The organism is Mesorhizobium sp. W050 (assembly GCF_054719535.1).
In genome coordinates, this window is sequence record NZ_JBTTIH010000001.1 from 5,622,444 (window position 1) to 5,677,278 (window position 54,835).

At 63.2% G+C, this 54,835-nt stretch carries 57 protein-coding genes, 1 other RNA gene and 2 pseudogenes (2 of these 60 only partly in view); 41 read left to right on the forward strand and 19 right to left on the reverse strand.

What is annotated here, in order from left to right:
• Both ACYG9Y_RS27140 and ACYG9Y_RS27145 read left to right on the forward strand, forming a co-directional pair.
• Positions 1-340, forward strand: partial view of a GNAT family N-acetyltransferase gene (locus ACYG9Y_RS27140; RefSeq protein WP_023688901.1) — the 3' portion only. 248 nt of this gene lie to the left of the window's left edge; 340 of the gene's 588 nt are visible here — the last part of the coding sequence; the start codon falls outside the window, past its left edge; it ends in the stop codon at positions 338-340.
• 21 nt (positions 341-361) lie between these two features.
• Positions 362-895 (forward strand): GNAT family N-acetyltransferase, encoded by a 534-nt coding sequence (locus tag ACYG9Y_RS27145; protein ID WP_023726145.1) that lies wholly within the window; start codon positions 362-364, stop codon positions 893-895.
• An 11-nt stretch (positions 896-906) separates the two neighbouring features.
• Here the strand turns inward: ACYG9Y_RS27145 and ACYG9Y_RS27150 are convergent, their stop codons facing one another.
• Positions 907-1,770 carry an endonuclease/exonuclease/phosphatase family protein gene (locus ACYG9Y_RS27150; RefSeq protein WP_023700238.1) on the reverse strand — a complete coding sequence of 288 codons (864 nt, stop codon included), beginning with the start codon at positions 1,768-1,770 and terminating at the stop codon, positions 907-909.
• Between the two features lie 167 nt (positions 1,771-1,937).
• Between ACYG9Y_RS27150 and obgE the strand changes: the two genes are divergently transcribed.
• The 5 genes from obgE (at position 1,938) to ACYG9Y_RS27175 (ending at position 7,630) form a co-directional block, all read left to right on the forward strand.
• A complete protein-coding gene (gene obgE / locus ACYG9Y_RS27155; RefSeq protein WP_023737906.1) occupies positions 1,938-2,969 on the forward strand; it encodes a GTPase ObgE in 1,032 nt (343 codons plus the stop codon).
• Between the two features lie 2 nt (positions 2,970-2,971).
• Positions 2,972-4,150 (forward strand): glutamate 5-kinase, encoded by a 1,179-nt coding sequence (proB, locus tag ACYG9Y_RS27160; RefSeq protein WP_023737905.1) that lies wholly within the window; start codon positions 2,972-2,974, stop codon positions 4,148-4,150.
• 3 nt (positions 4,151-4,153) lie between these two features.
• Positions 4,154-5,440 carry a glutamate-5-semialdehyde dehydrogenase gene (locus ACYG9Y_RS27165; protein ID WP_023737904.1) on the forward strand — a complete coding sequence of 429 codons (1,287 nt, stop codon included), beginning with the start codon at positions 4,154-4,156 and terminating at the stop codon, positions 5,438-5,440.
• Positions 5,441-5,643: 203 nt separating this feature from the next.
• Entirely contained in the window at positions 5,644-6,276 is a 633-nt protein-coding gene (locus ACYG9Y_RS27170; RefSeq protein WP_023700240.1) for a nicotinate-nucleotide adenylyltransferase, read from the forward strand.
• 85 nt (positions 6,277-6,361) lie between these two features.
• Positions 6,362-7,630, forward strand: a complete 1,269-nt coding sequence (locus ACYG9Y_RS27175) for an MFS transporter (protein ID WP_444849033.1) — start codon at positions 6,362-6,364, stop codon at positions 7,628-7,630.
• 15 nt (positions 7,631-7,645) lie between these two features.
• On the opposite strand, the gene ACYG9Y_RS27180 is transcribed toward ACYG9Y_RS27175, so the two are convergent.
• Positions 7,646-8,500, reverse strand: coding sequence for a mechanosensitive ion channel family protein (locus tag ACYG9Y_RS27180; protein WP_023736854.1), 855 nt, complete (start codon positions 8,498-8,500; stop codon positions 7,646-7,648).
• 241 nt (positions 8,501-8,741) lie between these two features.
• Between ACYG9Y_RS27180 and rsfS the strand changes: the two genes are divergently transcribed.
• The 8 genes from rsfS to ACYG9Y_RS27220 all read left to right on the forward strand — a co-directional run bounded on the left by rsfS (position 8,742) and on the right by ACYG9Y_RS27220 (position 16,926).
• Positions 8,742-9,119 (forward strand): ribosome silencing factor, encoded by a 378-nt coding sequence (gene rsfS, locus ACYG9Y_RS27185; protein WP_023668698.1) that lies wholly within the window; start codon positions 8,742-8,744, stop codon positions 9,117-9,119.
• A gap of 62 nt (positions 9,120-9,181) precedes the next feature.
• Positions 9,182-9,664, forward strand: a complete 483-nt coding sequence (rlmH, locus tag ACYG9Y_RS27190) for a 23S rRNA (pseudouridine(1915)-N(3))-methyltransferase RlmH (RefSeq protein WP_023684125.1) — start codon at positions 9,182-9,184, stop codon at positions 9,662-9,664.
• A gap of 122 nt (positions 9,665-9,786) precedes the next feature.
• Positions 9,787-11,145 carry a murein hydrolase activator EnvC family protein gene (locus ACYG9Y_RS27195; RefSeq protein ID WP_023668700.1) on the forward strand — a complete coding sequence of 453 codons (1,359 nt, stop codon included), beginning with the start codon at positions 9,787-9,789 and terminating at the stop codon, positions 11,143-11,145.
• A 1-nt stretch (position 11,146) separates the two neighbouring features.
• A complete protein-coding gene (locus ACYG9Y_RS27200; protein ID WP_023668701.1) occupies positions 11,147-12,472 on the forward strand; it encodes a S41 family peptidase in 1,326 nt (441 codons plus the stop codon).
• A 184-nt stretch (positions 12,473-12,656) separates the two neighbouring features.
• Entirely contained in the window at positions 12,657-13,838 is a 1,182-nt protein-coding gene (locus tag ACYG9Y_RS27205) for a divergent polysaccharide deacetylase family protein (protein WP_023737901.1), read from the forward strand.
• Positions 13,839-13,840: 2 nt separating this feature from the next.
• Positions 13,841-14,356 carry an RNA pyrophosphohydrolase gene (locus ACYG9Y_RS27210; RefSeq protein WP_023737900.1) on the forward strand — a complete coding sequence of 172 codons (516 nt, stop codon included), beginning with the start codon at positions 13,841-13,843 and terminating at the stop codon, positions 14,354-14,356.
• A 74-nt stretch (positions 14,357-14,430) separates the two neighbouring features.
• Positions 14,431-15,576 carry an alanine racemase gene (gene alr / locus ACYG9Y_RS27215; RefSeq protein WP_023737899.1) on the forward strand — a complete coding sequence of 382 codons (1,146 nt, stop codon included), beginning with the start codon at positions 14,431-14,433 and terminating at the stop codon, positions 15,574-15,576.
• 93 nt (positions 15,577-15,669) lie between these two features.
• Positions 15,670-16,926, forward strand: a complete 1,257-nt coding sequence (locus tag ACYG9Y_RS27220; protein WP_023668705.1) for a D-amino acid dehydrogenase — start codon at positions 15,670-15,672, stop codon at positions 16,924-16,926.
• Positions 16,927-17,030: 104 nt separating this feature from the next.
• On the opposite strand, the gene ACYG9Y_RS27225 is transcribed toward ACYG9Y_RS27220, so the two are convergent.
• The 3 genes from ACYG9Y_RS27225 to ACYG9Y_RS27235 all read right to left on the reverse strand — a co-directional run bounded on the left by ACYG9Y_RS27225 (position 17,031) and on the right by ACYG9Y_RS27235 (position 20,626).
• On the reverse strand, positions 17,031-19,184 hold the full coding sequence (locus ACYG9Y_RS27225) for a phospholipase D-like domain-containing protein (RefSeq protein WP_023737898.1): 2,154 nt from the start codon (positions 19,182-19,184) through the stop codon (positions 17,031-17,033).
• Complete coding sequence (locus tag ACYG9Y_RS27230) at positions 19,181-19,621, reverse strand: hypothetical protein (protein ID WP_023737897.1); 441 nt, start codon at positions 19,619-19,621, stop codon at positions 19,181-19,183. The genes ACYG9Y_RS27225 and ACYG9Y_RS27230 overlap by 4 nt, the downstream gene beginning before the upstream one ends.
• A gap of 123 nt (positions 19,622-19,744) precedes the next feature.
• On the reverse strand, positions 19,745-20,626 hold the full coding sequence (locus ACYG9Y_RS27235) for a LysR family transcriptional regulator (protein WP_023737896.1): 882 nt from the start codon (positions 20,624-20,626) through the stop codon (positions 19,745-19,747).
• A gap of 365 nt (positions 20,627-20,991) precedes the next feature.
• Between ACYG9Y_RS27235 and ACYG9Y_RS27240 the strand changes: the two genes are divergently transcribed.
• Both ACYG9Y_RS27240 and ACYG9Y_RS27245 read left to right on the forward strand, forming a co-directional pair.
• Positions 20,992-22,488 (forward strand): CoA-acylating methylmalonate-semialdehyde dehydrogenase, encoded by a 1,497-nt coding sequence (locus ACYG9Y_RS27240; RefSeq protein WP_023684131.1) that lies wholly within the window; start codon positions 20,992-20,994, stop codon positions 22,486-22,488.
• Between the two features lie 203 nt (positions 22,489-22,691).
• The gene (locus tag ACYG9Y_RS27245) at positions 22,692-22,991 is read left to right on the forward strand and encodes a hypothetical protein (protein ID WP_023737895.1); all 300 of its coding nucleotides are present in this window, start codon (positions 22,692-22,694) and stop codon (positions 22,989-22,991) included.
• Between the two features lie 36 nt (positions 22,992-23,027).
• Here ACYG9Y_RS27245 and ACYG9Y_RS27250 read toward each other — a convergent pair whose 3' ends face one another.
• The gene (locus ACYG9Y_RS27250; protein WP_050588433.1) at positions 23,028-23,717 is read right to left on the reverse strand and encodes a GntR family transcriptional regulator; all 690 of its coding nucleotides are present in this window, start codon (positions 23,715-23,717) and stop codon (positions 23,028-23,030) included.
• 69 nt (positions 23,718-23,786) lie between these two features.
• On the opposite strand from ACYG9Y_RS27250, the gene ACYG9Y_RS27255 reads away from it, so the two are divergent.
• The 13 genes and pseudogenes from ACYG9Y_RS27255 to ACYG9Y_RS27315 all read left to right on the forward strand — a co-directional run bounded on the left by ACYG9Y_RS27255 (position 23,787) and on the right by ACYG9Y_RS27315 (position 38,707).
• Complete coding sequence (locus tag ACYG9Y_RS27255) at positions 23,787-24,680, forward strand: dihydrodipicolinate synthase family protein (RefSeq protein ID WP_023737894.1); 894 nt, start codon at positions 23,787-23,789, stop codon at positions 24,678-24,680.
• 51 nt (positions 24,681-24,731) lie between these two features.
• A complete protein-coding gene (locus tag ACYG9Y_RS27260) occupies positions 24,732-26,150 on the forward strand; it encodes an NAD(P)/FAD-dependent oxidoreductase (RefSeq protein WP_280790910.1) in 1,419 nt (472 codons plus the stop codon).
• Between the two features lie 13 nt (positions 26,151-26,163).
• The gene (locus ACYG9Y_RS27265; protein ID WP_023737892.1) at positions 26,164-27,165 is read left to right on the forward strand and encodes a 4-hydroxyproline epimerase; all 1,002 of its coding nucleotides are present in this window, start codon (positions 26,164-26,166) and stop codon (positions 27,163-27,165) included.
• Between the two features lie 461 nt (positions 27,166-27,626).
• Positions 27,627-28,529: a branched-chain amino acid ABC transporter permease gene (locus ACYG9Y_RS27270; RefSeq protein WP_023668715.1), complete on the forward strand. Its 903-nt coding sequence runs from the start codon at positions 27,627-27,629 to the stop codon at positions 28,527-28,529.
• Between the two features lie 4 nt (positions 28,530-28,533).
• Positions 28,534-30,129, forward strand: a complete 1,596-nt coding sequence (livM, locus tag ACYG9Y_RS27275; RefSeq protein ID WP_023668716.1) for a high-affinity branched-chain amino acid ABC transporter permease LivM — start codon at positions 28,534-28,536, stop codon at positions 30,127-30,129.
• Positions 30,129-31,235, forward strand: a pseudogene (locus ACYG9Y_RS27280) (ABC transporter ATP-binding protein); the annotation flags it as partial. The gene livM and the pseudogene ACYG9Y_RS27280, both read left to right, overlap by 1 nt.
• A 20-nt stretch (positions 31,236-31,255) precedes the next feature.
• Complete coding sequence (locus ACYG9Y_RS27285) at positions 31,256-31,984, forward strand: ABC transporter ATP-binding protein (RefSeq protein ID WP_023668718.1); 729 nt, start codon at positions 31,256-31,258, stop codon at positions 31,982-31,984.
• A gap of 112 nt (positions 31,985-32,096) precedes the next feature.
• A complete protein-coding gene (locus tag ACYG9Y_RS27290; protein WP_023668719.1) occupies positions 32,097-32,444 on the forward strand; it encodes a DUF6867 family protein in 348 nt (115 codons plus the stop codon).
• A gap of 137 nt (positions 32,445-32,581) precedes the next feature.
• Entirely contained in the window at positions 32,582-33,703 is a 1,122-nt protein-coding gene (locus ACYG9Y_RS27295) for a branched-chain amino acid ABC transporter substrate-binding protein (protein WP_023668720.1), read from the forward strand.
• 281 nt (positions 33,704-33,984) lie between these two features.
• A complete protein-coding gene (pyc, locus tag ACYG9Y_RS27300) occupies positions 33,985-37,443 on the forward strand; it encodes a pyruvate carboxylase (RefSeq protein ID WP_023737891.1) in 3,459 nt (1,152 codons plus the stop codon).
• Between the two features lie 150 nt (positions 37,444-37,593).
• Positions 37,594-37,854, forward strand: a complete 261-nt coding sequence (locus ACYG9Y_RS27305; protein ID WP_023668722.1) for a DUF2312 domain-containing protein — start codon at positions 37,594-37,596, stop codon at positions 37,852-37,854.
• A 93-nt stretch (positions 37,855-37,947) separates the two neighbouring features.
• Entirely contained in the window at positions 37,948-38,388 is a 441-nt protein-coding gene (locus ACYG9Y_RS27310; protein WP_023737890.1) for a hypothetical protein, read from the forward strand.
• Between the two features lie 7 nt (positions 38,389-38,395).
• Positions 38,396-38,707: a hypothetical protein gene (locus tag ACYG9Y_RS27315; protein ID WP_031196451.1), complete on the forward strand. Its 312-nt coding sequence runs from the start codon at positions 38,396-38,398 to the stop codon at positions 38,705-38,707.
• Between the two features lie 62 nt (positions 38,708-38,769).
• On the opposite strand, the gene msrB is transcribed toward ACYG9Y_RS27315, so the two are convergent.
• From msrB to ACYG9Y_RS27345, 6 genes are all read right to left on the reverse strand, one after another.
• A complete protein-coding gene (msrB, locus tag ACYG9Y_RS27320; protein WP_023698422.1) occupies positions 38,770-39,174 on the reverse strand; it encodes a peptide-methionine (R)-S-oxide reductase MsrB in 405 nt (134 codons plus the stop codon).
• A gap of 100 nt (positions 39,175-39,274) precedes the next feature.
• Complete coding sequence (locus tag ACYG9Y_RS27325; RefSeq protein WP_023737889.1) at positions 39,275-40,072, reverse strand: MBL fold metallo-hydrolase; 798 nt, start codon at positions 40,070-40,072, stop codon at positions 39,275-39,277.
• 16 nt (positions 40,073-40,088) lie between these two features.
• Positions 40,089-41,279, reverse strand: coding sequence for a vWA domain-containing protein (locus ACYG9Y_RS27330; protein WP_023737888.1), 1,191 nt, complete (start codon positions 41,277-41,279; stop codon positions 40,089-40,091).
• Between the two features lie 9 nt (positions 41,280-41,288).
• Entirely contained in the window at positions 41,289-41,549 is a 261-nt protein-coding gene (locus tag ACYG9Y_RS27335; protein WP_050485875.1) for a type II toxin-antitoxin system HicB family antitoxin, read from the reverse strand.
• 35 nt (positions 41,550-41,584) lie between these two features.
• Positions 41,585-42,031, reverse strand: coding sequence for a GNAT family N-acetyltransferase (locus ACYG9Y_RS27340; RefSeq protein ID WP_023684144.1), 447 nt, complete (start codon positions 42,029-42,031; stop codon positions 41,585-41,587).
• A gap of 58 nt (positions 42,032-42,089) precedes the next feature.
• A complete protein-coding gene (locus ACYG9Y_RS27345) occupies positions 42,090-42,953 on the reverse strand; it encodes a LysR family transcriptional regulator (RefSeq protein ID WP_023737887.1) in 864 nt (287 codons plus the stop codon).
• Positions 42,954-43,094: 141 nt separating this feature from the next.
• Between ACYG9Y_RS27345 and ACYG9Y_RS27350 the strand changes: the two genes are divergently transcribed.
• Entirely contained in the window at positions 43,095-44,633 is a 1,539-nt protein-coding gene (locus tag ACYG9Y_RS27350; protein ID WP_023737886.1) for an MFS transporter, read from the forward strand.
• Positions 44,634-44,676: 43 nt separating this feature from the next.
• Here ACYG9Y_RS27350 and ACYG9Y_RS27355 read toward each other — a convergent pair.
• Positions 44,677-45,515, reverse strand: a pseudogene (locus ACYG9Y_RS27355) (AAA family ATPase).
• A gap of 149 nt (positions 45,516-45,664) precedes the next feature.
• Between ACYG9Y_RS27355 and ssrS the strand changes: the two are divergent.
• The 5 genes from ssrS to ACYG9Y_RS27380 all read left to right on the forward strand — a co-directional run bounded on the left by ssrS (position 45,665) and on the right by ACYG9Y_RS27380 (position 48,820).
• Positions 45,665-45,820: non-coding RNA, 6S RNA (gene ssrS, locus ACYG9Y_RS27360), on the forward strand.
• Between the two features lie 92 nt (positions 45,821-45,912).
• Positions 45,913-46,497: a 5-formyltetrahydrofolate cyclo-ligase gene (locus ACYG9Y_RS27365; protein WP_023684148.1), complete on the forward strand. Its 585-nt coding sequence runs from the start codon at positions 45,913-45,915 to the stop codon at positions 46,495-46,497.
• Between the two features lie 82 nt (positions 46,498-46,579).
• Positions 46,580-47,107 carry a DUF3592 domain-containing protein gene (locus tag ACYG9Y_RS27370; RefSeq protein ID WP_198018614.1) on the forward strand — a complete coding sequence of 176 codons (528 nt, stop codon included), beginning with the start codon at positions 46,580-46,582 and terminating at the stop codon, positions 47,105-47,107.
• Between the two features lie 56 nt (positions 47,108-47,163).
• Positions 47,164-47,988 (forward strand): TIGR00282 family metallophosphoesterase, encoded by an 825-nt coding sequence (locus ACYG9Y_RS27375; protein WP_023737884.1) that lies wholly within the window; start codon positions 47,164-47,166, stop codon positions 47,986-47,988.
• A 70-nt stretch (positions 47,989-48,058) separates the two neighbouring features.
• Positions 48,059-48,820 carry a TerC family protein gene (locus tag ACYG9Y_RS27380; protein WP_023737883.1) on the forward strand — a complete coding sequence of 254 codons (762 nt, stop codon included), beginning with the start codon at positions 48,059-48,061 and terminating at the stop codon, positions 48,818-48,820.
• A 22-nt stretch (positions 48,821-48,842) separates the two neighbouring features.
• Here the strand turns inward: ACYG9Y_RS27380 and ACYG9Y_RS27385 are convergent, their stop codons facing one another.
• From ACYG9Y_RS27385 to ACYG9Y_RS27395, 3 genes are read right to left on the reverse strand one after another with little or no spacing between them, the layout of a single operon-like run.
• Entirely contained in the window at positions 48,843-49,325 is a 483-nt protein-coding gene (locus ACYG9Y_RS27385; RefSeq protein ID WP_023684152.1) for an SRPBCC family protein, read from the reverse strand.
• Positions 49,326-49,352: 27 nt separating this feature from the next.
• Positions 49,353-49,715, reverse strand: a complete 363-nt coding sequence (locus tag ACYG9Y_RS27390; protein WP_023726167.1) for a VOC family protein — start codon at positions 49,713-49,715, stop codon at positions 49,353-49,355.
• Positions 49,716-49,735: 20 nt separating this feature from the next.
• Entirely contained in the window at positions 49,736-50,218 is a 483-nt protein-coding gene (locus ACYG9Y_RS27395; RefSeq protein WP_023684154.1) for an SRPBCC domain-containing protein, read from the reverse strand.
• 51 nt (positions 50,219-50,269) lie between these two features.
• Between ACYG9Y_RS27395 and ACYG9Y_RS27400 the strand changes: the two genes are divergently transcribed.
• From ACYG9Y_RS27400 to ACYG9Y_RS27410, 3 genes are all read left to right on the forward strand, one after another.
• Positions 50,270-50,593, forward strand: coding sequence for an ArsR/SmtB family transcription factor (locus ACYG9Y_RS27400; RefSeq protein ID WP_023737882.1), 324 nt, complete (start codon positions 50,270-50,272; stop codon positions 50,591-50,593).
• A gap of 181 nt (positions 50,594-50,774) precedes the next feature.
• Positions 50,775-51,524 (forward strand): YebC/PmpR family DNA-binding transcriptional regulator, encoded by a 750-nt coding sequence (locus ACYG9Y_RS27405; protein ID WP_023668740.1) that lies wholly within the window; start codon positions 50,775-50,777, stop codon positions 51,522-51,524.
• A gap of 32 nt (positions 51,525-51,556) precedes the next feature.
• A complete protein-coding gene (locus ACYG9Y_RS27410) occupies positions 51,557-51,862 on the forward strand; it encodes an Rdx family protein (RefSeq protein ID WP_031253460.1) in 306 nt (101 codons plus the stop codon).
• Between the two features lie 33 nt (positions 51,863-51,895).
• Here ACYG9Y_RS27410 and ACYG9Y_RS27415 read toward each other — a convergent pair whose 3' ends face one another.
• The gene (locus tag ACYG9Y_RS27415) at positions 51,896-52,372 is read right to left on the reverse strand and encodes an anthrone oxygenase family protein (protein WP_023737880.1); all 477 of its coding nucleotides are present in this window, start codon (positions 52,370-52,372) and stop codon (positions 51,896-51,898) included.
• A 1-nt stretch (position 52,373) separates the two neighbouring features.
• Complete coding sequence (locus ACYG9Y_RS27420; RefSeq protein WP_023737879.1) at positions 52,374-53,201, reverse strand: NAD(P)H-binding protein; 828 nt, start codon at positions 53,199-53,201, stop codon at positions 52,374-52,376.
• Between the two features lie 118 nt (positions 53,202-53,319).
• On the opposite strand from ACYG9Y_RS27420, the gene ACYG9Y_RS27425 reads away from it, so the two are divergent.
• The gene (locus ACYG9Y_RS27425) at positions 53,320-53,961 is read left to right on the forward strand and encodes a TetR/AcrR family transcriptional regulator (protein WP_023737878.1); all 642 of its coding nucleotides are present in this window, start codon (positions 53,320-53,322) and stop codon (positions 53,959-53,961) included.
• Positions 53,962-54,144: 183 nt separating this feature from the next.
• Here the strand turns inward: ACYG9Y_RS27425 and rpmE are convergent, their stop codons facing one another.
• Entirely contained in the window at positions 54,145-54,366 is a 222-nt protein-coding gene (gene rpmE, locus ACYG9Y_RS27430) for a 50S ribosomal protein L31 (protein WP_023668748.1), read from the reverse strand.
• Between the two features lie 202 nt (positions 54,367-54,568).
• Here rpmE and ACYG9Y_RS27435 point away from each other — a divergent pair, with 202 nt between their 5' ends.
• Positions 54,569-54,835, forward strand: partial view of an ABC transporter transmembrane domain-containing protein gene (locus tag ACYG9Y_RS27435; RefSeq protein ID WP_023737877.1) — the 5' end (the start) only. It continues 1,536 nt past the right edge of the window; 267 of the gene's 1,803 nt are visible here — the first part of the coding sequence; it begins with the start codon at positions 54,569-54,571; the stop codon falls past the right edge of the window.

The window sequence follows — 54,835 nt, forward strand, 5'->3', positions numbered from 1 at the left end:
CGCCGGCACCGACATTTTCGTCGGCTGCGCCGGCCTCAACATGACCGATCGCGGGCTGGAACTCGGCTACTGGATCGGCGAGCCCTATTGGAAGCGCGGCTATGCGACGGAGGCCGCGCACGCGTTGGTCGACCTCGCCTTCCAACGGACGTCGATCCAGGTGCTGCAGGCTTCGACGCGGGTGATCAATCCGGCCTCGCGCCGGGTCATCCACAAATGCGGCTTCCAGTATGCCGGCCAGGGCATGCTGAACTCGATCGTCGCCGGCCAGGTGCCGGTCGAGCGGTACCGGCTGGACAGAAAGACCTGGATCAGCCTGCGCAACTGGGTCCACTTCTGATGGTTTGTTCCGATCAAGCCGATGGCCGATTATAGCAACGATATCGAAGCAGTCACGATTGCGCCGATGACGCCGCGCGATGTCGAGAGTTTTCACCAGGCGCTCGACATCGTTGCGCGTGAGCGGAAGTACCCGTCTTTCCTGGAAGCGCCGCCGCTCGATCAAACCCGAACATTCATAGTGGACCGCATCGGGAGAGGCGACCCAGGGTTCGTGGCGGTTGTTCGTGGCGAGGTTGTCGGTTGGTGCGATATCTCACGGCATGACCGGCAGATACATGCTCATCGCGGCACCCTTGGAATGGGAATTGTGCCGGACTATCGAGGACGTGGTCTGGGACTGCGGCTTATCAATGCCGCCTTGACGGAAGCACGCAACATCGGCTTCGTCCGCATCGAGCTTTCCGTGCATTCCGACAATGCCCGCGCCATCTCCCTCTACTACAAGGTCGGGTTTGTCACCGAGGGTGTGCAGCGTGACGCGGTCAAGATCGACGGCCGATACGTCGATGCGATCATGATGGCGATCGTCGACCGCAAAAACGCCGGCAGATGAACAATCGCCGGTCAGCCCATCTCGACCCAAATCGGGAGATGGTCCGAGCCGACCGCTTCACGGTCGACCCACAGGCGCTTCAGCGATCCGGCGAGCGAGGCCGAGGTGAAGATGTAGTCGATGCGTTTGTGGCGGCTTGTGTCTTCGGGTCGCGTGGGATCGACCCAGGTGACGACGTCTGGTGTGTTCAGGCGCTGGGCGACGTCGACGGCGAGATCGGCGGTCAGCGGCATGCCGAATTCATGGTCCGGGCGGCCGACGAGTTCGACATATTCGGGCGAGCCGGGCAGCATGTTGAAGTCGCCCATGACTATGAAGGCTTCGGGATAGGGCAGGTCCGGCAGGCCGATCTCGGGAATGCCGGAGAGACCGCCGCCCTCGAAGGCATAGTTCAACAGGCGCTGGCGCAGGAACCTGATCTGGCTGGCGCGCTCAACCGGACTGCGATGGTCAAGATGCGTGGAATAGAAGCGGATGAAGCCGAGCGGGGTCTCGACCAGCGCCTCGAGTGCGCCGCGCTGGAAGTTCATCGCCTCAAGGCTGCGGCTGCGCGGCAAAAGCAGATTGCGCGACAGATGGATCGGCGTCTTCGACAGCACCATGTTGCCGAGCTGGAAAGTGGTGGTGATGGCGCGGCCGGCCTCCAGGCGCGAGCCGACATTGACCTCGAAATTGCTGCCGTAGGCGGCAAAATATTCGGGCAGCGCCTCGCCGATCTCGGCGACCATGTCGCGGTTGCCGTTCCTCGGATTGTTGCGGGTCACTTCCTGCAGCGCGATCACGTCGGCGCCGCGAACCGCCTCGGTGATGCGGCCGAGATCGTAGCGGCCATCCAGACCGATACCGTACTGGATGTTGTAGCTCACAACCTTCATTCCCGCGCCCCTCAAGCTCCGTCCGCGAACACTGCTACCGCGTCCCCGACAAAAGGGCATCCGGCGCTTTAGTCGCAAAACGGCCTCGCCCTTGGCCGCGCCTTGGTTTAGAGCAAGGCGCAAGATCTAGAGCAAAGCCGCAAGGCCAACAGAAACTGCGTAGTCCAATGAAATTTCTCGATCAAGCCAAGGTTTATATCCGCTCCGGCGACGGTGGCGCCGGCTCTGTGTCGTTCCGGCGCGAAAAATTCATCGAGTTCGGCGGCCCGGATGGCGGCGACGGCGGCCGCGGCGGCGATGTCTGGCTGGAAGCGGTCAACGGTCTCAACACGCTGATCGACTATCGCTATCAGCAGCATTTCAAGGCCAAGACTGGTGTCCACGGGATGGGCCGCAACATGACCGGCGCCAAGGGCGCCGATGTGACGCTCAAGGTGCCGGCCGGAACCCAGGTGTTTGCCGAGGACAATGAGACGCTGATCTGCGACCTGACCGTGGTCGGCCAGCGCTTCCTGCTGGCCAAGGGCGGCAATGGCGGTTTCGGCAACCAGCATTTCAAGACCTCGACCAACCAGGCGCCTCGCCGCGCCAATCCGGGCCAGCCCGGCGAAGAGATGAATGTCTGGCTGCGGCTGAAGCTGATTGCCGACGCCGGCCTGGTCGGGCTGCCCAATGCCGGCAAGTCGACTTTTCTGGCAACCGTCACTGCGGCCAAGCCAAAGATCGCCGACTACCCCTTCACCACGCTGCATCCAGGTCTCGGCGTTGCCCGGATCGATGCGCGCGAATTCGTCATCGCCGACATTCCGGGCCTCATCGAGGGCGCGCATGAGGGTGTCGGCATCGGCGACCGGTTCCTCGGCCATGTCGAGCGCACGCGTGTGCTTTTGCATCTGGTTTCGGCGCACGAGGAAAATCCGGGCAAAGCCTATAAGACCGTGCGCGCCGAGCTCGACGCCTATGGCAATGGGCTGATCGAGAAGGTCGAAATCGTCGCGCTCAGCCAGGTGGATATCCTTGACGCCGATGAGCGCAAGAAGAAGGTTGCGTCGCTCAAACGCGCTGCCGGCCGCGCGCCGATGCTGCTGTCGGCGGCCACCGGCGAGGGCGTCGAAGCGGTGCTGCGCGCGCTGATGGCGGTTGTCGGCGAAGCGCGCGACAGGGCCGCCGCTCCCGTCGAGACCCGCTGGGACCGATAGCGATGACGGCGCAGTCGCTGACAAAATACCGGCGCATCACGGTCAAGATCGGTTCGGCCTTGCTGGTCGACCGCACCAGCGGCCTGAAGCGCGACTGGCTGGCTTCGCTTGCCGAGGATATTGCAGTGCTGGCCAAGGGCGGCGCCGAGATCCTGGTCGTGTCCTCCGGCGCCATTGCGCTCGGCCGGACCATTCTCGGTCTCGGCAAACGGGCATTGAAGCTGGAAGAAAGCCAGGCGGCTGCGGCCGTCGGCCAGATCGCGCTGGCCGGCGCGTGGTCGGATGCGCTGGGCAAGGGCTCGCTGAAATCGGGCCAGATCCTGCTGACGCTCGGCGACACCGAGGAGCGCCGTCGCTATCTGAATGCCCGCGCGACGATCTCGACGCTGCTCAAGATGAAGGCGGTGCCGGTCATCAATGAGAACGACACGGTGGCGACCTCCGAAATCCGCTATGGCGACAATGACCGGCTGGCGGCCCGGGTGGCGACCATGATGGGCGCCGACCTGCTGGTGCTGCTCTCCGACATTGACGGGCTCTATACGGCGCCGCCGGCGCGCGATCCCGCTGCGAAATTCATTCCGGTGGTCGACCGCATTACACCCGATATCGAAGCAATGGCGGGGGCGGCCGCTTCCGAACTGTCGCGCGGCGGCATGCGCACCAAGCTCGATGCCGGCAAGATCGCCACCGCCGCCGGCACCGCCATGATCATCACCTCGGGCACCAGGCTGTCGCCACTGATGGCGATTGAGCGTGGCGAGCGCGCCACCTTCTTCAGGCCGAGCGCCAATCCGGTGAAAGGCTACAAGACCTGGATCGCCGGCCAGCTCGAACCGGCCGGGCGGCTCACCGTCGACGCCGGCGCCATCGGTGCGCTGCTGTCCGGCAAATCGCTGCTGCCGGCGGGCGTCAGGCTGGTCAGCGGCAATTTCTCGCGTGGCGACACGGTGGCGATCCTGTCGCCCGACGGGCGCGAGATCGCGCGCGGGCTGGTTGCCTATGATGCCGCCGATGCCGTAAGGATCGCAGGCCTGAAGACCGCCGAGATCGAAACCGTGCTCGGCTACGAGGCGCGCTCGGCGATGATTCACAGGGACGATCTGGTGGTGAGCGATCCGGGTGACCAGATACGGCCTGCCGGCCAGCTATGGGCCGGGGGCGAGGTAAGCGGAGGATGAGACATGCTGAAGTTGCATGAACAATCCGGGGATGACACCGTCGCGCTGATGGCTGATATCGGCCGCCGCGCCCGCGCGGCCGCCCGACCGTTGGCGATTGCGACCGCCGCCGCCAAGGATGCCGCACTTCTCGCCATGGCCGACGCGATCATCGCGCGCCAGCAGCAGATTCTCGATGCCAACGCCATCGATGTCTCTAACGGACACGAATCGGGCTTGTCCGGCTCCTTCATGGACCGGTTGAAGCTCGATCCGGCGCGCACCCGTGCCATGGCGGATGGCATACGTGAAATCGCCGAGCTCAGGAACCCGGTCGGCGATGTGATCGCGGCCTGGGATCGCCCCAACGGCCTGCAGATCGAGCGCGTGCGCACGCCGCTCGGCGTTGTCGGCGTCATTTATGAAAGCCGGCCGAATGTGACGGCGGATGCCGGCGCACTCTGCCTCAAGGCCGGCAATCCGGTGATCCTGCGCGGCGGCTCGGACTCGCTCAATTCGTCCGCCGCCATCCATGCCTGCCTGGTCGAGGGGTTGAAGGCCGCCGGCCTGCCCGAAGACGCCATCCAGTTGGTGCCGACCACTGACCGCGCCGCCGTCGGTGAGATGCTGAAAGGGCTTTCCGGCAATCTCGACGTCATCATTCCGCGGGGCGGCAAGAGCCTGGTCGGGCGCGTCCAGAGCGAGGCGCGGGTGCCGGTCTTTGCCCATCTTGAAGGCATCTGCCATCTCTACATCGACCGCTCGGCCGATCTCGACATGGCGGTCAGGATCGCCGTCAACGCCAAGATGCGGCGCACCGGTGTCTGTGGCGCTGCAGAGACTTTGCTGGTCGACCGCGCGGTGGCCTCCACGCATCTGGTGCCGATCCTCGACGCGCTACGCGCCGCCGGCTGCGAGATCCATGCCGATCAGGAAGTGATGAAGCTGTTCTTCGACGCCAAGCCGGCGACCGATGCCGACTGGGTGACCGAATATCTCGAGGCCATCATCGCGGTAAAGCTGGTAGACGGAATTGCCGGTGCCATCGACCATATCGAGACGTTCTCCTCACACCACACCGAGGCGATCATCGCCGAGGATACCAAAGCGGTCGAGCGGTTCTTCAACGAGATCGACTCGGCGATCCTTTTGCACAATGCCTCGACGCAGTTCGCCGATGGCGGCGAATTCGGCATGGGCGCCGAGATCGGCATCGCCACCGGCAAGATGCATGCGCGCGGACCGGTTGGCGTCGAACAGCTGACCTCGTTCAAATACCGCGTGCGCGGGTCGGGACAGGTGAGGCCTTGAATCATTCGCGTCAGGGCTTGAGGCATTGAGCCCAGACACCCCCCTCTGTCCTGCCGGACATCTCCCCCGCAAGGGGGGAGATCAGCTTTTTCTTCCGCTTTCGCCAATCACTAACGTTGCAAGAAAAGTGCCTTTGCCGAAGCTGCTGATCTCCCCCCTTGCGGGGGAGATGCCCGGTAGGGCAGAGGGGGGTGCCTAGCACCATGCTGTCGTCCCTTCAGCCCGCCATCCCCTCGCACTACCTCCGCATGCCGCATGCCGAGAAAGGCCTTGCCGTCGGTCTGTTCGGCGGCTCGTTCAACCCGCCGCATGCCGGCCATGCGCTGGTGGCGGAAATCGCGCTCAGGCGGCTGGCGCTCGACCAGCTCTGGTGGATGGTGACGCCAGGCAATCCGCTGAAGAGCACCAGGGAATTGGCGCCGCTGAGCGACCGGCTGCTGCAGTCGGAGCAGATCGCCAAGAACCCGAAGATCAAGGTCACCGCCTTCGAGGCGGCGCATCATATTCGCTTCACCGCCGACACGCTGGCGCTGGTCAAGGCACGCAATCCCGGCGTCGACTTCGTCTGGATCATGGGCGCCGACTCACTCCGCGATTTCCACCGTTGGCAGCGCTGGCGCCAGATCGTCATGACCTTCCCCATCGCGGTCATCGACCGCCCGGGCGCGACGCTGTCCTTCCTGTCCTCGGTCGTGGCCAAGACCTTCGACTATGCCCGCGTCGACGAGGGTGACGCGCCCCGGCTCGCCCGCATGAAGGCGCCGGCCTGGACTTTTATTCACGGCCCGCGTTCGTCGCTGTCATCGAGTGCTATTCGCAAGCAAGCCAAGGGGTAACTCGTAAGGCCAGATCGCCGATGTCGCTTTTACGGCGGCCTTTCGCGATCCGCTGGGCGATGCTGCGCTGGATATGGCCAATTCAGTGAACCAGACCGACATCGACCACAATCATGGCGCCCCGCCGGCGCCCGTGATCGCCATTGCCAGCGTAATCATGTCGATGGCGCTGATCGCGGTCGGCAACGGGTTGATGTTCGCCTATATCCCGGTCCGGCTTGGCGTCGAGCGCTTCGATCCGACCTGGGCCGGGCTGATCATCACCGGCCTGTCGGCCGGCGGGCTTGCCGGCTGTATCCTGACCGGGCCGCTGGTGCGCCGCGTCGGGCACGCCCGCGCCTTCATGGTGCTGTCGGCGCTGATAGCGCTGTCCAATGCCGCCATCGGCGCCGGCACCTATCCATTGCTGTGGATCGCGGCGCGCGCGCTTTACGGTTTTGCAATATGCGGCCTGTTCATCGTCGCCCAGAGCTGGCTCAACGATGCCGTCGCAAACGCCATTCGCGGCCGGGTGATGGCGGTGTTTTACGTCGCCTATGTCGCCGGACTTGGCGTCGGCTATGCCCTGCTGGCGGCGGTCGACATCGCGACGGCGCAGGCGCCGCTGATCGGCATTGCCTTCACCGCGGTGTCGATCCTGCCGGTCGGCATGACGCGGTTGGCTCAACCGCCGCCACCTCGCGCAGCCTCCGTGGCGCTCGGTCGCGCCTGGCGGATTTCGCCGGTCGGAGTGGCCGGCATGCTCGCCGTTGGCGGTCTGTCGATGGCGATCGCCGGCTTTGCGCCGATCCACGCCACGGCCAAAGGCTACAGCCAGGCCGATGTGGCGCTGCTTTTGTCGGCCATGCCCGTCGGCACGCTGATCCTGCAGATCCCGCTCGGCTGGATTTCCGACCGTACCGATCGCCGTTACGTGCTGGCCGGCGCTGCGGCACTGGCCATCGTTGCCGGTATTCTGGCTATCGGCTTTGACGGTGGCGCTCTGGCGGTGCTGGTGGTGATCTATGTGATCTGGGACGGCGCCTCGGAATCGATCTATTCGCTCGCCAGCGCACACGCCGCCGATCGCGCCGGCAAGGACGACATGGTGGCGCTGTCGAGTTCGCTCCTGTTTGCCTGGTCGCTGTCGGGTTTCATCGTACCAGGTATCGTGACGGCCCTGTCGGCCGTCTATGGAACGCAGGCCTTCATCTATGTGGCGATCATCATCGCCACCGTGTTCTGCCTGTTCGTGCTGTGGCGAGTGGCCACCACGCGCGCCGTCCCCGCTACGGAGACCAGCAGTTTCGCGCCGATGTCGGCGCAGGCGCCGCTGCCGGTGGAGCTCGCCTACGCCCCGGAAGATAAGCGCTGAACGGTTTCACAGCTCCTACTGCCTGGTAGCGGCAGTTTCCTGTCGAGCCTCCGGCGGAGGTGCGGGAACCGAAATGGCTTCGGCGTCGAACGCCTGCTTGACGCGTTTGGTGAGATCGATCTGGGTGGCGAAGAAATCCGCCGCCGTGGTCCAGTAGCGCAAGGTGATGGCGACGCTGGCATCGCCCACCGTGGCGACGAAGGCGATCGGCGCCGGCTCTCGCTTGACGCGGCGCTCGCCGCCGGCAACGCCCAGCATGGTTTTCTGCGCCAGGTCGATGTCGTTCCAGGAGCCGATGCTCAGCGTGATGTCTCCGCGGCGCACACCGTTGCGAGTAAAATTGCGCACCGGCTGGTTCCACAGCGTCGAATTGGGCGCCAGCACATAGACGCCGTCTGTCGTGCGGAGCTTGGTGGCGAACAGGCCGATTTCCTCGACGGTGCCGGAAATGGCGCCGACCTCGACATATTCGCCGATGCGGAATGGCCTGAGCGCCAGAAGCATGATGCCTGCGGCGATGTTCTGCAGCGTGCCTTGCAGCGCCAGGCCGATTGCCAGCCCGATGGCGCCGATGGCGGCGATGATCGAGGCCGTCTGAACGCCGAACTGGCCGAGCACCATGATGACCACCAGGATCAGGATGGCGTAGCGCACGATCTTCGAGAAGAAATGGCGCAGCGTCGCGTCGAAACCATGGATATGGCCGAGGCCGGCTGAGATCGATCGTTCTGCGAGCCCGGCGACGAGATAGCCCACGACCAGCAGGATGATGGCGCCGATGGCGGAGAAGGAATAGGAAACGATCAGTGTGCTGAGTTGCGCAAGGCCAGCCTGCACGGTGAGCAGCGTGTTCTGGGGGTCGATTGGCATCAGGAAAATCCGTTTGGGGGGTGTGTCGATAACCCCTGCCGCGGCCATGGGTTCCGATTTTTCTCAAGGCTCCGGAACCGGAAGTCGTGCACTGCGTTCGCGGTGGCAGGGCCTCCCGTCTTGAAACTGCAAGGGAACTCTGCCTATCTATAGGGTGTCACCTGATTTCGTGGGTGATTTGGTTGTTCTTGCTGCGAAAGGAAATACACTGAGAACAGCATTGCGGAAGAAGGCTGACGTCATGCCTTCGCCGGCCAGGATCAGCGTAGATGACGCCGTGTCCCGTGCCATCAAGACAGTCCTTGCCAGTCTGGAAGACTCCAAGGCCGAAAATATTGTCTCAATCGACATTCAGCGGAAATCGAGCCTCGGCGACTATATGGTCATCGCGTCGGGCCGGTCGCACCGTCATGTCTCGGCTGTCGCCGACCACCTGCTCAAGGCGCTCAAGGATGCCGGTCTCGGCACGGCGCGCGTCGAGGGGCTGTCCGGCGCCGACTGGGTCCTGATCGATTCAGGCGACATCATCGTCCATGTCTTCCGCCCAGAAGTCCGCGAATTCTACAATCTTGAAAAGATGTGGCAGGCGCCGGACCTTGAGGAAGAGACCTTGCACTGAGCTCCGTCTCATGTCGTAACCATCCGGGGTGCGACATGGATTGAAAGCTCGCCGAGGCAGGGATGAAGATAGCAGTTCATGCCGTGGGCCGGATGAAGGCCGGCCCCGAGAGAGAACTCGCCGACCGCTATTTCGAGCGTTTCGCCAAGAGCGGCCCGGCGATCGGGTTCGAATTCTCTGGTGTCGCCGAGATCGCCGAGGGACGAGCCCAGAACGCCAATGAGCGCCGCCGCGAGGAAGGCCAGAAGCTGCAGGCACAGCTGCAGCCGGGCACGGCGCTGTTCCTGCTCGACGAACGCGGCAAAAACCTGTCCTCAGACGATTTCGCCAGCCGTATCGGCCAGCTGCGCGATGGCGGACGCAAGGCGTTGGTCATCGCCATTGGCGGCGCCGACGGGCACGACCAGTCGATTCGCGATCAGGCTGAGCTGATAGTCTCGTTCGGCGCGGCGACCTGGCCGCACCAACTGGTGCGCGTCATGCTGGGCGAGCAGCTCTATCGGGCGGCAACGATTCTTTCGGGACATCCCTACCACCGTTCGTAAATCAGTGGGTCGAGGATCAATCGTCCGGATTTCCGCCCCAATGCGCGGCTGTTTTGTGCTAGGCTTCGGTTCGATCATGGTTGATGGTTCGTTAACGAAGCCACGCATAGAGTCGGGCTTCAATGGCTGACAACGGGAAATCACGAACGGGCTTCCGGCACGCGCGCTGCGGCATCGCTGCAGCAGTGGTTTTGCTGTCGCTCGGGCTTGCGCGGGCCGAAAATACGCTGGACGTGGCGCCCGACCCCGATCTGAGCCGTGCCGAATATGAGAAGGTGTCGGCCGAGATCACGCTGTCGTCCGAACGGCTGGCCAAGCTCGCCGCCGACATTGCTTCGGTCAAGAAGGACCATGCCTCGATCACCGCGGCGCTTATCCAGTCGGCGATGACCGAGCAGAAGCTCGGCCAGGACATCGAGGATATCGGCGCCAGGCTCGAAGGACTGAAGGGCGAGGAACAGAAGATCCGTGTCTCGCTGGCGGCGCGGCGCGACGTGCTGGCCGAGGTGCTGGGGGCGCTGCAGCGCATGGGGCTCAATCCGCCGCCGGCGATCCTGGTCAAGCCGGAAGACGCACTGTCGTCGGTGCGCAGCGCCATCCTGCTCGGCGCAGTGGTGCCGGAACTGCGCCAGCAGACCGACAAATTGCTGGCCGACCTCAGGGAACAGACCCGGGTGACGGCCTCGATCGAGGCCGAGCGGACGCGGCTGACAGCGGCGGTCGGCGAGCAGACGGCGGAAAAGAAACGCCTCTCCATGCTGCTCGAAGCCAAGCAGAAGCTCGAGGCTGACACCTGGACGGCGATGGCCGCTGAAAAGCAGCGATCCCAGGCGCTTGCGGCCAAGGCCGGCAGCCTGAAAGAGCTGATCGCTTCGCTTGAAGCCGACAAGAGCCGCAAGGCGGCGGATGCCGTCAAGGCAGGCGAACAGAAAGCGGCCGACAGCGATAAGCCGGACGCCGATAACGCCGATGCAGGCACAACCGCGTCGACGGAGCTGGCTTCGCTGCCCGTGCCGGAAGGCAACCGCCTCACCGCCGCCGCGCCGTTTTCGGCACTTCAGGGACAAGTCTCGCTGCCGGTCACCGGCAAGATCAAGCTGCGTTTCGGGGCCGATGACGGTAACGGCGCGGTGATGCTTGGCGACATGGTTGCGACACAATCGGGAGCCATCGTCACGGCACCGGCGGACGGAAATGTGCTTTATGCGGGGCCTTTTCGCTCCTATGGTCAACTCTTGATCCTCAATGCGGGAGACGGCTATCATGTCGTCCTGGCGGGGATGAGCAGAATCAGCGTCGCGTCTGGCCAGTCGGTGCTCGCAGGAGAGCCGGTCGGCGCGATGGGAGAGGCCCGGGTGGCAAGCACCTCGGCCTCGAAGAATGGAAATGCCACGCCGGAACTCTATGTCGAGTTCCGCAAGGATGGAAAACCCGTCGATCCGACCCCATGGTGGGCGGACCGCTTCTCTGGAAGGACGTGAAATGATGCGGAAACTGTCGCTTCTTATTGCCGGTGCGCTGATGGGCGCGTCAGCGATGAGCCTGGTCTATGGCGCCCCCGGCTCGACGGCGAACGCTGCAGGCTCCGAGACCTACAAGCAACTGGCGATCTTCGGCGACATCTTCGAGCGCGTGCGGGCGCAGTATGTGACGCCGCCGGACGACAAGTCGCTGGTCGAAAACGCCATCAACGGCATGCTCACCTCGCTCGACCCGCACTCCTCCTACATGAATGCCGAGCAGGCGCAGGACATGCGCGTGCAGACCAAGGGTGAGTTCGGCGGCCTCGGCATCGAGGTCACCATGGAGAACGACCTGGTCAAGGTGATCACGCCGATCGACGACACCCCGGCTGCCAAGGCAGGCGTGCTGGCCGGCGACTATATCGCCAAGATCGACGGCCAAGAGGTTCGCGGCCTGACGCTCAACGATGCAGTCGAAAAGATGCGCGGCCTGGTCAACACGCCGATCAAGCTGACCATCCTGCGCCAAGGCGCCGACAAGCCGATCGAGCTGACGGTGGTGCGCGATATCATCAAGGTCAAGGCGGTCAAGTTCCGGGTCGAGAACGACATCGGCTACATGAAGATCACCTCCTTCACCGAAAAGACCTATGACGACCTCGAGAATGCCATCGACACCATCAAGAAGCAGGTGCCGAACGACAAGCTCAAGGGCTATGTGCTCGATCTCAGGCTCAACCCGGGCGGCCTGCTCGACCAGGCGGTGAGCGTGTCCGACGCCTTCCTCGACCGTGGCGAGATCGTCTCGACCCGCGGCCGCGACCCGAAGGACGTCACACGCTTCGACGCCAAGGCAGGCGACGACATCGGCGCCAAGCCGCTGATCGTGCTCGTCAATGGCGGTTCGGCCAGCGCCTCCGAGATCGTCGCCGGCGCGCTTCAGGACCTGCGCCGCGCCACAGTGGTCGGCACGCAGTCATTCGGCAAGGGCTCGGTGCAGACCATCATCCCGCTTGGCGAGAACGGCGCGCTGCGCCTGACGACGGCGCTCTATTACACGCCGTCCGGCAAGTCGATCCAGGGCAAGGGCATCACGCCCGACATCAAGGTCGACCAGCCGCTGCCGCCCGAACTGCAGGGCAGGGACCTGACGCGCGGCGAATCGGACCTCAAGGGCCATATCAAGGGCGCCGACGAGAGCGATACCGGCTCGGGCTCGGCTGCCTATGTGCCGCCGGATCCGAAGGACGATCTGCAGCTGATCTATGCCGAACAGCTGCTGCGCGGCCAGAAGACCGATCCGGCATTCCCGCCGAATCCGGAGAAGGCAGTGCTCAACCAGTAAAATCGACTGGTAGCTCTGGCTGCCCAATCGAAGCGATGCAATGCTGCCGGGACCGTGAGGTTCCGGCAGTTTGATTCGGGGACCGCTGGGCGCTGCGCCTCAAAAGGCGCAGGGGACGCGCCGTCAGTTTTGGATCTGCGCATGGCGAAAAGATTTCGCTGATCACGCGCCCGGGGGATGCGGCTTGGCTGACGTCGGCAAGGACATCGAACGCCCGCTCGGACAGACCGTCCGACCGCGTGCCGCGTCGCGCGGGATCAGCGCTGGCGCCGTCGCGGCGACGCTGGTCGTGCTGGCCGCGGTCGGCATCTCCGGTGCGATCGCGCTGCGCGAGAAGCCGTTCCGCAAACCGGAAGCAATCGCGCTCTCGACGCCGAAGGTGACGGCGGCGGCCGAGCCCGCGGCCGCAGCGCCCACTGCTCAAGCGACGGCGGCAGCGCCGAAGGCGGAAACGCCCAAGGCCAGCGGTCCGCAGATCATCCATGTGCAGTCCCAGGAGGGTGATGGCCCGCCCAATGCAGCCATCGTCATCCACGACCCGTCGACGATCGGCCAGAACCTGAAGATCGCGCATATCCCCGACAGGGCGCTGATCGAGGCCAGCGACACCGGCCCGTTGCCGGTTCGCGCCGCTGACGGCCGGCGGCCGTTCGATGTCTATGCGCGGCCGTGGTCGGGTTCGCGTGGCGCTCGAGTGGCAATCGTCATCGGCGGGCTTGCCGTGTCGCAGACCGGCACGCAGGCCGCGATCGCCAAGCTGCCGGCCGAAGTGACGCTGGCTTTTGCGCCGCAAGGCAACAGCATCGGCCGCTGGATGCAGGCGGCACGGCAGAGCGGGCATGAGGTGGTCATGCAGGTGCCGCTCGAACCGTTCGACTATCCCAACGTCAATCCCGGCCGCAACACGCTGACGGTGGCGGCAAGCCCGGACGACAATCTGAAGAATCTGCGCTGGGCGCTGTCGCGGACCACCAACTATACCGGCGTCATGAACTATATGGGGGCGCGCTTTTCGGCCGACGCGACGGCGATGGGGCCGTTCATGGCCGAGCTTGGCAAGCGCGGCCTTGCCTATGTCGATGACGGCTCGTCCGCGCGGAGCCTGGCGTCCGATCTCGCCTTGAAGGACGGTGTGCCATTCGTCGCCGGCGATACGGCAATCGACGCCGTGCAGGACCGCGGCGCCATCCTGAAAAAGCTCGACGCGCTGGAAGCGACCGCGCGTGCCAAAGGCTCCGCCGTCGGCATCGGCTCGGCCTTCGACCTCACCGTCGATACCGTGGCGTCCTGGGTGGTCGAAGCAAAAAAGCGCGGCATCGAGATCGTGCCGATCTCGGCGGTGGCCATCGACCCGGAAAAAGGCTGATCATGACGAAGAAACCTGTCGACCCCGAGACGCTGCCTTACCGCCCTTGCGTAGGACTGATGATCCTCAATGGCGACGGGCTGGTCTGGGTCGGGCACCGCATCGCCGAACCGGACAGCGAATTTGCCGGGACCACGCAGCTCTGGCAGATGCCGCAAGGCGGCATCGACGAGGGCGAGGAGCCGCTGCAGGCGGCCGGGCGCGAGCTCTATGAAGAGACCGGCATGCGCTCGGTCACGCTGCTCGACGAGGCGCCGCACTGGATCAACTACGACCTGCCGCGCGATCTGGTCGGCATCGCCCTCAAGGGCCGCTATCGCGGCCAGACGCAGAAATGGTTCGCCTACCGCTTTCACGGCGAGACCAGAGAGATCCAGATCAATCCGCCGCCGGGCGGCCACACCGCCGAATTCGATGAATGGGCATGGCGGCCAATGCAGGACCTGCCCGATCTGATAGTGCCGTTCAAACGCAAGGTCTATGAGGACGTGGTGACGGCGTTCCGGCATTTGGCTTAGGCGGCTCGCTGTTGCGACGTCCATGATCTGTCCTTACTGATAGGGTTTGTTTCGTGCTCTGGTCAGGAGCGGGGATGAGCAGCGCCTCAGGGAAGTCATTGCATTCTGCACCGGAAGCCGGCTTGCAGCCGATCAGCGAAGCGGCGGCCGGCGCCGTTCTCACCATCGATCTCGGCGCTATCCGAGAGAATTACCGGCGGCTGAAGGCAAAGCTCGGCGGCGTGCGCTGCGCCGGCGTCGTCAAGGCCGACGGTTACGGGCTCGGCGCGCGGCAAGTGGCGGCGGCACTGGTTGCCGAAGGCTGCGACAGCTTCTTTGTCGCGCATCTCACCGAGGGTGTCGCGCTGCGCGACGCACTCGGACCGAAGCTGGAAATCCATGTGCTGAACGGCCTGCCGCCGGGCTCGGAACCTGAAGCGGTGGCCGCCGACCTTGTTCCCGTCATCAACAGCACCGGGCAACTGAAGGCGTGGAGCGAGGCAGGCCAAAAGGCCGGCCGCAAGCTCAAGGCCGCCATCCAGGTCGACAGCGGCATGTCGCGGCTGGGCATGGCGCCGGCAGAGGTCGAGGCGCTTACGGCCGATGCTTTCGCCGGCGTCGATGTCGTCCTCGTCATGAGCCATCTGGCCCGCGCCGACGAACCGACCAATGCGGCCAATGACGCGCAACTTCGGGAATTCGAACGGCTGCGCAAAATGCTGCCCAGGGCGCCGGCGTCGCTCGACAATTCCTCCGGCATCTTTCTTGGGCCGCGCTATCAGTACGACCTCGCGCGTCCTGGCGCTGCGCTCTACGGCATCAATCCGACGCCTGATGAGGCGAACCCGATGCTGCCGGTCGTGCGGCTCGAGGCAAAGATCATCCAGACACGCGGCATCGATAAGGGCGCGGGCGTCGGCTACGGACATGCGTTTCTGGCCAGCGGTCCCTTGCGCGCGGCCACGATCTCGCTCGGCTATGCCGATGGCTGGCACCGGCGCGCGGCTTCGGCTGCCTGGCTCGACGGCGTGCGACTGCCCTTTGTCGGGCGGGTGTCGATGGATTCGATCATACTCGACATCTCGGCCCTGCCGGCCGGCCGGCTGCGCGAGGGCGACCTTGTCGAACTCCTAGGCCCCTCGCAGAGCGTCGATGACGCCGCCGGTCATGCCGGCACGATCGGCTATGAAATCCTGACCAGTCTCGGCCCCCGCTTCCACCGCCGCTATGTCAACTCATAGAGCCGCGACACGCCGCCCCTTGGCGGACGCCGCAGAATCCGGCAGACAGGAGGCGGCGGCCCTCTGACGGAAGTCGTCGTGGAGAGTGATGCGATGAAGATCTTCGTGTTGGGCGGCGGCGTTATCGGGGTCACCACTGCCTATTATCTCGCTGAGGCCGGCCACGAGGTGACGGTGTTCGACCGCCAGAAAGGGCCGGCGCTGGAAACCAGCTTCGCCAATGCCGGCGAGATCTCGCCGGGCTATGCTTCGCCCTGGGCCGGCCCCGGCATTCCGCTGAAGGCAATCAAGTGGCTGTTGATGAAGCACGGCCCGCTGGTGGTGCGGCCGGCCTTCGATCCGTATATGTGGACATGGCTCATCAAGATGCTGCGCAATTGCACCGCGGATCGCTACGCCATCAACAAGGCGCGCATGGTGCCGCTCGCCGAATACAGCCGCGACACGCTGAAGGCGCTGCGCGAGGCGACCGGCATCGCTTATGATGAGCGGACCAAGGGCACGCTGCAGCTGTTTCGCACGCAAAAGCAGCTCGACGGCACCGGCGGCGATGTCGAGGTGCTGAAGAAATATGGCGTTCCCTACGAGTTGCTCGATCCCGAAGGCTGCATTGGGGCCGAGCCGGCGCTGGCCGGCGTGCGGGAAAAGTTTGTCGGCGGGCTGAGATTGCCCGGCGACGAAACTGGCGACTGCAAGATGTTCACCGATCGGCTGGCCGAGCTCTGCGTGGCGCGCGGCGTCACGTTCGAGTACGGTACGCAGATCCGGCGCTTCTCCAAGAACCGCAATCGCATCGTCAGCGTCGGCACCGACCAGCGCTCGCGCGCGGCCGACGCTTATGTGCTGGCGCTGGGCAGCTATTCGGCGCGCTTCATGCGCCTGCTCAGGCGCCCGATCCCGGTCTATCCGGTCAAGGGCTATTCGATCACCGTTCCGATCAAGGACGCGGTCGCCGCCCCGGTGTCGACGGTAATGGACGAAACCTACAAGGTGGCGATCACCAGGCTCGGCGACCGCATCCGCGTCGGCGGCACGGCGGAGATTTCCGGCTTCGATCTCAGGCTGCATGAATCGCGCCGGCGCACCCTCGAACATTCGGTCGGCGATCTGTTTCCGGATGGCGGCGACCTCAAGGCGGCGTCCTTCTGGTGCGGGCTGCGGCCGATGACGCCGGACGGGCCGCCGCTGGTCGGCCGCACCGAGTTCTCCAACCTCTATCTCAACACCGGGCACGGCACGCTTGGCTGGACCATGGCCTGCGGCTCGGCCAAGGTGCTGTCCGACATCATCTCCAGCAAGGTGCCTGATATCGATGTGCGGGAGCTGGGGCCGGAGCGGTATTTGAGGTAGGGGTGCTTTCTAAAGCTCGCGGGCCAGCACCCCCTCTGTCCTACCGGACAGAGGGGGTGTAAAGGATCGCTACAGAACGGCATTCCTTCAGCCTCGCCAGCCTCTCAAAACGCCTCCTTCACCCAGCCCTTCGAGAACAGCCACCGGTAGGCCCAGGGGATCATTACCTTGGTCGATACCGGATTCGAATGGGCGACATAGTCGTCGTAGACCGGCTGCATCCTGGCGTAGAAGGCAGGGTCGAGCACCGTCATGCCGTTCTCCAGATCGTGGAAGAAACTGCGGTTCTTGAGATTGACCGACGAGATCGTCACCAGCCTTTCGTCGATCATCATGATCTTGGAGTGCAGCACGACATCGGGCGCCTTGAATTCGCGGATGTTGATGCGGTCTCCATATTTCTCGACGAACAGCTTGTTGAGCGCGGTCAGCAGCTTGCCGCCAATATCGCCCTTGAGGTCGATGCGGCCGACAATGTCGATCCTGACGCCGCGCGCCAGCGCCCGCTCGATGGCCAGGCTGAGCTTCGGCGTCAGATTAAGGTAGGGATTGACGATCTCGATATGGTGCCGGGCAGTGTCGATCAGCTCGACGAAATAGGTCTCGAGCGCATGGTTGTCCTCGTAGGGCACGGAAATGAAATGGCGCACCGTGCCCGGCGGGCGCCGGCTGTCGGAGCGCACCGGAATGGAGAAGGGTCTTGCGATGTTGGTGTCGGCGTCGCGCAGCCACAATGTCGAGAGATGCGCGGCCAGCGTCTCGACCGTGGCCGGGTCGGCAAACTCGATGTCGAAATCGCTCCAGTTCGAATAGTAGTTGAGCGAGAGGCCGTCGGTCTTGCCGTATTGCTCGAGGTTCGGATAGCGCGACAGGTCGATCGGCTTGTGGAACAGGAAGCCGTCATGAATGTTGCGGCCGCCGATGATGACGCGCGAGCGGGCGGGATCCTCGGCAAGTGTCGCCAGCATCTTGACGTGATGGGTCTTGTGCAGCTGTGACAGTTGCTCGTCGACCGGCGCGCCGTGGTCGGCCCGCCAACGATATTCCTGCAACTCGACATTGGGATAATCGGCCGCCAGCCGGTGCAGCAGGGCATCGTCCTTGTCGCGCTCCAGCACGTCTGTGACCATGATGCGCACTTTGGTGCCGAGGGCTGCGTGATGGCGGATCAGCCGCTCGATGACGCGGCCGGAAAAATCGGCCTTGAACTCCAGCGACGACAGATAGACCAGCTTGAGTTTCGGCGCGCGCGAGAAATCGAGCGGCAGTTCGGGGTCGGCCTTGTCGAAGGCGCTGTCGGGTAAAGGCGCGCCGAGCAGCGCTTCGACCTTGGCGTTGAAACCGTCGCGCGACTTGCGTAACAGGCGCGGTGACCCGAGCGGCAGCGAACAGGTCTGCGACAGCCAGCGGCCGGCGTAGAAGACGCTGGCAAGCTTATCCAGGCCGGATGGATCGGGCACTGGACAACGCTCGTAGCGGCTGTCGAGCGCGGCTATCGCCGGATAGGCAACCTCTTCGCGCAGGATGGTGAGCGGGGCGCCTGCCGGCGCCAGACTGGAGCTGAGCTTGAGACTGCAGCGGTTCAAACCATCGCTGGGGAACAGGCTGGCGGTTTGCTCGGCCGACAGGCGGAGCCGGAAGGCGGCACCGCTCGCCACGCTGCGCGAGCCACCGCCGGCGCGAATCGCCAGCGCGCCGTCGCAGGCGCCCGATATCTCAACCGGCTGCTTTCCCGGCTGGCGCATCACGATCTCGACCGAGCGCGCCTGCAGGCCGGAAAAGCTGAACGTCTTTGGCGCGGAGGGCCGCGCGGCGGCGGCGACATAGAGCGTCTGCCGCGACACCCGCCAGCGGCCGTCGAAATGGCCTTCGCCGGCTGTGCCGCTCACTGCCGGCATCTGTTCGGCGGCAACCGGCTTCGCCAGCTGTTCCAGTGTCCGGTAGGTGGCTTGGAAATCGCGGTTGGCGATGGCGTGGCGGTCATGGCCGAACGGACCGGTGCCGTTCGCCCTGTCGATGGCGCCGATCTGGTTGTGGGCGAGCAGCGCCAGAAACTGCCTTTCATAGTCGCTGGCACCGGCATCGCCGAAAAACGCTGCTGCTGCAGTCTGCGGTCCGGGCGTGCCGGCCGATACCGACGGCCGGCCGCAATCCTTCGCATCGGGGAAGAAATCGCAGCTGTGCCGAATCGGGGCGGCGCAAGCGGCAAGGGCCGCCAGCCCCAGCCCGGCCAGAGCCAGGCAGATGGCGCGGTTCATCCCGTGGCCCCGTTCATCGTCTTCAGCTCAGCCGGGTCGCGCGGCGGCATAAAGCCTTGCGGAAAGACCTTGCAGACGGGAAGTGCGAAAGTGGCGATCAAAAGCTCGGCCTCGCCGCGCTCCTTTTTCGGCGCTGTCTTGTCATCACGGATCGCCTTTGCCGAGGCGACGAGCGCGCCGTCGCAGTCGCAATGATTATGGCGCGCGATGTAGCAGGCGTCATGGATTTGGCAGGCGCTGTCGAGGCGATTGACAGGGCGAGCCGAGAGGTCGCCGGTGCGGGTGCCGGGACCGCAGTAATTGCCGAAGACGAAAGGCGACGGGCGGGCCATTGCGATGCGGACCGGCTTGGGCAATTCGGCTTCCGGAACTTCGGTCCATGGATTGGCGCAGGCGGAAAGCGCGACAAGCGGCAAGATGGCGAGCACCGCTCGCATTTTGATCCGCACCAGCTTTGCAAAAAAGTGTCCCACCCGGCGCAGCCAATCCTTAATGATAGGCGACATCGCGCTTGTTGCCACACTGGCCGATTTTGTGGCGAAGGCAAGGCGGCGCGGCCATCAGACAAACAGCCCGCGCTCTCTCTCGACCGCCTTGGTGATGAAGTTGGCGACGATCTGCACGCGGCGCAGCGGCCGGACCGATTCATGATAGACCAGCCAGTAGGCGCGGCGGATCGGCGTCACGATGTTGACGGGGATCAGCTCCGGCATCGAGCGGGCGACAAACGTGTGCAAGATGCCGATGCCGGCGCCCGACCGCACCGCTTCGGCCTGGCCCAGCGCTGAGGAGATGGCGAAGCTGGTGCGCCAGTCCGGGCTGAACTCCGCCGCATAGTCGAGCGACGGGCTGACGATCAGGTCCGGGACATAGCCGATCAGCGTATGCTGGCCGAGTTCGGCAGCGGTCTCGGGTAAGCCGTGCGCCTGCGCATAGTCGCGCGAGGCAAACAGGCCGAGGGTGTAGTCGACCAGCTTTCCCGCCACCAGCCTGCCTTCGCTCGGCCGCTCGACGGTGATGGCGATGTCGGCCTCGCGCCGCGACAGCGAGAAGGAACGCGGCACCGGCACCAGTTGGATGGTGAGTTCGCGGTGCAGCGCGGTCAGCGCGCCAAGACGCGTGGCGAGGAATGCAACGCCGAACCCGTCGGGGGCGCCGATGCGCACAGTGCCGGAGATATCGTCGCCTTCGCCCGACACGGTGGAGCGTGCGGCGATCATGTCGGCTTCCATGCGCTCGGCAATGTCGAGAAAGCGCTGGCCGGCCGGCGTCAGCTCGCTGCCGGTGGTAAGCCGGCGAAACAGTTTTGTCCGTAACGCATCCTCAAGCGCTGCGATACGGCGCGAGACGGTGGCGTGATTGAGTTCCAGCCGCTTGGCGGCGCCAAGGATCTGCCCGGCGCGGGCCACGGCGAGGAAGATGCGGACATCATCCCAGTTCATGGGGGTGATCCGGGCTAGCGGCGAACGCGGCGTTCCCGCCCACCCCCCTCTGGCCTGCCGGCCATCTCCCCCGCAAGGGGGGAGATTGGCAGCTCCGCCGACGGCACCTTTTTTGCAGCGTTGAAGATTTGCGAAGGCAACAACCACATCTGATATCCCCCCTTGCGGGGGAGATGTCCGGCAGGACAGAGGGGGGTGTGACGGAGCGCAACCTTCGGGCCTTTCAGCAATCTGTAATTTGCGGCAATTAATGCACACTCGTCCTTCGTTGTCTATTTCCCGCACAACGGTTGCGTTTCCCCTCGCGTTGCCTTCGCGCCTGCAAAGGCGTTGAATGCTTCATCACAAACTCAGGGAGAGAAACCATGATCGAATACGGTCATTTCATTGGCGGCAAGCATGTCGCCGGGACCAGCGGGCGCAAGCAGGACGTCATGCAGCCGATGGACGGCTCGGTGCGCGGCACGGTGGCGCTGGCTTCGCCGGCTGAACTGCGTGCGGCTGTCCTGAATGCCAAGGAAGCACAGATCAAATGGGCTGCGACCAACCCGCAGCGGCGTGTGCGCGTGCTGATGAAGTTTCTTGAACTGGTTGCCCGCGACTATGACGAACTGGCCGATCTCCTGGCGCGCGAGCACGGCAAGACCATCGCCGACGCCAAGGGCGACATCCAGCGCGGCCTCGAAGTGGTCGAAGTCTGCATCGGTGCGCCGCACATGATGAAGGGCGAGTTCACCGACGGCGCCGGCCCCGGCATCGATGTCTATTCGATGCGCCAGCCGCTTGGCGTCGTTGCCGGCATCACCCCGTTCAATTTCCCGGCCATGATCCCGCTGTGGAAGATTGCCCCGGCGCTGGCCTGCGGCAACGCCTTTATCCTGAAGCCTTCCGAGCGCGACCCTGGCGTGCCGATGCGCATCGCCGAACTGTTCCTCGAGGCTGGCCTGCCGGCTGGCGTTCTCAACGTCGTCAATGGCGACAAGGATGTCGTCGACGCCATCCTCGACGATCCTGATATCAAGGCTATCGGCTTTGTCGGCTCGACGCCGATCGCGCATTACATCTACTCGCGCGGCACGGCCGCGGGAAAACGCGTGCAGTGCTTCGGCGGCGCCAAGAACCACATGATCATCATGCCCGATGCCGACATGGACCAGACCGTCGATGCGCTGATCGGCGCGGGCTACGGCTCGGCCGGCGAGCGCTGCATGGCGATCTCGGTTGCCGTTCCCGTCGGCAACGACACCGCCAACCGGCTGATGGAAAAGCTCATCCCGCGTGTCGAAAGCCTCAAAGTCGGCCCGTCGACGGATTCGTCCGCCGATTTCGGCCCGCTGGTGACGGCGCAGGCATTGGAACGCGTCAAGGGCTATGTCGACACCGGCGTCAAGGAAGGCGCCAAGCTGGTCGTCGATGGCCGCGGCTTCTCCATGCAGGGCTACGAGGATGGCTACTATATGGGCGGCTGCCTGTTCGACAATGTGACGGCTGACATGCGCATCTACAAGGAAGAGATCTTTGGTCCGGTGCTGTCGGTGGTGCGTGCGCCGACCTATGAGAGCGCCATCAAGCTCGCCAACGATCATGAGATGGGCAACGGCGTGGCCATCTTCACCCGTGACGGGGATGCTGCTCGTGATTTTGCTTCGCGCGTCCAGGTCGGCATGGTCGGCATCAACGTGCCGATCCCAGTTCCGATCGCTTACTACACGTTCGGCGGCTGGAAGGCGTCGTCCTTCGGCGACCTCAACCAGCACGGCCCGGACGCGTTCCGCTTCTACACCAAGACCAAGACGGTGACCTCGCGCTGGCCCTCAGGCGTCAAGGACGGTGCCGAGTTCGTCATCCCGACGATGAACTGACCGGACGATTTCGAAGATCGGCAAGAAGGCCTGGGTTCAACGTCCCGGGCCTTTCTTTGTACGAAACCGACATTGGCCATCACGTTCAAGCGATGGAACCAAGAGCCTGTCATCTGCCTTAAATTGCATTCCTGCCGTGGTGCAGGCCATCAAAGTAGCGCCGGTTGCAGCCGGGGTTCTCGTCTGGCGCAAGGAGGTGTCAGATGACACGACGTCTTGTGGCGGCGATGTTCTTTGCGGTGTTCGCGATGTCCGGCATCGCCGAGGCCAAAGCCGATCAATGCGCGGCGCGGACCGACCTGGTCAAGGCGCTCGGCGAGAAGTTCCATGAAAACCAAGCCGCACGTGGCCTGGTGAACCCGAATGTGGTGCTTGAGATATTCGTCTCCGACCAGGGCACCTGGACCATCCTGGCCACCGACACACACGGCCAAAGCTGCATCATCACGGCTGGCGAAGGCTGGGACGGGGCGACCATGGCCGCAGTCTTGCCGGGCACCTGATAAAGACCGGTCGGAAGTCTGGAGCAGAGACGGAGTTCAGCGTGTGGCGGCCACTTCGGCATGGCCGCGCAGCAGTGCCATAAGGCGTTTGGCGTCCTTGGCGGCAGCCTCTTCGTCACCGGCCAGGATCGAGCGGATTAGCGCGACGTGGTGTTCGGCCGATTCGGCCAGCCCTGTGTCGGCCTTGTAGCGAAACCAGAAGCGGCGGCTGTGGGTCTGCAGGGGCGCGGCCAGACGGGCCGCAAACGGGTTGTCGGCGGCCATCGCCAAGGCCTCGTCGAGCGCCTTGTCGGCCTGGATGAAGGCCAGCACATTGCCCGAGATGACGGCCTTCTGCATGGCAAGGGCTGCCTCATGAAACAGGTCGGCGGCCTCACGGGTGACGAAGCGGGCGGCCGAGCGCGCCAGCACCACCTCGACGCCGCGCCTGGCATCCAGCACGCGCAGCCAGTCGCCGGGATGAAGCGGGGCAATGGCGATGCCGGCGCGTGGCCTGACATCCAGCAGTCCTTCCCAGGCGAGGCGCTGGATCGCTTCGCGCACCGGCGTGCGTCCTAGCGCCAGCTTCTCGATGAGGGCGCCTTCGGTGACAAAGCTCGCCGGCGCCAGTTCCAACGTCACGATCATATGCTCGAGTACATGGTAGGCCTTGGCGGCGGCCGGCTCGGGGTATGCTGTCTCACTGGATATCAAAGGTGGGCTCCTGATATATCTCACATATATCATAATGAATTCCGCGTTGACAGCCGGTTTTCAAATAGATATACGGCTGATATATCAGATGGAGAGACGATCATGTGGACCGGAGTTTTCCCCGCCGTCACGACCAAGTTTACTGAGGACGACCGCCTCGATCATGCCGAGATGGAGCGCTGCTTTGCTTTGCAGATGGAGGCAGGCTGCGATGGTATCATCGTCTGCGGTTCGCTCGGCGAAGGGCCGATGCTGTCGCATGACGAGAAGATCGAGGTGCTGAAGACTGCCCAGAAAGTTGCAGGCAACAAGCCGGTGCTGCTGACGGTCAACGAGGCGGGCACCCGCGAGGCGGCGAGCATCGCAAAGCGCGCGAGCCGGGAAGGCGCCAACGGGCTGATGGTGGTACCGAGCCCGATCTATCACACCAACCCGGAAGAGACGGTCGCCGCCTTGCGCGCCGTCGCTCAGGCCGGCGACCTGCCGGTGATGATCTACTCCAACCGCCTCGCCTACCGCGTCGACGTCACCGTCGACCAGATGGAGGAACTGGCCGCCGACAAGCGCTTCGTCGCCATCAAGGAGTCCTCCGACGACATCCGCCGCTCGACAGAGATCATCAACCGCTTCGGCGACCGCTACGATTTGTTCACCGGCGTCGACAATCTCGCCTTCGAGGCGCTGTCGGTGGGCGCCATCGGCTGGGTGGCGGGTCTGGTCGTCGCCTTCCCGCGCGAGACCGTCGCCATCTACCAGCTGATGAAGCAGGGCCGCCGCGAGGAGGCGCTTTCGATCTACCGCTGGTTCCGGCCGCTGCTCGATCTCGATGTCTCGACCTATCTGGTCCAAAACATCAAGCTTGCCGAAGTGCTCGCGATCGACACAAATGACCGCGTGCGCATGCCGCGCCAGCCGCTGTCGGGCGAGCGCCGCAAAGCGGTCGAGAAGATCGTCAAGGACGCGCTGGCGGTACGGCCGAAGCTGCCGCAGTTCTGAAGGCTTTCTTCTCCCCGTGCACGTGCACGGGGAGAAGATGGCGGCAGCCAGATGAGGGGCAGCGCCGACGTGCAAGGAAATTCCAGGGACACAGAGGAGGGCCGCCGCCCCTCATCCGCCCTTCGGGCCCCGCAGCCCTTCGCTGGCGCTCCGGGCGTTCGTCGTTCGGAAAGCCAAGCAGTCGGCTTTTCCACCGCTTCGCGGACCACTCCTCACCCCCGTGAACGGGGAGAAGGGGTAGATATCGCCATTGTCGGTGGCGGCATTGTCGGCATCTGCGCGGCGGCCATGCTGGCCGAGGCCGGGCGCAGCGTCACGGTCTTCGACCGCACCGGCATCTGCGAGGAGACGAGCTCCGGCAATGCCGCCGCCTTCGCCTTCTCCGACGTGCTGCCGCTGGCGCATAAGGGCATGATGCGGCACTTGCCGAAATGGCTTGCCGATCCGCTCGGGCCGCTCAGCATCCCGCCGGCCTACTTGCCGAAGCTGTTGCCTTGGCTGTTGCGCTTCTGGCGCGCTGGCGCACCAGAAAAATATGAGGCGAGCCTTGCTGCTCAGGCAGGCATGATGAAGCTCGCCGAGGCTGAATGGATGGGCCTGCTCGACCGTTCCGGCACGCGGCTGATGCTGCGCGAGGACGGCTCGCTGGAGCTTTATGAAAGCGAGGCCGAATTTCAGGCCGGGCTGCCGGGCTGGGCGGCGCGCGAGCGCTTCGGCATCGGCTTTCGCCATGTCGAAGGCGACGAACTGGCGCGGCTGCAGCCGGGACTGTCGCCGCGCTTCATCAAGGGCACCTTCGTGCCGGGCTGGAAGACCGTCGCCGATCCGAAACTGCTCGGCAAGGGGGTGTGGGCCTATGCCGAAAGGCTGGGCGCGCGTTTCGAAAAGGCGCGCATAGAGCGCGTCGCCGCCAATCCTGATGGCGCGACGCTGACGCTGACGGACGGCACGACCAGGCAGGCAAGACATCTTGTCGTGGCCGCCGGGGCATGGTCGCATCTGCTGACGAAGGCGCTTGGCGACACCATCCCGCTCGAAACCGAGCGCGGCTACAACACGACACTGCCGAAGACCGCTTTCGACGTGCAGCGGATGCTGATCTTTTCCGGCCATGGCTTCGTCATCACGCCACTCGAGACGGGCTTGCGCGTCGGCGGCGCCGTCGAGTTGGGCGGTCTCGACCGGCCGCCGAATTTTGCGCGTTCGAAGGCCATGCTGGAAAAAGCCAGACAATTCCTTCCGGGGCTGGACGCGTCAGGTGGCCGCGAGTGGATGGGGTGTCGCCCGTCGCTGCCGGATTCGTTGCCCGTCATCGGCACGGCGCGCACCGCGTCCAACGTCGTCTACGCCTTTGGCCATGGCCATCTCGGCCTGACCCAGGCGGCGGCCAGCGGCCGCTTGATCCGCGATCTTGTTCTCGGGCAAACTTCGCGGATCGATCTTGCTCCCTTCAGCCCGCAACGGTTTTGAGTTCGAGGAAATCATGGCCAAAAAATCCTTCTTTTGCATCGACGGCCATACCTGCGGCAATCCGGTGCGGCTGGTCGCCGGCGGCGGTCCCTTGCTCGAGGGGTCGACGATGATGGAGCGGCGGGCGCATTTCCTGGCGGAGTATGACTGGATCCGCACCGGGCTGATGTTCGAGCCGCGCGGCCACGACGTCATGTCGGGCTCGATCCTCTATCCGCCGACGCGCGAGGATTGCGACATAGCCATCCTGTTCATCGAGACGTCGGGCTGCCTGCCGATGTGCGGCCACGGCACGATCGGCACGGTGACGATGGCCATCGAACATGGGCTGATCAAGCCGAAGACACCCGGCGTGCTCCGGCTCGACACACCGGCCGGGCTGGTCATCGCCGAATACAAGCAAGTCGGCGACTATGTCGAGGAGGTGCGCATCACGAATGTACCGTCCTTCCTTTATGCCGAGGGACTGACGGTCGACTGCCCGCAGCTTGGCGAGATCACCGTCGATGTCGCCTATGGCGGCAATTTCTACGCAATAGTCGAGCCGCAGGCGAATTTTCGCGACATGGCTGATTATTCCGCCGGCGATTTCGTCGCCTGGAGCCCTGTGGTGCGGCAGCGGCTCAACGAGAAGTACTCGTTCGTGCATCCGGAAAACCCCGGCATCAACCGGCTGTTCCACATGCTGTGGACCGGCGAGCCGACGGTGGAGGGGGCCGACGCACGCAACGCCGTCTTCTATGGCGACAAGGCGATCGACCGCTCACCTTGCGGCACCGGCACCTCGGCGCGCATGGCGCAGCTCCATGCCAAGGGCAAGCTCAAGGCCGGCGACGGTTTTGTCCACGAATCGATCATCGGCTCGCTGTTCAAGGGCAAGGTCGAGAAGGACGTCACTGTTGCCGGCAAGCCGGCCATCATTCCCTCGATCGGCGGCTGGGCGCGGATGACCGGCCTGAACACCATCTTCATCGACGACCGCGATCCGTTCGCGCACGGTTTTGTGGTTAAGTGATACGGTAGGCTGCCGATCATCCACCGAGACCAAGACTTGGACCCAGAGCGAGACCTCTTGGCGAAACCAGTCAGCGAAAGGTTAGCGCGTTGGGCGAGGCATCCACCGCCATAAGTCGGGAAGGAACCCATGTTGCAGCTGGTCAGTACGGAATGTGGCTAAAAAACGAAGCCCGCCAACAACGCAAGGATTCGTCTCATCGCCGAATTTTGACCGGGATTTCTTCGAAATGAGGTCGCTGGCCCGGCTGAATCGTCAAAGACATTGCGTTATGCCAATGATAGGGTCCGCGATAGTCCAGGGGTCGGGAGCAAAAAAACGGGCAATCGGAAGGCGTGCCGGCAAAACACGCTCGACGTTTGAAAAATCACGTTGCAATCCGGGCTCGAAACTTTACGACTAGGGGAAATACGAAAAGGAATGCGTCTGCATGGGCGACATTCCAGGGGAGCCATGTACACATGCAGTACTTTGTCCAGCAGCTTATCAATGGGCTGACGCTGGGATCGATCTATGGGCTGATCGCAATCGGCTACACGATGGTCTACGGCATCATCGGCATGATCAACTTCGCCCACGGCGACATTTTCATGGTCGGGGCATTCGCCGCCCTCGTTGTCTTCCTCATCCTCGGCTCCTTGTTCTATTCGGTCCCGGTCGTCCTGGCGCTGCTGATCATGATGATCGTGGCGATGCTGCTCACCAGCCTCTACAACTGGACGATCGAGAAGGTGGCCTACCGGCCGCTGCGCGGTTCGTTCCGGCTGGCGCCGCTGATCACCGCCATCGGCATGTCGATCGCGCTGTCGAACTTCATCCAGGTGACGCAAGGTCCGCGCAACAAGCCGATCCCGCCGATGGTCAGCCAAGTCTACAACATCAACGGCATCAGCGTGTCGCTGAAGCAGATCATCATCGTCGTCGTCACCGCCCTGCTGCTGGCGCTGTTCTGGTACCTGGTCAACAGGACTTCCCTCGGCCGGGCGCAAAGGGCGTGCGAGCAGGACCGCAAGATGGCGGCGCTGCTCGGTGTCGATGTCGACCGTACGATCTCGATCACCTTTATCATGGGTGCAGCGCTTGCGGCCGTCGCGGGCACGTTGTTCCTGATGTATTACGGCGTCATCGCCTTTTCCGACGGCTTTGTGCCGGGGGTCAAGGCCTTCACCGCGGCCGTTCTCGGCGGCATCGGGTCTCTGCCGGGCGCGGTGCTTGGCGGGCTTTTGATCGGCTTCATCGAGAGCATGTGGTCGGCGTATTTCTCGATCGACTACAAGGACGTCGCGGCGTTCTCGATCCTGGCGATCGTGCTGATCTTCCTGCCTTCCGGCATTTTGGGCCGGCCAGAAGTCGAAAAGGTCTGAGACAATGGCGGTTTCCGTATCCTCGGAGCGCGACACCGTCGCCTCCCCCGTGCAGCGTGCATTGCGCGAAGCGTTCTATGCCGGCGCCATCTCGCTGGGGTTGTTCATTCTCTTCATCGGCCTGAAGACCGACCAGAACATAAGCAACCAGCTGATCCTGGTGCAGCGCTGGTTGCTGCTCATCACCGTGGTCGTGCTGACCATGCTTGGCCGCTTCTTCTACATTGCATATGGCCAGCCGTTCATGGCCAATCAGAAGATCACCAATGTCGCCACCGGCCTGTTGCCGGCGAGCGTCGCGTCGCGCTTCTTCCTGCTTCCGGCCTTCATCGTCGCCGTTGTGCTGGCGGTTGTCCTGGTTGCGTTCGGCAGCGCCCTGCCGGTGTTGGTGGGACCCGATCTGGCCGGCTACCTTCAGTTCCTGCGCGCATTGGCCGTCATTTACGCGCTCGCTTGCGTGATCTTCTATTTCCGCTCCTTCATCCACGCCAATTTCACCAAGCTCGGGATTGCGGCGCTGGTGCTATACCCGATCCTCGTCGTCGTGGTGCTGTCGATCTACGCGTGGTCGATAACCGGCGGCCTGCAGGGCTCGTTGAAGTGGGTCGACAATTTCGGCATCCAGATCCTGATCTATGTGATGCTGGCCTGGGGGCTGAACATCGTCGTCGGCCTCGCCGGCCTGCTCGATCTCGGCTACGTCGCCTTTTACGCGGTCGGTGCCTATGCCTATGCGTTGCTCGGTTCGCAATACGGCCTGTCGTTCTGGATCCTGCTGCCCGCCGCCGGCGCCATGGCCGCCTTCTGGGGCGTTATGCTCGGCTTTCCGGTGCTCAGGCTTCGTGGCGATTACCTGGCGATCGTGACGCTGGCCTTCGGCGAGATCATCCGCCTGGTGCTGATCAACTGGCGTGAAGTCACCAACGGCTCGGCCGGCATCTCCGGCATCCCGAAGGTCACCTTCTTCGGCCTGATGACGTTTAATTCGACCGACCCGAACTATATCGGCAAGGTGCTGCACATCGCCCAGTCAAGCGCCTACTACAAGATCTTCCTCTACTATCTCATTCTCGGGCTGGCGCTGCTGACCGCCTTCGTCACCATCAGGCTCAGGCGCATGCCTGTCGGCCGCGCCTGGGAGGCGCTGCGCGAGGACGAGATTGCCTGCCGCTCGCTTGGCATCAACACCACCACCACCAAGCTCACCGCCTTTGCCACCGGCGCCATGTTCGGCGGTTTTGCCGGCGCCTTCTTCGCCGCACGGCAAGGCTTCGTCAGCCCTGAATCCTTCGTCTTCCTGGAATCGGCGATCATCCTGGCCATCGTGGTGCTCGGCGGCATGGGCTCGCTGGTCGGCATCGCGGTCGCCGCGCTGGTGATGATCGGCGGCACCGAGGCACTGCGCGAACTCGATTTCCTGAAAAGTGTCTTCGGAAAAGATTTCACGCCGGAGCTTTACCGCATGCTTTTGTTCGGCATGGCGATGGTCATCGTAATGCTGTGGAAGCCGCGCGGCTTTGTCGGCAGCCGTGAACCGACGGCCTTCCTCAGTGAACGAAAAGCGGTCTCCTCCTCCTTCACCAAGGAAGGGCACGGCTGATGAGCGCGACCTCCATTCAGAAGACCAATCCGGGTATGAAAGACGCCATCCTCCAGGTCGAGCATCTTTCGATGAAGTTCGGCGGCCTGATCGCCATCGGCGATCTGTCGTTCCAGGCCAAGCGCGGCGAGATCACCGCTCTGATCGGACCCAATGGCGCCGGCAAGACCACCGTCTTCAATTGCATCACCGGCTTCTACAAGCCGTCGGAAGGCATGATTACGCTCAACCGGGCCGACGGCTCGAGCTTCCTGCTCGAACGGCTGCCCAATCATGAGATCCCGGCGCGCGCCAAGGTGGCGCGCACCTTCCAGAACATCCGCCTGTTCTCGGGCATGACGCTGCTGGAGAATCTGCTGGTTGCCCAGCACAACAAGCTGATGAAGGCATCCGGCTATACGATCCTGGGCCTGTTCGGGATCGGCGGCTACCGCAGAGCCTCGGCTGAATCGGTGGAGCTTGCCAAGCACTGGCTGGAGAAGGCCGATCTTGTCGATCGCGCCGACGATCCGGCCGGCGACCTGCCCTATGGCGCGCAGCGGCGCCTCGAGATTGCGCGCGCCATGTGCACAGGGCCCGAACTTCTGTGCCTCGACGAGCCTGCGGCCGGTCTCAATCCGAAGGAGTCGGCTGCGCTGAATTCGCTGCTGATGGACATCAAGAGCAGTACCTCGATCCTGCTGATCGAACATGACATGTCGGTGGTCATGCAGATTTCCGACCATGTCGTGGTGCTTGAATATGGCCGCAAGATTTCCGACGGCAGCCCGCAATCGGTGCGTACCGACCCGCGCGTCATCGCCGCCTATCTCGGCGTCGACGACGAGGAGGTCGAGACGGTGCTGACCGAGGTCGGCGATGAAGACGTCATCGAGCAGCTGGACATCGGGCCGGATTCGGCTCACGGACCAGGCACATCGTCTTCCTATCTCGCCGGCCCGGTAAGCGACACGATCGGCCACAGCCAGGGCGAGCGGGTCACAGTGTCGAAGGGAGCTTCAAAGGCCACCCAATACGATACAAGAGCCAACTCCGCGCCAAGAGCACCGTCCGAGCGTCTAACGGCCAAGTCCAAGCCGGCGGCCACCAAATCCCCGACAGGCAAGCCGCGCGGAGGGCGTAAGTGATGGCCGAGACAACGCTGCTCGACATCAAGGGCGTCGAGACCTACTACGGCAACATCAAGGCGCTGAACGGCGTCGATGTCCACGTCAACCAGGGCGAGATCGTCGCGCTGATCGGCGCCAACGGCGCCGGCAAGTCGACGCTGATGATGACCATCTTCGGTGCGCCGCGCGCTCGTGCCGGCTCAATCACTTTCGCCGGCACCGACATCACCCAGATGCCGACGCACGAGATCGCCCGCATGCGCATTGCGCAGTCGCCGGAAGGCAGGCGCATTTTCCCGCGCATGACGGTGATGGAAAACCTGCAGATGGGCGCCGGTCTCGACAATCTCAAGCACTATGACGAAGATGCCGAGAAGGTGTTCGCGCTGTTCCCGCGCCTCAAGGAGCGCATTGCCCAGCGCGGCGGCACGCTGTCGGGCGGCGAGCAGCAGATGCTGTCGATCGGACGTGCGCTGATGGCGCGGCCGAAGCTGCTGCTGCTCGACGAGCCGTCACTGGGTCTGGCGCCGCTGATCGTCAAGCAGATCTTCGATGCCATCCGCGAGCTGAACCGCACGCAAGGGCTGACCGTGTTCCTGGTCGAGCAGAACGCCTTCGGCGCGCTCAAGCTCGCCACGCGCGGCTACGTCATGGTCAACGGCAACGTGACCATGAGCGGCACAGGCAAGGAATTGCTCGCCAATCCGGAAGTGCGCGCGGCCTATCTCGAAGGCGGCCATCACTGATTTTGGAGCGGAATGTATGCAAACGGTATTCCGCTCCAACTTGTTTGTTTGTCGCATGACCTTTGTCCGAAAAGTCTGCAACTTTTCGGGATCATGCTAGGGAGTCTTCATCATGCAAGGCATTCTTCACGAGGAACCTTCCATCTGGCAGTTCTTCTTCGTCACCTGTCTACTCGGCGGCTGGGCGGCATGGATGACCGGCAAGGCCAGCGCCCAGACATGGCGCAGCCTGCCGGCGCTGTTCGCCTATCTGCTGGGCCTCGGCATAGGCATCAGGTTCATCCATCATGCCCTGTTCGGCGGCACGATGTTTTCGCTGCAATACTATGTCGTGGACACAATCGTGCTCATGATATTGGGGTTTGTCGGCTATCAATACACGCGCACGAACCAGATGGTGACGCAGTATAATTGGCTTTACGAACGTGCTTCGATCTTAAGCTGGAAACCGAAAGGTTGACGTTCATCATTAACGCCGTTCCGGGGATGAATCGGCGTGACAAGGGCCTGAAAATCGGCAAAGTACGCTTTCTGCGATAAGGGTGGGCATCGCATGAAAGTTTCATCCACGCCCACCTCGTAAATGGGAGCGTTTAAATGAAGAAATCACTTTTGTCCGCCGTTGCCCTGACCGCGCTTGTCGCGTTCGGTGGCAATGCATGGGCTGACGTTATCGTCGGCGTCGCAGGTCCGATCACCGGTCCGAATGCGGCCTTCGGTGCGCAGCTGCAGAAGGGTGCGGAAGCGGCCGTTGCCGACATCAACGCAGCAGGCGGCATGAACGGCGAGCAGATCAAGCTCGAAGTCGGCGACGACGTCTCCGATCCGAAGCAGGGCATTTCAGTCGGCAACAAGTTCGTCGGCGACGGCGTGAAGTTCGTGATCGGCCACTTCAACTCGGGCGTCTCGATCCCGGTTTCGCAGGAAGTCTACGTCGACAACAACATCGTCGAAGTAACCCCGGCGGCGACCAACCCGAAATTCACCGAGCGCGGCCTGTGGAACGTGTTCCGCACCTGCGGACGCGATGACCAGCAGGGCGGCATCGCCGGCGGCTATATCGCGACCAACTTCAAGGACGCCAAAGTTGCCGTCATCCACGACAAGACCCCCTATGGTCAGGGCCTTGCCGACGAGACCAAGAAGGCGATGAACGCAGCCGGCCTGACCGAAGTCATGTACGAAGGCGTCAATGTCGGCGACAAGGACTTCTCGGCGCTGATTGCCAAGATGAAGGACGCCGGTGTTACCCTGATCTATTGGGGCGGCCTGCACACCGAAGCCGGCCTGATCATCCGCCAGTCGGCGGACCAGGGCCTCAAGGCTACCCTGATGTCAGGTGACGGCATCGTTACCGACGAGTTGGCTGCGATCGCCGGCGATGCGGTTATCGGTACGCTCAACACCTTCGGTCCGGATCCGCGTCTGATCCCCGAGAACAAGGCACTGGTCGAGAAGTTCCGCGCTCAGGGCTTCGAGCCGGAAGCGTACACTCTCTACTCCTACGCCGCCATGCAGGTGATCGCCGAGGCTGCTGCCGTGGCCAAGTCGAACGACCCCGTGGAAGTGGCCAAGGCGCTGCACGAGAAGGGCCCGTTCAAGACCGTTCTGGGCGATCTCGCCTATGACGCGAAGGGCGATCCGAAGCTCCCGGGCTACATCATGTACGAATGGAAGAAGGGTCCGGACGGCAAGATCTCCTGGTTCCCGAAGTCGTAATTCGGAACACAGCTCTATGGAATGCCCGGCGCTCGCGCCGGGCATTTTTCTTTGGTGCAGGGCGGCAGCGAGGGTGGCTGGACAAGCCGTTAGCCGGGTCGAATTTGTGCGGGCACGACAATTAGCGTCAGCTCGCGACGCCAATCGCACGCAGCTTTTCGAGCCGTTGTGCTAGAATCGCATTTAAATCGGTTTAATCTCTCCCCGATTTTGGTTGCACTGCAGCATTTTCGCGTTAATCATGCCTCTGCCTCATCCCTCCCTGTCCGGAGCCTCCTTCCTTGGCCATCACGAAGATCCTCGTCGCCAACAGGTCCGAAATTGCCATCCGCGTCTTTCGCGCGGCCAACGAGCTCGGCCTCAAAACCGTGGCGATCTGGGCCGAGGAGGACAAATATTCGCTTCATCGGTTCAAGGCCGATGAAAGCTACCAGGTCGGGCGCGGCCCGCATCTGGCCAGGGACATGGGGCCGATCGAAAGCTATCTGTCGATCGAGGAAGTGATCCGGGTCGCCAGACTGTCCGGCGCCGACGCCATCCATCCGGGCTATGGCCTCCTGTCGGAAAGCCCTGAATTCGCAGATGCCTGCGCCGAGGCCGGCATCACTTTCATAGGGCCGAAGCCCGACACGATGCGCCGGCTCGGCAACAAGGTCGCCGCGCGCAATCTGGCCATCGAGGTCGGCGTGCCGGTGGTGCCGGCAACCGAACCGCTGCCGGACGACATGGAAGCAGTCAAGCAGCTCGCCAAGACAGTCGGCTATCCGGTGATGCTCAAGGCATCATGGGGCGGCGGCGGGCGCGGCATGCGCGCCATCCGCGCGGAAGCCGACCTCGCCCGCGAGGTGATGGAAGGCAAGCGCGAGGCCAAGGCCGCCTTCGGCAAGGACGAGGTCTATCTCGAAAAGCTGATCGAGCGCGCTCGCCATGTCGAGGTCCAGGTGCTCGGCGACACGCATGGCAACGCTGTACATCTGTTCGAGCGCGACTGCTCGATCCAGCGCCGCAACCAGAAGGTCGTCGAACGGGCGCCGGCGCCCTATCTCAGCGAGGCATTGCGCCAGGAGCTTTGCGGCTATGCGCTCAAGATCGCGCGCGAGACCAGCTATATCGGCGCCGGTACGGTGGAATTCCTGCAGGACGCCGACACCGGCAAATTCTACTTCATCGAGGTCAATCCGCGCATCCAGGTCGAGCACACCGTCACCGAGCAGGTGACCGGCATCGACATCGTCAAGGCGCAGATCCACATACTGGACGGCTTTGCCATAGGCACGAAAGAGTCGGGCGTGCCGGCGCAGGCCGACATCAGGCTGAACGGTCACGCGCTGCAGTGCCGCATCACGACCGAGGATCCGGAGCATAGTTTCATTCCGGACTACGGCCGCATCACCGCTTATCGCGAAGCCGCCGGTTTCGGCATCCGCCTCGACGGCGGCACCGCCTATTCGGGCGCGGTCATCACCCGCTTCTACGATCCGCTGCTGGAGAAGGTGACTGCCTGGGCCCCGACACCGGCCGAGGCGATCGCCCGCATGAATCGGGCCCTGCGCGAGTTCCGCATCCGCGGCGTGGCCACCAACCTCACCTTCCTCGAGGCAATCATCAACCACCCGCGCTTCGCCGACAATTCCTACACGACCAGGTTCATCGACACGACGCCGGAGCTGTTCGCGCAGGTGAAGCGGCAGGACCGCGCCACCAAGCTGCTCAACTATCTGGCCGACGTCAGCGTCAACGGCCATCCCGAAACCCGCGGCCGACCGATGCCCAAGACCGATGCGGCAGCGCCTGTCGTGCCCTATCTCAACGGCAATGTGCCTGATGGCAGCAAGCAGAAGCTAGACGCGTTGGGGCCGGAGAAATTCGCTGCCTGGATGCGTGAGCAAAAAGAGGTGCTTGTCACCGACACGACGATGCGCGACGGTCACCAGTCGCTGCTCGCCACCCGCATGCGCACGCATGACATTGCCGGCATTGCCGGCACCTATGCGCGGGCGCTGCCGCGGCTGCTGTCGCTGGAATGCTGGGGCGGCGCCACTTTCGATGTCGCCATGCGCTTCCTCACCGAGGATCCGTGGGAGCGGCTGAGCAAAGTGCGCGAAGCGGCCCCCAACCTTTTGCTGCAGATGCTTCTGCGCGGCGCCAATGGCGTCGGCTACACCAACTATCCCGACAATGTCGTGCAACATTTCGTCAGCCAGGCAGCGGCCGGCGGCGTCGACCTGTTCCGCGTCTTCGACTGCCTGAACTGGGTCGAGAATATGCGCGTCGCCATGGACGCGGTGGGCGCCGAGGGCAAGCTGGTCGAAGCGGCGATCTGCTACACCGGCGACATCCTCGATCCGGCGCGCGCCAAATACGATCTCAAATACTATGTCGGGTTGGCGAAAGAATTGCAGGCAGCCGGCGCCCATATCATCGCCGTCAAGGACATGGCCGGGCTTTTGAAGCCTGCCGCCGCCCGCGTGCTGTTCAAGGCGCTGCGCGAAGCCACCGACCTGCCGATCCATTTCCATACCCACGACACGTCAGGCCTATCGGCGGCGACGGTGCTGGCGGGCGTGGAAAGTGGCGTCGACGCCATCGACGCGGCGATGGATTCCTTCTCCGGCAACACCTCGCAGCCTTGCCTGGGCTCGATCGTCGAGGCGCTGAAGGGAACCGAGCGCGATCCCGGCCTCGATCCGCAATGGATCCGCAACATCTCCTTCTACTGGGAAGCGGTGCGCAACCAGTATGCGGCCTTCGAAAGCGACCTCAAGGGGCCAGCCTCGGAAGTCTATCTGCACGAAATGCCGGGCGGCCAGTTCACCAACCTCAAGGAACAGGCGCGTTCGCTGGGGCTGGAAACGCGTTGGCACGAGGTGGCACAAGCCTATCACGACGTCAATTTGATGTTCGGTGACATCGTCAAGGTGACGCCGTCGTCCAAGGTGGTCGGCGACATGGCGCTGATGATGGTGAGCCAGGATCTGACCGTTGCCGACGTCGAAAACCCGGCCAAGGACATCGCCTTCCCGGACTCGGTCGTCTCGATGCTGCGCGGCGATCTCGGCCAGTCGCCCGGCGGCTGGCCTGAGAAGCTGCAGAAGAAGGCGCTGAAGGAAAACAAGCCGATCACCGTGCGGCCGGGCTCGCTGCTCAAACCGGCCGACCTCAAGGCCAGCCGCAAGGAGATCGAGGCGAAGCTGGAGCGCAAGCTTTCGGAGTACGAATTCGCGTCCTGGCTGATGTATCCGAAGGTGTTCACCGACTTCGCCGCCGCGCAGGAAACCTACGGGCCGGTCAGTGTGCTGCCGACGCCGACCTATTTCTACGGCATGAAGTCCGAAGACGAGATCTTCCTGGACATCGAAAAAGGCAAGACGCTTGTAGTGCGCTGCCTTGCGATCGGCGACGTCGATGAGAAGGGCATGGTCACCGTGTTCTTCGAGCTCAACGGCCAGCCGCGCCGTGTCCGGGTGCCTGACAGGGCGCATGGTGCCTCGGCGGCCAAGGCTCGGCGCAAGGCCGAGCCCGGCAACGAGGCGCATGTCGGCGCGCCGATGCCGGGCGTGGTCTCCGCCCTTTCGGTTGCCGCCGGCCAAGCGGTCAAGGCCGGCGACGTGCTGTTGTCGATCGAAGCCATGAAGATGGAGACGGCCCTGCATGCCGAGCGCGACGGCACCGTGGCCGAAGTGCTGGTCAAGGCCGGCGATCAGATCGATGCGAAGGATCTGTTGATCGCGTTTGGCTGACGCGCGGATCCATCACACTGGGGACGGCTGGCAGCAGCCGTTCACGAAGCGCCGATAATGGCTTGACCCGCCGCGCCTGCTCGGGCATCGAACCCGCTCCCAATTTACCGCGCCAGAATCGCGGTGCTTAAAAAGTAGCGGAGAAAAAACATGGCCGACGACATCACAGATACCAGCCAGACTGTTGCCGCCGGCCAGTTGCGCGCCTTCATCGAGCGCATCGAGCGGCTCGAGGAAGAAAAGAAGACCATCGCCGACGACATCAAGGAAGTGTTCGCCGAGGCCAAGGGCACCGGCTTCGACACCAAGGCGATGCGGTCGATCATCCGGCTGCGCAAGAAGGACCAGGCCGAGCGCCAGGAAGAGGAAACCATCCTCGATCTCTACAAGGCCGCGCTCGGCATGGTGTAAGGCTGTCTGGAAATTCTACTCCGGCTGATATCGCCGGAGCGAATTTCGAAACAGTCTCGGGCCAAGGAATGATGCTGGAACGGGCATCGAACCATGAGCGAATTCGACTTCGGCGCCCGCCGCGCCTCTGAATTCCGCCAACGCAGCTTCTGGGCGCTGTTCGCCGAACGGCATCCGGAGGAACGCGCTTCCATGGCGCGGCGCGGACCCTGGTTCTGGCAGCGCGGGCTGCCTGACTTCGCTCTGGTCCTGTCCATGTATGTCGCGCCGGCGCAAAGCCAAGTTGGCGTCTTTTTCGGCCGTAACGAGATGTTCGGCGCGACCGGGGTCTGGTCGCGGCTGAAGCCGTTCCAACCGGCAATCGAAGACAGGCTGAAGCTCAGGCCGGAGCAGAGCTGCGAGGCCCTCGGCATCAATTCGATGTGGCGGGTGAACTGCTATGCCGAGGACAACTGGCCGGCCATGGCCGACTGGCTGGTGACGGAATGCTCGCGCTTCGAGCGCGCCGTCACCGACGTGCTGAGAGAGGGATAGCTATCAGGTGTTGGTGCAAAGCATCGGATCCTTCTTCGGCTCGCGCTGGCAAGGCGCGGTTCCGGTCGAGCGGTTGTTCTGGCGCGATCTAGTCCTTGTCGGCACGGCGATCAACATCACCTCGTCGGTGGCCGCGCTCATTCTGCTCGGCTTGAAGCTGCCGCTCGCCGTCGTCCTGGCGGTGCATTTCGCGCCCGTGCCCTACAACATCTTTCTGACCTTTGCCGTCTGGCGAACCACGGAAAAATCCAGTGGCGCCAAGGCTTCGTTGATGACGCTCGGGGCTACGCTTTGGCTGATCCTGGTGGTGGTTGTCTGAGAAGATTGACACGAAAAAGGGCGGCCGAAGCCGCCCTTTGAAGATGGTGGTCAAGCCGCGGCTTAAGCCGCCGGCTCGAATTTCAGCGCCACGCCGTTGATGCAATAGCGCAGGCCGGTCGGCGGCGGGCCGTCCTCGAAGACATGGCCGAGATGGCTGCCGCAGCGGGCGCAGTGGCATTCGGTGCGGACCATGCCGTAGCTGCGGTCGACGGTGTTTTCGACCGAACCGGGCACCGGATCATTGAAGCTCGGCCAGCCGGTGCCGCTCTCGAACTTGAGCTTGGATTCGAACAGCGGCTGGTCGCAGCCGACGCAGGAAAAGGTGCCGGCGCGCTTTTCGTAGAGCAGCGCGCAGCTTCCGGGCCGTTCGGTGCCATGGCCGCGCATGACCGCATATTGCTCGGGCGTCAGGCGGGCGCGCCATTCGGCGTCGGTGCGGGTGATAGGGTAGGTGTGGGTGTCCATTTGATCTCCTCAGCCTTGGCGGCTTGTTGTTGGTTGCAAGCTATATTCGCTTAGAGATAGGCGTTTGTTACGTGTTTTGCTCGCATTTTCAGCCGAGCTCCTACCCAATCGCCTGAAGATAGCGGGCGATCGACGCATGAAATGCCGTTCTTGCGCCGCCGATGATGTTCTGCTGCCACCACGCGCCGTAGATGTCGTCGAATTCGAAAGGCTCAAGTGCCGCCGCGATGCGTCGCACGGCCGGCGCATTGAGCGGAATGTAGTTCGGATAGCTGTACATGAAGCTGACATGGCGACGCGTCGGCGTCACCTGCAATATGTCGCCGGACAGCAGGGCGTTACCGCCATCGCGTTTCCAATGCAGCACCTGGCCGCCGGCAAAATGGCCACCGCAACGCACGAGTGTCAGCGACGGGTTTATGGCCAGCGTCTCGCCCGCCCAGCTGACGATGGCGTTGTGCGGCCGCATGATCCACTGGCGGTCGTCGGCATGGAGATAGATCGGCACGCCGCCAAACGCCTCGCACCACTCGACCATCACCGAATAATAGTGGCAGTGCGAAATGGCGATCGCGGCCAGGCCGCCGCGACGGTTGATTTCGGCTACCGCCTCGTCGCTCACCATCGAGATGCAATCCCACAGCACATTGCCGTGCGGCGTCTGCGCCAGCAGCGCCCGCTGGCCGATAGCAAAGCGCGGCTCGATGCCGAAAGCGAGAACGCCGGCATCGTCCTTCATCACAAGCCTATGCCCGGCAGAGAGTTCTTCCCCAGTGGTCCAGGCCTGGCCTTCCCAGCGCACATATTGCCGCTCGTCCTCGCAGATCGGGCAATTTTCTGGAGGGGTCTGCGTTGCCGCGAACTGGACGCCGCATTGCGGGCAAAGAAAGCAGGTCATCGGTTTTCCTCTCATATCAATGCTTGCGTGAGAGCTGCTTCGTCGCGGCTTCCAACCCGGCCAGCGTCAGTGGGAACATGCGGCCGCCGAAGAGATCGCGGATCATCGCGATCGAATGGGTGAAGCCCCAGTTTTTCTGGTTTTCGGGGTTCAGCCAGACCGCATTCGGCCATTGCTGGATGAGGCGGCCAAGCCAGACACTGCCGGCTTCCGGGTTCCAATGCTCGACCGAACCGCCGGGATGCGCGATCTCGTAAGGGCTCATCGAGGCATCGCCGACGACGATCACCTTGTAGTCGGGGCCGTATTTGTGAAGCAGATCGAAGGTCGGGATGGCCTCGGCATGCCTGCGCCGGTTGTCCTTCCAGACGCCCTCGTAAAGGCAGTTGTGGAAGTAAAAATATTCGAGCCGGCGGAATTCGGCGCGGGCGGCCGAAAACAGCTCCTCGACGCTTTTGATGTGGTCGTCCATCGAGCCGCCGACATCGAAGAACATCAAGAGCTTCACGGCGTTGCGCCGTTCGGGGCGCGTCTGCACATCGAGATAGCCGTGCTCGGCGGTGGCATGGATGGTGCCGGGCAGGTCGAACTCTTCCTCCGCACCCTCGCGCACCCAGCGACGCAGGCGCTTCAGCGCCACCTTGATGTTGCGGGTGCCGAGCTCGACGGCGTCGTCGAAATTTTTGAACTCGCGCTTGTCCCAGACTTTCACCGCACGGCGATTGCGGCTTTCATGCTGGCCGATGCGCAGGCCTTCGGGATTGTAGCCATAGGCGCCGAAAGGCGAAGTGCCGCCGGTGCCGATCCATTTCGAGCCGCCCTGGTGGCGGCCTTTCTGTTCCTCCAGCCGCTCCTTCAGTGTCTCCATCAGCTTGTCGAAACCGCCGAGCGCCTCGATCAGTTTCTTCTCTTCCTCGGTCAGGTGCTTTTCGGCGAGCCGGCGCAGCCATTCCTCAGGGATGTTGGCGACACCGACGGCATCGGGGCCGGTGAGCGCCTCGATCCCCTTGAAGACATGCGCAAACACCTGGTCGAAGCGGTCGATATGGCGTTCGTCCTTCACAAGCGCGGCGCGGGCGAGGTAGTAAAAACCCTCGACGTCATAGTCGACCAGCCCGGCCTCCAGCCCTTCCAGCAGCGACAGATATTCCCTGAGCGAAACGGGAACGCGCGCGGCCTTTAGTTCGAGAAAGAAGGGGAGGAACATGGTTGGCCGTTATCTATGCCGAACGGTCACGGCTGAGTCGCCACGGGCACTGTCGATTTCGCCGGATTGCAGAAGATTTGCCACAGTACGTGGGTTGGGCATGGGCAAGTGCTTTGCGATGCGGGCTTCCGCCCATTCGCGCATAGCCGAGGCGGCATCGGCTATCGCTTCCGCCGGGTTTGCGCCGGCCCCGTGGCAGCCGGCGAGATCGGGCATCCGCACTCCCCAAACGCCGTCACTGCCATCCAGGATTCCGACATAGCGGATCATTCGGCTCCTTCCGCGTTATTTCGATCGCGCTCGCATCATAGCAGATCATACTCGATAAAACCTGTCCGCCGCGCGACATGGTCGTAGAGCTTGCGCGCTGTGGCGTTGGTTTCGTGGGTCATCCAATAGACGTTCTTGACGCCGATCTTGTCGGCTTCCTGCTTGACCGCTTCAATGAGGGCCGCACCGATGCCCTTGCCGCGCACATCAGGGTCGGCGAACAGGTCCTGCAGGTAGCAGTTGTTTTTCTCCGACCAGCCGGAGCGGTGATAGAGATAATGGGTCAGGCCGACCGCCTTGCCGTCGAGCGTGGCGATAAACCCCTTCGGTTCGAATTCACCTTCCGTGAACAGTCGTTTCCAGGTGATGTCGTAGACCTCGTCCGGCAGCTTGGTCTCGTAGAAGGTGAGGTAGGCAGTCCACAGCCGCCGCCAGTCGGCATGGTCGGCCAGCGCCAGCGGGCGGACGGTGATCTCGGTCATTTCGGTTCCTCCAAAGCCTTATCGGATTCCGGCGGAATCAGATCGGAAACACCATCGCCTAATCCACCGGCGAATTGTACTCGCGAAATGCGGTTGCCAGCATCTGCAGCGCGTCACGCGCGCGCGGCGCCAGATTGTGCGAATGCAGCACCACTTCGGAAGGGTCAAGCGATGGAAGACCAAGTTTGCGGCCAACCTCGATCAGGCCGGGCGGAGCGACGCAGTGAGCCAGCGCCGAAACGGCAAAGCCCGCCGATATCGCAATGTTGACGGCCGCGCCGCCGCCGCCGACGAAGGCCTCCTCCCAGGCGATGCCTGCTTTGTCCAGCGCCTCGACCGCCCGCACACGATCCGGACAGTTGCACACGGTGCTTAAGAGCGCGAGGCGCAACGGCGTTCCGCGCTGCCACTCGAAGGAAGGTGCGGCGAACCAGCCATAGTGGTTGCGCGACAAGGTCCGGCCAGGACGGCTGTCGCCTTCGCGGTGCACGATAACCGCGTCGAGCTCGCCGTGATCGAAAGCTTCCTTGAGCACCGTGCTGGTATCGATCCTCAAACTGAGCGTCAGCGATGGATCGTGCGCATGGAGCTGGGCAATCAGAATGGACAGCGCCGGACCGGCGGCATGATCGACAAAGCCGAGCGCAAGCCGGCACGGTGCTGACGCAAACTCCGCCATGGCGCGCTCGTGCGCGGCAAGGAAGTCGCGCGCGGCGGGGAGGAAGACGGCGCCTCGTGCCGACAGGCTGACGCGGCGCGGCGTTCTTTCAATCAATCGCGCGCCCAGCTTCTCCTCAAGGCGGCGCAGCTTGACGCTGATCGTCGCCTGCGTGCTGCCCAGCGCCGTGGCCGCCTGGGTGAAGCTCTGCAGATCGGCCACCATCACAAAGGTTCGTACGGCGTCCACATCAAGACTGGTCATCGCAGCACTCCATTGGCCAACCATTCGATTTTGTCATTTCTGATATAGCCGAGCATAGTCTTTTTTCATGGTCAAGTCTCCTCTATGTCAAACTGGTCGCGGTTTGAAGAGCGCCGCATGTTCCGATGGAAAGAGATCGATATGCCAATTCAACGAAACACCATCGCGCTCACCGGCGTGTGCTTGGCGTCGCTCTTGTTCGGGCTCGAAATCTCCAGCGTGCCGGTGATCCTGCCGAAACTGGAAAGCGTGCTCGCCGCCGATTTCAAAGACCTGCAATGGATCATGAACGCCTACACCATTGCCTGCACCACGGTGCTGATGGCGACAGGGACATTGGCCGACCGTTTCGGCCGCAAGAGCGTGATGGTGATCACCACCGTCGCCTTCGGCCTCTCCTCGCTGCTGTGCGGTCTGGCGCCGAGTGCGGCGCTGCTGATCGCCGCCCGCTTCCTGCAAGGTCTCGCCGGCGGCGCGATGCTGACCTGCAGCGTCGCCGTGCTGTCGCATCAGTTCCAGGATGGCCGCGAACGCGGCAAGGCTTTTGTTGCCTGGAGCGTCGTCTCAGGCATCGGGCTTGGTTTCGGTCCCGCCATTGGCGGCCTGATCGTGGCGCTGTCGAACTGGCAGTGGGTGTTCCTCATCCACGTGCCGCTGGCGCTCCTGGCGCTCGCCTTTATCGGCGCCGGCGTCACGCAATCGCGCGATCACAATGCCCAGAAACTCGACTGGGCCGGCATGCTGACGCTGTCGGCTTCTGTGTTCGGCTTCTCCTATCTGATCACGCAGGGTGCGGATCTCGGGACCAGCGCCCGCATCGGCGTGATATCAGCCTCCGTGGCTGCGTTCATCGCTTTCCTTGTCGCCGAGAGGGTCAATCCCTATCCGATGTTCGATTTCTCCGTGTTCCGCATCCGCCAGTTTTCCGGCGCGATCATGGGCGCCATCGGCATGAATTTCAGCTACTGGCCGTTCATCATCTATCTGCCGATCTATTATTCCGGCGTTCTCGGCTACGACAGCACGACGACCGGCCTGCTGTTGCTCGTCTACACGCTGCCGTTCATGGTGATGCCGCCGATCGCCGAGCGCATTCGCGCGCGCTATCAGGCGCGAATTGCCATCCCGCTCGGTCTGCTGACGCTAGCGATCGGTTTCATCGCCATGTGGATCGGCTCCAGGCTCGAGGGCGCCACCTGGCTGACCATGCTGCCGGGCACCCTGATTGCTGGCATCGGCATCGGTCTCACCAATTCGCCGACCACAAACACCACGACCGGCGCGGTATCGCCGGATCGCGCCGGCATGGCGTCCGGCATCGACATCAGCGCACGCCTGATCACGCTCGCTATCAACATCGCGGTGCTCGGCCTGCTGCTGACGCAAGGTATCGTTTCCTACCTGCGGACCACACTCGGCGCGGCTTTGGAGCCGGATGAGTTGCGGGCGCTGGCGGAAAGGATCGCCACCGGCAATCTGGACGGCCTTGCGCAGGGGACGCCGAAGCTCGCAGCCCTCGACCCGTCCGGCGCCATCGTGTATGCCGCCCTGGTCAACGGTTTCGGCTGGGTCATGCTCTATTGCGGGATAGGCGTTCTCGCCCTGTCGGTCATCGGCTTCGTCATCTTCGGGCCGAAGCGCGTCGCGCCGCAGGAGACAGGGCTTGCGGCGGCCGAGTGATCGGCCGAAGCCCGCTCATAGCGCTCAGCCCGCCCGCCGATCCTTATCCCTGCCGCCTGGCCATGAAAGCAAGGCGCTCAAACAGATGCACGTCCTGCTCGTTCTTCAGCAGCGCGCCGTGCAGTTTCGGCAGCGCGTTCCTGGGGTCGGCGCGCAGATCCTCGGGTGCGATGTCGTCGGCGACCAGCAGGCGGATCCAGTCGAGCACCTCGGAGGTCGACGGCTTCTTCTTCAACCCCTGCACGTCGCGGATTTCGTAGAACTGGGTCAGGGCAGCACGCACCAAATTCTGCTTTATGCCGGGATAGTGCACGTCGACGATTTTGTGCAGCGTGTCGACATCGGGAAAGCGGATGTAGTGGAAGAAGCACCGGCGCAGGAAGGCGTCGGGCAGTTCCTTCTCATTGTTGGAAGTGATGATGACGATGGGGCGCACAGCGGCGCGGATCGTTTCGCCGGTTTCGTAGACGAAGAACTCCATCCGATCGAGTTCCTGCAGCAGGTCGTTGGGGAATTCGATATCGGCCTTGTCGATCTCGTCGATCAACAGCACGACCTTCTTACCGGCCGCGAAGGCGTCCCAGAGCTTGCCGCGCTTGATGTAGTTTTTGATGTCGTTGAACCTGGCATCGCCGAGCTGGCTGTCGCGCAGCCGCGAGACAGCATCATATTCATACAGTCCCTGCTGCGCACGGGTGGTCGACTTGACGTGCCATTCGATCAGGTCGAGGCCGAGCGCCGATGCCACCTGGCGGGCAAGCTCGGTCTTGCCGGTGCCCGGCTCGCCCTTGACCAGCAATGGCCGCTCCAGCGCGATCGCGGCGTTCACCGCCACCATCAGATCCTTGTCGGCGACATAGCCGCCGTGCCTTCGAAACGCATACTTGCTCCTCGGTTGGTGAGCGCGACCGTAAGGACGCTGCTTGACCTGTGCAAGGGCGAGCCGGCTGCGACGCAAGCGTGTGAGATCGAAATGGAAACATCGGCTCATGTCACTAGCGCTTGACCGACCAGCCGCCTATATTGGGCTTGGCGGTCTGCGCTTCCCGGCAGGAGAACATTTTCCCCGGGGCCTTAACGATCCTTAGGGAGCTGTCCCTGGGAAGACCCGTGGGTTTTCTCATACGGCGCCCACCTACTTTGTAGGTTCCCGGGATCGCTCTCTCCACCGGTTGTGTGGATCGTCACTTACCTGTATCCGCCCAGTTTGGCGGATGATGTGGTAGAAAACGTCGCTCATGAAACGTCACCCAGATCCGACCTTTTCTATCGTCCGCGGATGACATCTCCCAAAGCCCTGAAAAAGCAGCTGCGCCTCGAGGCACTCGGCCGCCGCGATGCGCTCGATCCGCTGTGGCGGGTGGAGATCGCGCTTGAGATGGCCGAGACGGCGCGCGACCACCTCGCCATCGAGCCGGGTCAGATCGTTTCAGCTTTCTGGCCGATGCGATCGGAAGTCGACATCAGGCCACTGATGTTCGCCTTGCGCGAGAAGGGGGCCAGGCTTTGCCTGCCGGCCATCCTCGACAAGACCACCATCGTCTTTCGCGAACTGGTGCGCGGCGCGCCGATGGTCGAGATGGGTTTTGGCACGGTCGGTCCGCATGCGGAGGCCGAGGTTCTCGATCCCGCGGTGATGCTGGTGCCGCTCGCGGCCTTCGACAGCCGCGGTCATCGCATCGGGTATGGCGCCGGCTATTACGACCGCGCCATCGCCAGGCTGATCGACAAGGGCCAGCCGCCACGACTGATCGGCATCGCTTTCAATTGCCAGGAGGTGGGTCTGGTGCCGGATGAGGCGCACGACGTCATCATCCCGGAAATACTGACCGAGAGCGGTTTGCGCCGCTTCGATATCGCTTAAAAGACCGCGATCCCGCTTAACGCGTTTCCAAGACGTGCCGGATAGTATTCCGGCAACACAGTCCGAGCCGATGGCGGCCATCATGTTTGTCTTCGCACGCTTCCTGCTGATGCCGTTCGTCCTCATAGCGGTGACGCTGTTCGCGATGGCATTGCACATTTCCGGAACGGCCCTGCACCACCAGTTCGCCTGGCATCAGACGGTTGCCACAGTGACGGATGTCAGTTCCTACAGCGAAGCCCAGGGTAATGGCCTCACCACGAAAGGCATCAACGTCGCTGTCACCTATGTCGCGAACGATGCACCGATGACGTGGTCCGGCAAGGGAAAGGACATCGGCCTCTACACGGCGTCCAAAGGCGACGCGGTGAAGTTGTATTACAACCCTGCCAATCCATCGATCCTCGATACCGCGGCGATGAAGGGCTGGCGCGGCGGGCTGTTGCTCCTGGCCGCTACTGGTGGGTTCACTGTTTTCTACGTGTGGTTCTTCTGGCTGCGCGGACGCACCGCACCGCCGGCGTCACCGATGATACCTTCGGCAGTTCGCGTCGCGGGCGCGAGCGCAAAGCCGTCTCAACAGCAGCGTGGTACTTTCGGCCGGCGTTAGCGCCAATCGCCCGGGTAGCGCTTGCCTAGCGTCCGTGCCTCTGGATAGAAGTGGGCATGAGACTTCTCTTCCTCGGCGACATGGTGGGCAAATCGGGACGTACGGCGGTGCGGGAACAACTGCCCAGCCTGATCTCGGATTTCAAACTCGACTTCGTCATCGTCAATGGCGAGAACGCCGCCGGCGGCTTCGGCATCACCGAAGACATTTTTCGCGACACCATCGCCGCCGGTGCCGATGTCGTCACCACCGGCAACCATGTCTGGGACCAGCGCGACGCACTGGTCTTCGCGCCGCGCGAGGAGCGCTTTTTGCGCCCGTCCAACTTCCCCAAGGGAACGCCGGGGCGCGGTTCCGGCGTCTATATCGCCAAAAACGGCGCGCGCGTGCTGGTCGCCAACATTATGGGCCGGGTGTTCATGCATCCCGAGCTCGACGATCCGTTCCAGGCCGGCGAGCGCGAGCTGGCCGCCTGTCCGCTGGGCGAGCAGGCCGATGCCGTGGTCATCGACTTCCATGCCGAAGCGACCTCGGAGAAAATGTGCTTCGCGCATTTCGTCGACGGCCGCGCCAGCCTCGTCATCGGGACCCATACGCACCAGCCGACGGCCGACCACCAGATCCTCAATGGCGGCACGGGCTATATGTCCGATGCCGGCATGTGCGGCGACTATGATTCCTCGCTCGGCATGGACAAGGAAGAACCGCTCAACCGCTTCCTGTCGAAAGTGCCGAAGGGCCGCTTCGAAGCAGCGACCGGACCGGCGACATTGTGCGGCGTCGGCGTCGACATTTCCGACCGGACGGGCCTGGCCGAAAAGATCGCGCCGTTTCGCCGCGGGCCTCGGCTTGAAGAAACCGCGCCATCCTTCTGGTCGTGACATTGATATGGTGGAATATAGTACCTAACTGGCGACGAAACTGCTCTAGATCGTAGAGGGGACGACCTCCATGCAGCTCGTTGACTTCCTGGCGCCGCATTTTCAATTTGTTTCCGATCCAACCGCGTGGGTCGCGTTGCTGACGCTGATCGTGCTCGAGGTCGTGCTCGGCATCGATAATCTGATCTTCATCTCGATCCTGACCAACAAATTGCCTGAAGCGCAGCGCGCCCGCGCCCGGCGTCTCGGCATCTCGGCGGCGCTGATCATGCGGCTGGTGCTGCTCGCCACCATTTCGATCATCGTCCAACTGACCACACCGGTGTTCACCGCTTTCGGCCATGGCTTCTCCTGGCGCGACCTGATCCTGATTGCCGGCGGCCTGTTCCTGGTCTGGAAGGCGACCAAGGAAATCCACCACACCGTCGATCCCGACGACCACAAGGATACAATGATGGGCGAGACGCTGCAGATCTCGCTTGCCGGCGCCATCTTCCAGATCCTGCTGCTCGATCTCGTCTTTTCGATCGATTCGATCATCACCGCCGTCGGCATGACCGACGAGATTGCCATCATGTACATCGCCGTGATCGTGGCGGTGAGCGTGATGATGCTGGCGGCCGGGCCGCTGGCCAACTTCATCGCCAAGAACCCAAGCATCGTCATGCTGGCGCTGGGCTTCCTGCTGATGATCGGCATGACGCTGATCGCCGACGGCATGGGCTATCATGTGCCGAAGGGCTACATCTACGCCGCCATGGGTTTTTCCGCCCTGGTCGAGGGCCTGAACATGCTGGCGCGGCGGCGCAAGAAATCCGGCGGCGGGCATTGAGGCTGGCGCCGCAGGGGCGGCCCTAGCGCCCCGGCATGCCGTTTGGGTAGCGGTCGCCGATCAGGCCAAGCGACAGGCCCTGTTCCAGCCATGCCTTTGCGCCGGCAAGAACCAGTGCGAAGCCGTCGGTCGAGCCGACCGCCTGCTTGACCTGCTCGTCGGCGGTGCCGGCGAAGCCGAAATTGCTGACCTCAAGAAAGGTCGCACCGTCAGGCGTTTCGGCGCCGGGCATCTCCGTGAATGTCCAGACCACAGTGGTCGGCGGATCGCTCCATTGCATGACGATCTTCTTGTTCTCGACGATCTCGCTGACATTGACCATCGCCGAGGCGCCGTACATGCGCCATTCCCAGCGAACCTCTTTGCCGCTATCCAGCCGGCCGCTACTGTGGGTAAACCAGAATTTCGTGGTGATGGCCGGGTTGACGATCGCCTCGAAGACCTCGTCGACCGGCCGCTTAATCAGCATGCCGGCTTCGGCAGTCGGCGTTTTGTGAATTTCCATCGATGCTCCTTCTTGTCCGGTTTGCGCTCACCAGGCGTCAGGCTCGCGCACCATGTGAACGATGCTGGCCGGGTTGGCGATCCAGAAGCCGCGAAAGCCTTCGCCCAGGGGCTCGACCGCGTCGCAACGGACGACGCCGGCCTTGGCGAGATGATCCGCAATGGCTGCAGAATCGTCGGTGAAAAGCTCAAGCCAGACTTCGGCCTGGCTCAGCATCGGCGCCTCGTCGATCCACAGACGGTTTGGGCCAAGCTCGAAGCCGATGGCTGGCGTCTTGGCGGTGAATGGCTTCAAGCCGACGACATCACGATAGAAGGCGATCGTCGCCTCGTATTGATGCGGGGGCACTTTCATGGCGATGTTGATGCCGCCGGTCATTTTCGCGGTCATTGCGGTCTCCGTTGCGCTGTTCATCTGTTTGTCTCGTTGGCCGGCTCGCCCCTCATCTCGCCGCGGTAGTAGCCGTCGCGCAGGTTGATGCCGTATTCGACATAGGCCTTCATGCAAGCCAGCATCTGCGACCAGCCCTCGCAATTGAGGTAGGATTTCTGCAGGCCGACCACGCCTTCCGGCCAGCCGGATTCAGCAATGGTCACAAGGGTGCCGCCATCGTCCAGCGGCTCGAAGTTCATCTCGATGCGTGTCTTGTAGGCCGGCCTGTCGTCGGCATCTGTGGCATCCCAGCGCAACACGATGCGGCTGTCCTTGACCACTTCATCGACCTCGACCGGCACTTTTCCCCACCAGACGACACCGATGCCGGCTTCCAGCGGGGCGCTGGCGCCGCCGATGGTGGTGAAATAGCCGCTGAGCTTCTCCGGATTGACGACGGCGTCGAAGACTTCGGCGACCGGTTTGCCGATGCGCCCGGAAACTCTGAATCCAAGAGACATATCCACAGCTCCTTCCTTGATTGGCTCGACGATATGTTATAGAAACATAACATGTCAAGCCAAACCGCAGACGATCACGTTTTCAAGGCGTTGGCGCATCCGCGCCGTCGCGAATTGCTGGATCAGCTGAAGGATGCGCCGCAGACGACCGGCATGTTGTGCGAGGCGTTTCCCGACATCGATCGCTGCACCGTCATGCTGCATCTCAAGGTGCTGGAAGAAGCTGAACTGGTGGTGGCAAAGCGCGAAGGGCGCGAGCGCTGGAACCATCTCAACGCGCTGCCGATCAAGCACATCCACGACCGCTGGATCAGCCAGTATGCCGGCCATGCGCTCAGCATTATCGACCGGCTGAAGTCCGATCTGGAGGGGTGAACCGGCGCGGCTGGACGAATTGAGCCGATTTATCTATAAGCCGGCCATTCCGACAGAGAACGCCGTGCATCCATCGCGTTGCACCTTGGACGGCTCTGAAAATTTGAATTCGAGTATCGCGGAAGACGAGGTGAGATCACCTCGTTTCGGGATGCTCTTAGCCTAAGACAACAGGGGTGCCATGGCTGGCCATTCACAGTTCAAGAACATCATGCACCGCAAGGGCCGCCAGGATGCGGTGCGGTCGAAAATGTTTTCCAAGCTGGCGCGCGAAATCACCGTCGCCGCCAAGAGCGGAACACCGGATCCGTCGATGAACCCGCGTTTGCGCCTGGCCATTCAGAACGCCAAGGCGGTGTCGATGCCGAAGGACAACATCCAGCGCGCCATCAACAAGGCATCGATGGGCGATGCCGAGAATTACGAAGCGGTGCGCTATGAAGGCTATGGGCCAGGCGGCGTGGCGCTGATCGTCGAGGCGCTGACCGACAACCGCAACCGCTCGGCCTCGAATGTGCGCGCCGCCTTCACCAAAGCCGGCGGTGCGCTTGGTGAAACCGGCTCGGTGTCGTTCATGTGGAACCGCGCCGGCGAGATTTACTATCCGGCCTCCGCCGGCAGCGCCGACAAGGTGATGGACGCGGCGATCGAGGCCGGCGCCGATGACGTCGAGTCCGACGAGGAAGGCCACACCATCTACTGCGCGTTCGAGAGTATGGGCGAAGTGTCTAAGGCGCTGGAAGCCTCGCTTGGCGAGGCCGAATCGGTGAAGCCGATCTGGCAGCCGCAGAACAATGTCCCGGTCGACGAAGAGCGGGCGCAATCGCTGATGAAACTGGTGGCAACGCTCGAGGACGATGACGACGTGCAGAGCGTCTACGCCAATTTCGAGGTTGACGACGAGACCATGGCCAAGCTCAGCGCGGCATGATCGACCAGGACATTGGCGGAACTCAATCCGACATGAGCGAGCTGCACATCATCCGCATCACCTATTGCACCCAGTGCCAGTGGCTGCTGCGGGCCGGCTGGATGGCGCAGGAGCTGCTCTCCACCTTCGGCACGGATCTCGGTGAAGTGACGCTGGTGCCGGGCACAGGCGGCATCTTCACCGTTTCCTGCAACGATGTGCTGATCTGGGACCGCAAGCGCGACGGCGGCTTTCCCGATGCCGCCAAGCTCAAGCAGCTGGTGCGCGACGTCATCGATCCGGACCGGGATCTAGGCCATTCCGACCGCAAGGGTCACACGCAAAACGACCCCGCTTGAGGCGAGGTCTTCTGCATTTCGGAGTGCCATTCTTCAGAGTAATGCGAAGATGAAGCAGGCCATCGACACGATGGCGGTGATGGTGCGGACGTGGTTCCACATCACCCATTGATTCAGATGGTTCGCCCACACGGCGGCGCCATTGGCGCTGGCCGGGTCGACGGCGGCGAGCGCATCGTTGAGCGGCACATTGAAGACCATGGTCACGATCGGGTTGCCGATCAAATAGATCACGGCGCCGGCAAGCAACCAGTACGAGCCGGACTGGCTCCACCCCATGATGGCGGCGGCGATAAGCACCAGACAGAGCAGGCCGGTGCCGAACAGCGCCGTCATGAAGGTGGGCGTGATCACCGTGATGTTGATCGAATTCATCGCCGCGATGCCCTGAGGGACCGGCAGCCGGGCAAGCGCCGCCATGATAAAGTTGGAAAAGGCGAAGAACACGCCGCCGACGACGCCCGAGCCGATTGCAGCGATGATGGTGAGGGTGGGAAAAAGCTTGATCATCTCAGTTGCTCCAGATGCCGGTTGCAGCGGTTTCATTTGCGTAGGCGGAAAAGTCTTTCGGCGCGCGGCCGAGCACACGCTGGACGCCGTCGGTCAGCGTCTCGTTGCGGCCGTCAAGCACTTCAGTGAACAGCTCGTTGAGCAGCCAGGCGATTTCGGGCGGCAGTTCGTATGCCGCCGTCGCGGCGGTGAATTCGTCATGCGAGATCTTGATATAGCGGATGTCGCGGCCGGTCGCCTTGGCGATCTCGGCAACCGCGTCGGCGAAGCTTAGCAGCCGCGGCCCGGTCAACTCATAGAGCTGGCCGACATGACCCGGTTCGGTCAGCGCAACGAAGGCAGCATCGGCGATGTCGTCGACATCGACGAAGGGCTCGCCAACAGGGCCGACAGGCAAAGCCACTTCGCCTTGCCGCAAGGACTCGACGAGAAAACCTTCGCTGAAATTCTGCGAAAACCAAGCGCAACGCAGGATCGTCCAGTCAGCGCCCGAGGCTTTGACCATCTCTTCGGCGCGCTGGGCTTCGGTCTCGCCGCGGCCGGAGAGCAGCACCATGCGGGTGACGCCATTTGCCACCGCAAGCCTGGCGAAGGCGCCGACGGTCTCGGCGGCGCCCGGCACGGCGATGTCGGGATAGTAACTGATGTAGACGGCGCCTACGCCCTGCATGGCAGGCTCCCAGGTCGCCGGAACCTCCCAGTCGAAGCGGGGACTGCCGGAACGCGAGCCGATGCGCACGGGGATGCCCTGTGAGGTCAGCCGCTCGGCGAGGCGACGGCCGGTCTTGCCAGTGCCGCCGAGGATCAGGACTGGTTTGGTGTCGGTCATTGTGGCTTTCCTTTGTTTACAAACGTGAGTAACACTCACATTTGCAAAACGTGATAAACCCTCGTATTTTGCGAGTCAAGCCGTTTGTTGGCAGATTTTGTCGAGACCGGAGGCCGTCATGGAAGACACAGCAACGCCCGCATCTGCCCAGGAGCAGGTCGCATCGCCGCGACGGGCGCCCACCCAGCAACGCAGCCGCGAGCGGGTCGAGCGTATGCTGGCCGCAGCCTCGGCGCTGATTGCCGAGCAAGGCAGCGACGCCATGCGCATGGGCGAGGTGGCGGAACGGGCCGCGGTGTCGATCGGCTCGCTCTACCAGTTCTTTCCCGACAAGCGGGCGATCGTCTGGGCGCTGGCCGAGCGCTACACCGCCGAAAGCCAGGCCTGCATCTCCTCGGCGCTCAAGGATGTCGTCGACGCCGAGGGCCTGCGGCATGCGTTTTCGGAGCTGGTGGATATCTACTATCAGCTGTTCCTGGCCGAGCCGGTGATGCGCGACATCTGGTCGGGCACGCAGGCCGACAAGGCGCTGCGCCAGCTCGAACTCGCCGACAGCCGGGCGAATGCCGAATTCCTGACCATGGTGCTGAAGCGGCTGCATCCCGGCGCCGATCCGGTGGCGCTGGAGACCACAGCGTTTCTGGTCTGGCAGATGGGCGAGGCTGCCGTGCGGCTGGCGATCTCGGTCGATCGGCAGGAGGGCGACAGGCTGGTCGCCGCCTATAAGCGCATGGCGCTGCGGGAATTGGTGGAGGGGTAGGCTCGCACCACTCCGGGAAGGGTCGCGCTTCGAAGAGGGTGGAGGCGCGGGACCGCACCCGACCCTTGGGCCGACCTCCCCACAAGCGGGAGGTATCGGCGCGTAGCTTGAAGGGACTGACTTTGGCGGCAACAAAAAACCCGCCACAAAGGCGGGTTCTTGATTCTGCGCTACGGGTAAACTTTAAAGGCCGAAACCTTCGAAGCGCTTCTTGAACTTCGACAGGCGGCCGCCGCGGTCGAGCAGGGTCTGCTGGCCGCCGGTCCAGGCCGGGTGCGTGGTCGGATCGATATCGAGGTTCATCGTATCGCCTTCCTTGCCCCAGGTCGAACGGGTCGAGTATTCGGTGCCATCGGTCATGACGACCTTGATGGTGTGGTAGTCGGGATGGATATCGGCCTTCATTGTCGTGCTTCCTGGCTTGTGGCGCTGCCGACGGCCCGTGGCCTGCGTCGATGCGCCCCTTTTTAAAACTCGAAGCCGCAGCTATTGAAAAGCCACGGCTTCTAAAACGGTCGGCGAGCCTATACATCAGCCGGAATTGAATCACAAGGCCACGGCAGGCGCATATTGAACGCGCCCACCTGGAGCGGCCAGAGGAACGGTCATGGCGGACATCAGCGGCGAGCAAGACGGGCGCAGGCGCTCGCTCGGGCCGCTCAGGCGCCTATATCCCTATATATTCCGCTACCGCAAACTGGTCATAGGCGCCCTCATTTCGCTCGCCATCGCCGCAGCGACGACGCTGGCGCTGCCGCTGGCCGTGCGGCGCATGATCGACCACGGTTTCAGCGCTTCCAGCACCGTCTTCATCGCCGAATATTTCGCCGCTTTGGTGGCGATGGCAGCCATTCTGGCGGCGGCATCGGCCGGA

Bases quoted from the DNA above. Each gene is read 5' to 3' on its own strand.
- ACYG9Y_RS27145 (WP_023726145.1), top strand. From the start codon at position 362: ATGGCCGATTATAGCAACGATATCGAAGCAGTCACGATTGCGCCGATG.
- ACYG9Y_RS27150 (WP_023700238.1), bottom strand. From the start codon at position 1,770: ATGAAGGTTGTGAGCTACAACATCCAGTACGGTATCGGTCTGGATGGC.
- obgE (WP_023737906.1), top strand. From the start codon at position 1,938: ATGAAATTTCTCGATCAAGCCAAGGTTTATATCCGCTCCGGCGACGGT.
- proB (WP_023737905.1), top strand. From the start codon at position 2,972: ATGACGGCGCAGTCGCTGACAAAATACCGGCGCATCACGGTCAAGATC.
- ACYG9Y_RS27165 (WP_023737904.1), top strand. From the start codon at position 4,154: ATGCTGAAGTTGCATGAACAATCCGGGGATGACACCGTCGCGCTGATG.
- ACYG9Y_RS27170 (WP_023700240.1), top strand. From the start codon at position 5,644: ATGCTGTCGTCCCTTCAGCCCGCCATCCCCTCGCACTACCTCCGCATG.
- ACYG9Y_RS27180 (WP_023736854.1), bottom strand. From the start codon at position 8,500: ATGCCAATCGACCCCCAGAACACGCTGCTCACCGTGCAGGCTGGCCTT.
- rsfS (WP_023668698.1), top strand. From the start codon at position 8,742: ATGCCTTCGCCGGCCAGGATCAGCGTAGATGACGCCGTGTCCCGTGCC.
- rlmH (WP_023684125.1), top strand. From the start codon at position 9,182: ATGAAGATAGCAGTTCATGCCGTGGGCCGGATGAAGGCCGGCCCCGAG.
- ACYG9Y_RS27195 (WP_023668700.1), top strand. From the start codon at position 9,787: ATGGCTGACAACGGGAAATCACGAACGGGCTTCCGGCACGCGCGCTGC.
- ACYG9Y_RS27200 (WP_023668701.1), top strand. From the start codon at position 11,147: ATGATGCGGAAACTGTCGCTTCTTATTGCCGGTGCGCTGATGGGCGCG.
- ACYG9Y_RS27210 (WP_023737900.1), top strand. From the start codon at position 13,841: ATGACGAAGAAACCTGTCGACCCCGAGACGCTGCCTTACCGCCCTTGC.
- alr (WP_023737899.1), top strand. From the start codon at position 14,431: ATGAGCAGCGCCTCAGGGAAGTCATTGCATTCTGCACCGGAAGCCGGC.
- ACYG9Y_RS27220 (WP_023668705.1), top strand. From the start codon at position 15,670: ATGAAGATCTTCGTGTTGGGCGGCGGCGTTATCGGGGTCACCACTGCC.
- ACYG9Y_RS27225 (WP_023737898.1), bottom strand. From the start codon at position 19,184: ATGAACCGCGCCATCTGCCTGGCTCTGGCCGGGCTGGGGCTGGCGGCC.
- ACYG9Y_RS27230 (WP_023737897.1), bottom strand. From the start codon at position 19,621: ATGCGAGCGGTGCTCGCCATCTTGCCGCTTGTCGCGCTTTCCGCCTGC.
- ACYG9Y_RS27235 (WP_023737896.1), bottom strand. From the start codon at position 20,626: ATGAACTGGGATGATGTCCGCATCTTCCTCGCCGTGGCCCGCGCCGGG.
- ACYG9Y_RS27240 (WP_023684131.1), top strand. From the start codon at position 20,992: ATGATCGAATACGGTCATTTCATTGGCGGCAAGCATGTCGCCGGGACC.
- ACYG9Y_RS27245 (WP_023737895.1), top strand. From the start codon at position 22,692: ATGACACGACGTCTTGTGGCGGCGATGTTCTTTGCGGTGTTCGCGATG.
- ACYG9Y_RS27250 (WP_050588433.1), bottom strand. From the start codon at position 23,717: ATGATATATGTGAGATATATCAGGAGCCCACCTTTGATATCCAGTGAG.
- ACYG9Y_RS27255 (WP_023737894.1), top strand. From the start codon at position 23,787: ATGTGGACCGGAGTTTTCCCCGCCGTCACGACCAAGTTTACTGAGGAC.
- ACYG9Y_RS27260 (WP_280790910.1), top strand. From the start codon at position 24,732: ATGAGGGGCAGCGCCGACGTGCAAGGAAATTCCAGGGACACAGAGGAG.
- ACYG9Y_RS27265 (WP_023737892.1), top strand. From the start codon at position 26,164: ATGGCCAAAAAATCCTTCTTTTGCATCGACGGCCATACCTGCGGCAAT.
- ACYG9Y_RS27270 (WP_023668715.1), top strand. From the start codon at position 27,627: ATGCAGTACTTTGTCCAGCAGCTTATCAATGGGCTGACGCTGGGATCG.
- livM (WP_023668716.1), top strand. From the start codon at position 28,534: ATGGCGGTTTCCGTATCCTCGGAGCGCGACACCGTCGCCTCCCCCGTG.
- ACYG9Y_RS27285 (WP_023668718.1), top strand. From the start codon at position 31,256: ATGGCCGAGACAACGCTGCTCGACATCAAGGGCGTCGAGACCTACTAC.
- ACYG9Y_RS27290 (WP_023668719.1), top strand. From the start codon at position 32,097: ATGCAAGGCATTCTTCACGAGGAACCTTCCATCTGGCAGTTCTTCTTC.
- ACYG9Y_RS27295 (WP_023668720.1), top strand. From the start codon at position 32,582: ATGAAGAAATCACTTTTGTCCGCCGTTGCCCTGACCGCGCTTGTCGCG.
- ACYG9Y_RS27305 (WP_023668722.1), top strand. From the start codon at position 37,594: ATGGCCGACGACATCACAGATACCAGCCAGACTGTTGCCGCCGGCCAG.
- ACYG9Y_RS27310 (WP_023737890.1), top strand. From the start codon at position 37,948: ATGAGCGAATTCGACTTCGGCGCCCGCCGCGCCTCTGAATTCCGCCAA.
- msrB (WP_023698422.1), bottom strand. From the start codon at position 39,174: ATGGACACCCACACCTACCCTATCACCCGCACCGACGCCGAATGGCGC.
- ACYG9Y_RS27325 (WP_023737889.1), bottom strand. From the start codon at position 40,072: ATGACCTGCTTTCTTTGCCCGCAATGCGGCGTCCAGTTCGCGGCAACG.
- ACYG9Y_RS27330 (WP_023737888.1), bottom strand. From the start codon at position 41,279: ATGTTCCTCCCCTTCTTTCTCGAACTAAAGGCCGCGCGCGTTCCCGTT.
- ACYG9Y_RS27335 (WP_050485875.1), bottom strand. From the start codon at position 41,549: ATGATCCGCTATGTCGGAATCCTGGATGGCAGTGACGGCGTTTGGGGA.
- ACYG9Y_RS27340 (WP_023684144.1), bottom strand. From the start codon at position 42,031: ATGACCGAGATCACCGTCCGCCCGCTGGCGCTGGCCGACCATGCCGAC.
- ACYG9Y_RS27345 (WP_023737887.1), bottom strand. From the start codon at position 42,953: ATGACCAGTCTTGATGTGGACGCCGTACGAACCTTTGTGATGGTGGCC.
- ACYG9Y_RS27350 (WP_023737886.1), top strand. From the start codon at position 43,095: ATGCCAATTCAACGAAACACCATCGCGCTCACCGGCGTGTGCTTGGCG.
- ACYG9Y_RS27365 (WP_023684148.1), top strand. From the start codon at position 45,913: ATGACATCTCCCAAAGCCCTGAAAAAGCAGCTGCGCCTCGAGGCACTC.
- ACYG9Y_RS27370 (WP_198018614.1), top strand. From the start codon at position 46,580: ATGTTTGTCTTCGCACGCTTCCTGCTGATGCCGTTCGTCCTCATAGCG.
- ACYG9Y_RS27375 (WP_023737884.1), top strand. From the start codon at position 47,164: ATGAGACTTCTCTTCCTCGGCGACATGGTGGGCAAATCGGGACGTACG.
- ACYG9Y_RS27380 (WP_023737883.1), top strand. From the start codon at position 48,059: ATGCAGCTCGTTGACTTCCTGGCGCCGCATTTTCAATTTGTTTCCGAT.
- ACYG9Y_RS27385 (WP_023684152.1), bottom strand. From the start codon at position 49,325: ATGGAAATTCACAAAACGCCGACTGCCGAAGCCGGCATGCTGATTAAG.
- ACYG9Y_RS27390 (WP_023726167.1), bottom strand. From the start codon at position 49,715: ATGACCGCGAAAATGACCGGCGGCATCAACATCGCCATGAAAGTGCCC.
- ACYG9Y_RS27395 (WP_023684154.1), bottom strand. From the start codon at position 50,218: ATGTCTCTTGGATTCAGAGTTTCCGGGCGCATCGGCAAACCGGTCGCC.
- ACYG9Y_RS27400 (WP_023737882.1), top strand. From the start codon at position 50,270: ATGTCAAGCCAAACCGCAGACGATCACGTTTTCAAGGCGTTGGCGCAT.
- ACYG9Y_RS27405 (WP_023668740.1), top strand. From the start codon at position 50,775: ATGGCTGGCCATTCACAGTTCAAGAACATCATGCACCGCAAGGGCCGC.
- ACYG9Y_RS27410 (WP_031253460.1), top strand. From the start codon at position 51,557: ATGAGCGAGCTGCACATCATCCGCATCACCTATTGCACCCAGTGCCAG.
- ACYG9Y_RS27415 (WP_023737880.1), bottom strand. From the start codon at position 52,372: ATGATCAAGCTTTTTCCCACCCTCACCATCATCGCTGCAATCGGCTCG.
- ACYG9Y_RS27420 (WP_023737879.1), bottom strand. From the start codon at position 53,201: ATGACCGACACCAAACCAGTCCTGATCCTCGGCGGCACTGGCAAGACC.
- ACYG9Y_RS27425 (WP_023737878.1), top strand. From the start codon at position 53,320: ATGGAAGACACAGCAACGCCCGCATCTGCCCAGGAGCAGGTCGCATCG.
- rpmE (WP_023668748.1), bottom strand. From the start codon at position 54,366: ATGAAGGCCGATATCCATCCCGACTACCACACCATCAAGGTCGTCATG.